This is a genomic window from Alterinioella nitratireducens (assembly GCF_013155465.1).
GTDB classification, from domain to species: Bacteria; Pseudomonadota; Alphaproteobacteria; order Rhodobacterales; family Rhodobacteraceae; genus Alterinioella; species Alterinioella nitratireducens.
The window spans coordinates 1-55,910 of sequence record NZ_JABJVX010000015.1; the positions used below are offsets into that span (position 1 = coordinate 1).

General features: G+C 65.8%; 55 protein-coding genes and 2 pseudogenes (1 of these 57 running past the window's edge). 23 read left to right on the plus strand and 34 right to left on the minus strand.

Annotated features, from left to right (window positions below):
- The first annotated feature begins 352 nt into the window (after positions 1-352).
- From HNS34_RS17510 to HNS34_RS17520, 3 genes are read left to right on the plus strand one after another with little or no spacing between them, the layout of a single operon-like run.
- On the plus strand, positions 353-853 hold the full coding sequence (locus HNS34_RS17510; protein ID WP_172321393.1) for a DUF2924 domain-containing protein: 501 nt from the start codon (positions 353-355) through the stop codon (positions 851-853).
- On the plus strand, positions 853-2,178 hold the full coding sequence (locus HNS34_RS17515; protein ID WP_172321394.1) for a recombinase family protein: 1,326 nt from the start codon (positions 853-855) through the stop codon (positions 2,176-2,178). Before HNS34_RS17510 ends, HNS34_RS17515 begins: the two co-directional genes overlap by 1 nt.
- Positions 2,175-2,558, plus strand: a complete 384-nt coding sequence (locus tag HNS34_RS17520; protein WP_172321395.1) for a hypothetical protein — start codon at positions 2,175-2,177, stop codon at positions 2,556-2,558. The genes HNS34_RS17515 and HNS34_RS17520 overlap by 4 nt, the downstream gene beginning before the upstream one ends.
- A 56-nt stretch (positions 2,559-2,614) precedes the next feature.
- Here HNS34_RS17520 and HNS34_RS17525 read toward each other — a convergent pair whose 3' ends face one another.
- The 8 genes from HNS34_RS17525 to HNS34_RS21050 form a co-directional block, all read right to left on the minus strand.
- Positions 2,615-3,706, minus strand: coding sequence for a tetratricopeptide repeat protein (locus HNS34_RS17525; protein ID WP_172321396.1), 1,092 nt, complete (start codon positions 3,704-3,706; stop codon positions 2,615-2,617).
- 814 nt (positions 3,707-4,520) lie between these two features.
- Entirely contained in the window at positions 4,521-5,780 is a 1,260-nt protein-coding gene (locus HNS34_RS17530; RefSeq protein WP_172321397.1) for a c-type cytochrome, read from the minus strand.
- A complete protein-coding gene (locus tag HNS34_RS17535; RefSeq protein ID WP_172321398.1) occupies positions 5,764-6,387 on the minus strand; it encodes an SCO family protein in 624 nt (207 codons plus the stop codon). Before HNS34_RS17535 ends, HNS34_RS17530 begins: the two co-directional genes overlap by 17 nt.
- Positions 6,384-8,240, minus strand: coding sequence for a WD40 repeat domain-containing protein (locus HNS34_RS17540; protein WP_172321399.1), 1,857 nt, complete (start codon positions 8,238-8,240; stop codon positions 6,384-6,386). Before HNS34_RS17540 ends, HNS34_RS17535 begins: the two co-directional genes overlap by 4 nt.
- Positions 8,237-9,844, minus strand: coding sequence for a hypothetical protein (locus HNS34_RS17545; protein WP_172321400.1), 1,608 nt, complete (start codon positions 9,842-9,844; stop codon positions 8,237-8,239). The genes HNS34_RS17540 and HNS34_RS17545 overlap by 4 nt, the downstream gene beginning before the upstream one ends.
- 20 nt (positions 9,845-9,864) lie before the next feature.
- Positions 9,865-10,665 (minus strand): IS21-like element helper ATPase IstB, encoded by an 801-nt coding sequence (istB, locus tag HNS34_RS17550; protein ID WP_172321401.1) that lies wholly within the window; start codon positions 10,663-10,665, stop codon positions 9,865-9,867.
- Entirely contained in the window at positions 10,655-12,187 is a 1,533-nt protein-coding gene (gene istA / locus HNS34_RS17555) for an IS21 family transposase (protein WP_172321402.1), read from the minus strand. Before istA ends, istB begins: the two co-directional genes overlap by 11 nt.
- 227 nt (positions 12,188-12,414) lie before the next feature.
- Complete coding sequence (locus tag HNS34_RS21050; RefSeq protein ID WP_172321403.1) at positions 12,415-13,101, minus strand: IclR family transcriptional regulator; 687 nt, start codon at positions 13,099-13,101, stop codon at positions 12,415-12,417.
- A gap of 87 nt (positions 13,102-13,188) precedes the next feature.
- Here HNS34_RS21050 and HNS34_RS17565 point away from each other — a divergent pair, with 87 nt between their 5' ends.
- Complete coding sequence (locus HNS34_RS17565; protein ID WP_172321404.1) at positions 13,189-14,664, plus strand: aldehyde dehydrogenase; 1,476 nt, start codon at positions 13,189-13,191, stop codon at positions 14,662-14,664.
- On the opposite strand, the gene HNS34_RS17570 is transcribed toward HNS34_RS17565, so the two are convergent.
- The 7 genes from HNS34_RS17570 to HNS34_RS17600 all read right to left on the minus strand — a co-directional run bounded on the left by HNS34_RS17570 (position 14,661) and on the right by HNS34_RS17600 (position 22,545).
- Positions 14,661-15,611, minus strand: a complete 951-nt coding sequence (locus tag HNS34_RS17570) for a D-2-hydroxyacid dehydrogenase family protein (protein WP_172321405.1) — start codon at positions 15,609-15,611, stop codon at positions 14,661-14,663. The two genes, HNS34_RS17565 and HNS34_RS17570, sit on opposite strands and share 4 nt — an antisense overlap.
- The gene (locus HNS34_RS17575) at positions 15,608-15,925 is read right to left on the minus strand and encodes an AtuA-related protein (RefSeq protein ID WP_172321406.1); all 318 of its coding nucleotides are present in this window, start codon (positions 15,923-15,925) and stop codon (positions 15,608-15,610) included. Before HNS34_RS17575 ends, HNS34_RS17570 begins: the two co-directional genes overlap by 4 nt.
- Complete coding sequence (locus HNS34_RS17580) at positions 15,922-17,277, minus strand: acyclic terpene utilization AtuA family protein (protein WP_172321407.1); 1,356 nt, start codon at positions 17,275-17,277, stop codon at positions 15,922-15,924. The genes HNS34_RS17575 and HNS34_RS17580 overlap by 4 nt, the downstream gene beginning before the upstream one ends.
- Positions 17,274-18,428, minus strand: a complete 1,155-nt coding sequence (gene tcuB / locus HNS34_RS17585; RefSeq protein ID WP_172321408.1) for a tricarballylate utilization 4Fe-4S protein TcuB — start codon at positions 18,426-18,428, stop codon at positions 17,274-17,276. Before tcuB ends, HNS34_RS17580 begins: the two co-directional genes overlap by 4 nt.
- A complete protein-coding gene (tcuA, locus tag HNS34_RS17590; RefSeq protein WP_172321409.1) occupies positions 18,415-19,842 on the minus strand; it encodes an FAD-dependent tricarballylate dehydrogenase TcuA in 1,428 nt (475 codons plus the stop codon). The genes tcuB and tcuA overlap by 14 nt, the downstream gene beginning before the upstream one ends.
- A gap of 6 nt (positions 19,843-19,848) precedes the next feature.
- Complete coding sequence (locus HNS34_RS17595; RefSeq protein WP_172321410.1) at positions 19,849-21,459, minus strand: thiamine pyrophosphate-binding protein; 1,611 nt, start codon at positions 21,457-21,459, stop codon at positions 19,849-19,851.
- Positions 21,460-21,567: 108 nt separating this feature from the next.
- Complete coding sequence (locus HNS34_RS17600; RefSeq protein WP_172321411.1) at positions 21,568-22,545, minus strand: NAD(P)-dependent oxidoreductase; 978 nt, start codon at positions 22,543-22,545, stop codon at positions 21,568-21,570.
- Positions 22,546-22,785: 240 nt separating this feature from the next.
- Here HNS34_RS17600 and HNS34_RS17605 point away from each other — a divergent pair, with 240 nt between their 5' ends.
- Positions 22,786-23,412, plus strand: a complete 627-nt coding sequence (locus HNS34_RS17605; RefSeq protein ID WP_172321412.1) for a GntR family transcriptional regulator — start codon at positions 22,786-22,788, stop codon at positions 23,410-23,412.
- Here HNS34_RS17605 and HNS34_RS17610 read toward each other — a convergent pair.
- Positions 23,409-24,479 (minus strand): Ldh family oxidoreductase, encoded by a 1,071-nt coding sequence (locus HNS34_RS17610; protein ID WP_172321413.1) that lies wholly within the window; start codon positions 24,477-24,479, stop codon positions 23,409-23,411. The two genes, HNS34_RS17605 and HNS34_RS17610, sit on opposite strands and share 4 nt — an antisense overlap.
- Before the next feature lie 79 nt (positions 24,480-24,558).
- Between HNS34_RS17610 and HNS34_RS17615 the strand changes: the two genes are divergently transcribed.
- The 4 genes from HNS34_RS17615 to HNS34_RS17630 are packed head-to-tail and all read left to right on the plus strand — an operon-like array spanning position 24,559 to position 28,617.
- On the plus strand, positions 24,559-25,749 hold the full coding sequence (locus HNS34_RS17615; protein ID WP_268879109.1) for an ATP-grasp domain-containing protein: 1,191 nt from the start codon (positions 24,559-24,561) through the stop codon (positions 25,747-25,749).
- Positions 25,742-26,638 carry a succinate--CoA ligase subunit alpha gene (locus HNS34_RS17620; RefSeq protein WP_172321415.1) on the plus strand — a complete coding sequence of 299 codons (897 nt, stop codon included), beginning with the start codon at positions 25,742-25,744 and terminating at the stop codon, positions 26,636-26,638. The genes HNS34_RS17615 and HNS34_RS17620 overlap by 8 nt, the downstream gene beginning before the upstream one ends.
- The gene (locus HNS34_RS17625) at positions 26,635-27,807 is read left to right on the plus strand and encodes an acyl-CoA dehydrogenase family protein (RefSeq protein WP_172321416.1); all 1,173 of its coding nucleotides are present in this window, start codon (positions 26,635-26,637) and stop codon (positions 27,805-27,807) included. Before HNS34_RS17620 ends, HNS34_RS17625 begins: the two co-directional genes overlap by 4 nt.
- 21 nt (positions 27,808-27,828) lie before the next feature.
- Positions 27,829-28,617 (plus strand): HpcH/HpaI aldolase family protein, encoded by a 789-nt coding sequence (locus HNS34_RS17630; RefSeq protein ID WP_172321417.1) that lies wholly within the window; start codon positions 27,829-27,831, stop codon positions 28,615-28,617.
- Here the strand turns inward: HNS34_RS17630 and HNS34_RS17635 are convergent.
- From HNS34_RS17635 to HNS34_RS17670, 9 genes and pseudogenes are all read right to left on the minus strand, one after another.
- The gene (locus tag HNS34_RS17635) at positions 28,609-29,133 is read right to left on the minus strand and encodes a chromate transporter (protein WP_172321418.1); all 525 of its coding nucleotides are present in this window, start codon (positions 29,131-29,133) and stop codon (positions 28,609-28,611) included. The genes HNS34_RS17630 and HNS34_RS17635 overlap by 9 nt on opposite strands.
- Entirely contained in the window at positions 29,126-29,692 is a 567-nt protein-coding gene (locus HNS34_RS17640) for a chromate transporter (RefSeq protein ID WP_172321419.1), read from the minus strand. Before HNS34_RS17640 ends, HNS34_RS17635 begins: the two co-directional genes overlap by 8 nt.
- A complete protein-coding gene (locus HNS34_RS17645) occupies positions 29,689-30,453 on the minus strand; it encodes an SDR family NAD(P)-dependent oxidoreductase (protein WP_172321420.1) in 765 nt (254 codons plus the stop codon). The genes HNS34_RS17640 and HNS34_RS17645 overlap by 4 nt, the downstream gene beginning before the upstream one ends.
- 9 nt (positions 30,454-30,462) lie before the next feature.
- Positions 30,463-31,989, minus strand: a complete 1,527-nt coding sequence (locus HNS34_RS17650; protein ID WP_172321421.1) for a tripartite tricarboxylate transporter permease — start codon at positions 31,987-31,989, stop codon at positions 30,463-30,465.
- A gap of 1 nt (position 31,990) precedes the next feature.
- Positions 31,991-32,437, minus strand: coding sequence for a tripartite tricarboxylate transporter TctB family protein (locus HNS34_RS17655; RefSeq protein ID WP_172321422.1), 447 nt, complete (start codon positions 32,435-32,437; stop codon positions 31,991-31,993).
- Between the two features lie 125 nt (positions 32,438-32,562).
- Positions 32,563-33,540 carry a Bug family tripartite tricarboxylate transporter substrate binding protein gene (locus tag HNS34_RS17660; RefSeq protein ID WP_172321423.1) on the minus strand — a complete coding sequence of 326 codons (978 nt, stop codon included), beginning with the start codon at positions 33,538-33,540 and terminating at the stop codon, positions 32,563-32,565.
- A 445-nt stretch (positions 33,541-33,985) separates the two neighbouring features.
- A pseudogene (locus tag HNS34_RS17665) lies at positions 33,986-34,216 on the minus strand (integrase core domain-containing protein); the annotation flags it as partial.
- Positions 34,214-34,408 (minus strand): annotated as a pseudogene (locus tag HNS34_RS20570) (DNA methylase); the annotation flags it as partial. The pseudogenes HNS34_RS17665 and HNS34_RS20570, both read right to left, overlap by 3 nt.
- Positions 34,409-34,804: 396 nt before the next feature.
- A complete protein-coding gene (locus HNS34_RS17670; RefSeq protein ID WP_328700568.1) occupies positions 34,805-35,161 on the minus strand; it encodes a DUF6362 family protein in 357 nt (118 codons plus the stop codon).
- Here HNS34_RS17670 and HNS34_RS17675 point away from each other — a divergent pair.
- The 14 genes from HNS34_RS17675 to HNS34_RS17740 all read left to right on the plus strand — a co-directional run bounded on the left by HNS34_RS17675 (position 35,135) and on the right by HNS34_RS17740 (position 47,292).
- Entirely contained in the window at positions 35,135-37,054 is a 1,920-nt protein-coding gene (locus HNS34_RS17675; protein WP_328700569.1) for a type I restriction endonuclease subunit R, read from the plus strand. The genes HNS34_RS17670 and HNS34_RS17675 overlap by 27 nt on opposite strands.
- A complete protein-coding gene (locus HNS34_RS17680) occupies positions 37,051-37,767 on the plus strand; it encodes a M48 family metallopeptidase (RefSeq protein WP_172321425.1) in 717 nt (238 codons plus the stop codon). Before HNS34_RS17675 ends, HNS34_RS17680 begins: the two co-directional genes overlap by 4 nt.
- Positions 37,768-38,259: 492 nt before the next feature.
- Positions 38,260-39,807 carry a winged helix-turn-helix domain-containing tetratricopeptide repeat protein gene (locus tag HNS34_RS17685; protein WP_172321426.1) on the plus strand — a complete coding sequence of 516 codons (1,548 nt, stop codon included), beginning with the start codon at positions 38,260-38,262 and terminating at the stop codon, positions 39,805-39,807.
- A 138-nt stretch (positions 39,808-39,945) separates the two neighbouring features.
- Positions 39,946-41,124: an MFS transporter gene (locus HNS34_RS17690; protein WP_172321427.1), complete on the plus strand. Its 1,179-nt coding sequence runs from the start codon at positions 39,946-39,948 to the stop codon at positions 41,122-41,124.
- On the plus strand, positions 41,121-41,861 hold the full coding sequence (locus HNS34_RS17695) for a hypothetical protein (protein WP_172321428.1): 741 nt from the start codon (positions 41,121-41,123) through the stop codon (positions 41,859-41,861). Before HNS34_RS17690 ends, HNS34_RS17695 begins: the two co-directional genes overlap by 4 nt.
- Entirely contained in the window at positions 41,858-42,241 is a 384-nt protein-coding gene (locus HNS34_RS17700) for a nuclear transport factor 2 family protein (protein WP_172321429.1), read from the plus strand. The genes HNS34_RS17695 and HNS34_RS17700 overlap by 4 nt, the downstream gene beginning before the upstream one ends.
- Positions 42,238-43,044, plus strand: coding sequence for a methyltransferase domain-containing protein (locus HNS34_RS17705; RefSeq protein WP_172321430.1), 807 nt, complete (start codon positions 42,238-42,240; stop codon positions 43,042-43,044). The genes HNS34_RS17700 and HNS34_RS17705 overlap by 4 nt, the downstream gene beginning before the upstream one ends.
- Before the next feature lie 49 nt (positions 43,045-43,093).
- The gene (locus HNS34_RS17710) at positions 43,094-43,528 is read left to right on the plus strand and encodes a cupin domain-containing protein (protein WP_172321431.1); all 435 of its coding nucleotides are present in this window, start codon (positions 43,094-43,096) and stop codon (positions 43,526-43,528) included.
- Positions 43,525-43,956: an ester cyclase gene (locus tag HNS34_RS17715; RefSeq protein ID WP_172321432.1), complete on the plus strand. Its 432-nt coding sequence runs from the start codon at positions 43,525-43,527 to the stop codon at positions 43,954-43,956. Before HNS34_RS17710 ends, HNS34_RS17715 begins: the two co-directional genes overlap by 4 nt.
- 40 nt (positions 43,957-43,996) lie before the next feature.
- The gene (locus HNS34_RS17720) at positions 43,997-44,335 is read left to right on the plus strand and encodes a cupin domain-containing protein (protein ID WP_172321433.1); all 339 of its coding nucleotides are present in this window, start codon (positions 43,997-43,999) and stop codon (positions 44,333-44,335) included.
- A 1-nt stretch (position 44,336) separates the two neighbouring features.
- Positions 44,337-44,876, plus strand: coding sequence for a GNAT family N-acetyltransferase (locus HNS34_RS17725; RefSeq protein WP_172321434.1), 540 nt, complete (start codon positions 44,337-44,339; stop codon positions 44,874-44,876).
- Entirely contained in the window at positions 44,869-45,618 is a 750-nt protein-coding gene (locus HNS34_RS17730) for a gamma-glutamylcyclotransferase (RefSeq protein WP_172321435.1), read from the plus strand. Before HNS34_RS17725 ends, HNS34_RS17730 begins: the two co-directional genes overlap by 8 nt.
- Positions 45,615-46,679, plus strand: coding sequence for a dipeptidase (locus HNS34_RS17735; RefSeq protein WP_172321436.1), 1,065 nt, complete (start codon positions 45,615-45,617; stop codon positions 46,677-46,679). The genes HNS34_RS17730 and HNS34_RS17735 overlap by 4 nt, the downstream gene beginning before the upstream one ends.
- A gap of 67 nt (positions 46,680-46,746) precedes the next feature.
- Positions 46,747-47,292, plus strand: coding sequence for a GNAT family N-acetyltransferase (locus HNS34_RS17740; protein ID WP_172321437.1), 546 nt, complete (start codon positions 46,747-46,749; stop codon positions 47,290-47,292).
- 344 nt (positions 47,293-47,636) lie between these two features.
- On the opposite strand, the gene HNS34_RS17745 is transcribed toward HNS34_RS17740, so the two are convergent.
- The 9 genes from HNS34_RS17745 to HNS34_RS17785 all read right to left on the minus strand — a co-directional run.
- Positions 47,637-48,311: a YcbK family protein gene (locus HNS34_RS17745; protein WP_172321438.1), complete on the minus strand. Its 675-nt coding sequence runs from the start codon at positions 48,309-48,311 to the stop codon at positions 47,637-47,639.
- A 72-nt stretch (positions 48,312-48,383) separates the two neighbouring features.
- Complete coding sequence (locus tag HNS34_RS17750) at positions 48,384-48,638, minus strand: DUF6127 family protein (protein ID WP_214647525.1); 255 nt, start codon at positions 48,636-48,638, stop codon at positions 48,384-48,386.
- A gap of 32 nt (positions 48,639-48,670) precedes the next feature.
- Positions 48,671-49,666 (minus strand): FscB, encoded by a 996-nt coding sequence (locus HNS34_RS17755; protein ID WP_172321440.1) that lies wholly within the window; start codon positions 49,664-49,666, stop codon positions 48,671-48,673.
- Positions 49,663-53,004 (minus strand): phage tail protein, encoded by a 3,342-nt coding sequence (locus tag HNS34_RS17760; protein WP_172321441.1) that lies wholly within the window; start codon positions 53,002-53,004, stop codon positions 49,663-49,665. The genes HNS34_RS17755 and HNS34_RS17760 overlap by 4 nt, the downstream gene beginning before the upstream one ends.
- A 3-nt stretch (positions 53,005-53,007) precedes the next feature.
- A complete protein-coding gene (locus HNS34_RS17765) occupies positions 53,008-53,226 on the minus strand; it encodes a hypothetical protein (RefSeq protein ID WP_172321442.1) in 219 nt (72 codons plus the stop codon).
- Positions 53,223-53,471, minus strand: coding sequence for a hypothetical protein (locus HNS34_RS17770; protein WP_137703187.1), 249 nt, complete (start codon positions 53,469-53,471; stop codon positions 53,223-53,225). The genes HNS34_RS17765 and HNS34_RS17770 overlap by 4 nt, the downstream gene beginning before the upstream one ends.
- A gap of 20 nt (positions 53,472-53,491) precedes the next feature.
- Entirely contained in the window at positions 53,492-54,340 is an 849-nt protein-coding gene (locus HNS34_RS17775) for a phage BR0599 family protein (RefSeq protein ID WP_172321443.1), read from the minus strand.
- Positions 54,337-55,458, minus strand: a complete 1,122-nt coding sequence (locus tag HNS34_RS17780) for a hypothetical protein (RefSeq protein ID WP_172321444.1) — start codon at positions 55,456-55,458, stop codon at positions 54,337-54,339. Before HNS34_RS17780 ends, HNS34_RS17775 begins: the two co-directional genes overlap by 4 nt.
- Positions 55,451-55,910: the 3' end of a phage tail tape measure protein gene (locus HNS34_RS17785; RefSeq protein WP_172321445.1), read on the minus strand. It continues 2,021 nt past the right edge of the window; only the last 460 of its 2,481 coding nucleotides appear in the window; its start codon lies off the right edge, out of view — the gene reads right to left on this strand; the stop codon is at positions 55,451-55,453. The genes HNS34_RS17780 and HNS34_RS17785 overlap by 8 nt, the downstream gene beginning before the upstream one ends.

A 55,910-nucleotide genomic window follows, 5' to 3' on the forward strand; every position in this document is an offset into this window, starting at 1 on the left:
CGACAATCGCCGCCCTGTAACTGCGGCCGAGCCAAGGCCGAAGAGCAAAGTTACACCATTTCCCGGGACACTATCCGCCGCTTGAAGCCCAGATAGGGCAACAACCCGAAAGGCGCTCCAATGCTTAATGATATCTCAACCCCGGTTTCGGGGCCTAATCCTTTGTGTCCGGACAAGATGTCAGCCCGTGCACGCTTCGAAGAACTCGGTCGCATCCTGGCTACAGGCGTCCTTCGCCTGAACGCCGCACAGTCCAGCTCTTTATCTGCCGACATCGGAGACAGTTGTGTGGACTTCTCGCCCCGAAAGAGCGGTGGTCGTCGTGCAAAACGTTTGCCGCTAGGAGGAATTAATGAAGCATGACAATAAGATAACGCCCGCAAAGCCGGGTCTGGAACCAAAGACTGATCAAACCGTCCTGGTCCGCATCGCTGCATTGAAGGCCATGTCGGTCAAAGACTTGAAGGCCCAATGGGAAAACCTCTTCGGCACTGCAGCGCCGAACAACAGCCGCAAGTTTCTGGAATTCAGGATCGCCTATCGCATCCAGGAACTGACCTACGGCGGCCCCGATAGGGAAACGCGCCGGATGCTGGATCAGCTGGCTGATGAGGTCGAGGGGCATGCGCGGCGCAAGCACCGGATCGCGGATCCCCGAAATCCCGTCACGGGCACCAAACTCATCCGCGAATGGGCCGGCGTTGAGCACACCGTAACCGTGCTGAAAGACGGCTTCGACTGGCAGAGCCGAAAATACAAATCGCTCTCGGCCGTGGCCCGTGCCATCACCGGAACGCGCTGGAACGGCTATCGCTTCTTCGGGCTGCGTGAGCGCAAGCGGGAGGAAGCATAATGGACATCAACGCCCGGCCGAACCGTCGGCTGCGCTGCGCCATCTACACCCGCAAGTCGACCGAAGAAGGTCTCGACATGGAGTTCAACACCCTCGACGCCCAGCGAGAGGCCTGCGAAGCCTATATCGCCAGCCAGCGATCCGAGGGCTGGGTTGCGACCCGCGAACGTTACGACGATGGCGGTTTTTCTGGTGGCACCCTCGAGCGGCCCGGTCTCAAGCAGCTTCTGGCCGACATCGACGATGGCTTGATCGACGTCGTCGTAGTTTACAAGATCGACCGTCTGTCGCGGTCGCTGATGGATTTCTCCAAGCTGGTCGAGATCTTCGACCGCAACGGCGTCACCTTCGTCTCGGTCACGCAGTCGTTCAATACCACCACGTCAATGGGACGGTTGACGCTGAACATCCTGCTCAGTTTCGCCCAGTTTGAACGCGAGGTGATCGGTGAACGGATCCGCGACAAAGTTGCCGCGTCCCGCAAACGCGGGATCTGGATGGGCGGCTACGTGCCCCTCGGCTACGATGTGCTGGATCGCAAACTGGTGGTCAATGACGCCGAGGCCGCATCGGTGCGTCGCATCTTCGAGCGGTTCGTTGAACTCGGCTCCGCCACGGTTCTGGCACGCGAACTCCGCCGCGAGGGATTCCGCAACAAGCAGGGTACGCTGATCGACAAGGGCTATCTATACCGGCTCCTGAAGAACCGCGTCTATCGTGGGGAGGCTGTTCACAAGGGCACGGCGTACCCTGGCGAGCACGACGCGATCATCGACGACAACCTCTGGGATCGGGCCCATGCCATCCTGAGGGAGAGCCCCCGCAAACGCGCCAATAACAGTCGGTCGCGGACCCCCGCGCTTCTGAAAGGGCTGATCTTCAGCGACACCGGGGCGGCGATGACACCCACCAGCACCAAGAAGGGCGCGAAGCTTTACCGCTACTATGTGTCAATGGACGTCATCCGGAACCGCGAGACCGGCGAAGAGACCGCCCCGATGCGGCTGGCAGCTGGAATGGTCGAGAACGCGGTCGTGGCCGAAGTTCGGCGCATTCTTCAGACGCCAGAGGTCGTGACGCAGGTGATGGCAGCCCTGAAAAAAGAACAAGGTGCAGTTTCAGAGGCCGACGCCATCACGGCGCTGCATGAGTTCCGCGCGCTCTGGGCACAACTGTTCCCGGCCGAGCAGGCTCGGATCATCCAGCTTCTCGTCCGGCGCGTCACCGTGACCACCGCCGGGCTCGAGGTGGACATTCGCCCTGAAGGGATTGCGGGCGTCATTCGCGAGATGGTTGCCCCACGCGGAATGGAGGCGGCGGAATGACAAAGCCCGACGACACGATCCGGATCCTGATCCCCCTGAAAGTGCGCAAAAAGAATGGGCGGCCCAAGATCCTGCCGCCCGCCAACTATCAGCCCAGCGAAGACCAGACACAGGATGCGCATGTCTTGCGCGCCATCGGCCGGGCATGGGGCTGGCGGCGGCGCATGGACGCGGGCGAGTTCGCCACAATCCAGGAACTAGCTGAGGCGGTCGGGTTGGCCGAGCGTCATGTCAGCCGCCAGTTGCGCCTGGCTTACCTCGCACCAGAGGTGTTGAAGCGGCTGACTTGCGGGCGAGAGGCGCCGGCGGTCAGCCTCTACGATTTGTGCTTTCTGGCGGGAGAGACATGGCAAGAACAGGTCGAGCGGGTTTTCCACTGATCGAGCGGTCGAGCGATGGACAGGCTTCAGAACTGGCTATCGTCGTTGCGCCGCACCTATCTGTGGTTCCACTTTCGCAGCCAAGCGAAACGCTCTGGATCCTGCCCCAGCAGATAGGCGCGGATACGATCGCGCGCATCGGATCCCGAACGGATGAGCAGCGCCCGTAGATCCTGGTCGATCGCCCGGCGTTCAGCGCCCAACGCTTCAGCCTTCGCATACCACTCGTGACCGACCGCGAGATCCCCAAGTTCCATCGAGACGGCGCCAAGTAAGGTGCATGGCCTGAAATCAGTCGGCGTCAGTTCGTGGGCTTCCAGTCCGAGTGACCTTGCCTCAGAGAGGCGGCCGACATCCCGCATCGCGCCTCCGCGCGTCGTCAGCAGGGCAGATCGCGGTTTCGGACTTCGACCTGCCTTCTCGAGCGCCGCACCTGTCACATCTAAAGCCTGCTGGGGTTCGTCGGCCTTCCGCCAATGCGCACTGGCATTCACAGCGTTCCACGGATCGTCGCTTTTCTCCCATGCCTTCGTCAGCGCTTCGGCCTCGAGCCGATGCCAGGCTTGTTGGAGGGAATCTGTCCAGCAGTCGACTGCCTCGGTCGACAGCCAGGCGACGTCCTCAGGCGTTAGGCGGTTGCCGTTCGCGACCTGTTTCAGCAGCCGCATTGCACGCGGATAGTGCTCGGTCTCGATGAAGCCGATATCGAACCGATCCCGCAACTCGCGTGCTTCACGCTTCCGTCGAAGCACGGGGTCGTTCTCCATGGCAGCAAAACGTGCCTTGATCGCCGCATCCATCGCCTCAGACTTTTGGGCTTGTGCGGCGGCCGCCCTGTCAGCGTCTTCCTTCGCCCGTTGAATACGCTCTGACCGCTCGCGCCCCGCGGCCTCCTCGAATGTGGGGCGATCGATCTGTCCGGTCGACAAAGCCAAGAGGGAACTGAGACCGCCGGAAGTTAGGAACGCCTCCGCCAAGGTGGTCAGCGTCTCGCCCGCCTCGATCTTTTGCAGAATTCCATTCAACCGCGCGCCGACGAGCGCTGCGCCCGGCAAGTCATCGACAAGATACTTTTCCGCTAAACCAGCTTGGGACGGCCCCGCCATCAAAAAAACCTGCGTAATTAGGATACTGCTGAAAACAAGCATGCTTGCAGGCGGGAATGCAACGCGAAAAATGCCTAGAAGTCAGAGGGATATGCCTGTGCCCCACCGTTACGACAACGCGCCACTCGGCCTACACACCCAACTGCTGTCCAGGGCCCATTCAACATGCCGCCAGGCTATGAGCGGAAAATCTATTTTTCATCAACGACTTCACGTGAGCGTTTGCACCGTTTCGAAGAACCACGCCGCCTTCGGGTGTCTCTGTTCGCCCCGATGGCGGTAAGAATTACCGCAACTGCGGCGCAGTCTATTCTCGCCAAGCGTCTGAAAAGACGTCCAGTTTTAAATCCGTCCCGATCTGGGTGGAGGGCGGCTGGAAAGAGACACGAGGCGTTCAGAGACAGATTTCGGTCAAATCGTTAGTCTCCGAAAGTCGCATGGCCTCGTTAAACCCCTTTGAACCAAAAAGAAAAAAGGCCCCGCTAGGGACCTCATCTCGGGTTCGCAATGTGTAAGTGGCGGAGGGGATGGGTCTGACATCCAACCTCCTCCGCCCGCTAAGTAATTGTTATTATTTATATTTGAAGGCAGTTGGAACCCCCACCTCTTCAAACGCGACTGGTATCGAACCCAGCTCCGAAGCACGTCGCCTGATGCGAGCATGTCGCATGAATGGCGTTTCCTTCAGCTTGTGTTTCGACATCGCGAGATTGGCACATCGCGATACCGTCTGGGGTGAGCGGCATCCCCTCCATCTCCGTTGCCGCGTCACCTTATCGACGCCCCCCTATCGCTGAACCAAGAGCCGCCGCGTGCACGGCGCAACCCGTTGCTCCTGCCGATACCTTGCGGAAGATCAGCGACTCGAACCCAATGCGTCGAAACGGACCGGGGCGCCGCCGGTCAGAGGATTGGCGCTATAGTCGAGACGGAAGCCGGACAGATGGGCATCGGCAAAGGCCCGCAGGAATCCCGCGCGCGTCACGTCCCTCCCCGCCTGCAGCAGGACCTCGGCCAGGAGGCCGCCGGCGATCCGGGCATGAGCTTCGATCGGAGGCACGTCGAGCTCGGTAACAAGTTGACCGAGGCCGGTATAGACCACCACCGGCCGTGCTGGCGGCAAGCGCCGGGCTGGGGCAAGCAACCTGCGGTCGAGCCAGAGGCGCGCCCTCGGAGCTTCGGACAACATACGCTCCAAGGCTTTCGCATCCAGCACGACCACCTCTGACGCGGAAGCTGCGCCTGTGTCGTTTGCCACTGTCCCGCCGGCCATGGTGAGCGACTCAGCGAGCGCTGCCGCTTCGGCTCCGGCGGGCAGAATGGCTACCGCGCCGTCTGCGTCGGCGGCCAGACTCTTCGCCAGCGCGCGACGCAGGTCTTGCGTCGAGGGCAGAAAATCGCGCAACAATCCTGGATCCTCGTCACCCTCCAGCTGGCCGAAGGGAAACAGCACCGGCACCCCGGCTTCAAGGTAGGAGGGCAGCCACGCCTGCGGGAGCGCAAGGGCCGCGAAGACGCCAGCGTCATCCGGCAAAGTCGTCGCCGTGAGAAAGACGAACTCCACCTGCCGACCATACACTCTGGCGCCGCCAAGGCGCGCCTCCATCGCTGTCTTCAAATGGGCCAGATAATCGGCCCCCTCGCGGTCGGTGATGGCCGGAATCCCGAAAGTCACCGAGGCCTCGCCGACTCCGGTGCGCTGGATCTGCGGAAGCGCGGTGAGGTAATCGAACAGCGCCGCAGCCTCGCGGTCGCTCAGCGCATAGCGCGGCATCAGACGGCTCAGGTCGCGCCCGCCCGCCGCTACACCGCTCCGCACGGCGGAGGCAAAGGAAGCACGATCATAGGCCCGGCGCTCCTGGGTGACGCGGGAGAGAGCGGGCCCGTCAATGGGCGGCACGCGGCCTTCCTGCCCGCCAAGACCGTCGGCGCCGTGACAGGACTTGCAGGGCAGTTGGGCGACCCTTCGCGCCGCGGCCTCGCTGTCGAGCCGTTCAGCCCTGCCGCCGAATATCGCTGCGCCAAGCGCGGAGTGCGGTTCCGCATGACTGGCGCCGGCCGCCGAGGCAAGCGAAACCAGAAGAGCAAATCCAGCCGGACTAATGGGCCATCGCATCGACGATCCGCTTCAGTTCCTCGGGCATCGGCATCGACAGCGAGCGATAGAAGCGCCCTTCCGAGATCCGCCCCACAAGGAACATGGGGTCGTGCAGCACGATGTTCGCATAATCGGCATCGAAGGCCGCAAGGAGGCGCGTGATCTCGTCCGGCGATCCGGTCAGCCATGACCAGCGGGGTCCGGCGCCAAAGCTGTCCGCCGCATCGCGCATCAGTTCGGGCGTGTCGGTCGTCGGGTCGATGGTAATCGACAACAGCCGCACCGGCGCGTCCTCCGGCAACAGGTCCTGGAGGTCGGCCATCACCACATTGCCGAGCGGACAGATCGAGTCGCAGGTCGTGTAACTGAAGTTCAACACCACGATCTGACCCTGGGTCAAAGGCCCCTTCAGGCGCTGGAGATTGGCGTTCTGATCGATCAGCGTGACATCCGGCACCGCCAACCGCTCAATGGAGAAGCTGCCGCTCGCCGCCGCGGGGAGATGGCCGGCAGTATCATCCGAATGAGCCTCGGCCGGTCCGGGGCCGGTCACAGGCCCCGAGCCCAGGACCGCCGCGATCAGGCCCGCCCCCCAAACGGAGCGACAGAAGCAAACACCTGTCATGGAAGGTCTCCTTTCTCGGCGGTGATCACGGTTCCCGATACGAGGGCATATTGCGCCGGGAGGTCGAGCGGTTGCACCGCATAGGGGCCTTCGTGGGGCAGGACGATCTCGGCCCGCAGCGTGCCGTCCGGCCCCGCCGTCGCCGTGACCTGGGTGGACCAGCCACTGATCATGCTCGGCACCAGCAGCGTCAGCGCTGGCAGGTCCACCGCGGTGCCGTCGATGTCGCGAAGGCTGAGTTCAAAGGTTTCGCGCTGCCCTGCAACCGGCGGCGCGTCGAGCATTGGTACCAGCCGCACCCGCGTGAGGCTGCGCCGTTCCATCTCGCCCTCCACGTCGAACCTGATGCAGGTGGACAGGTCGCCGATATCGGTGGTCAGCACCAGCTCCCAAGCGCCGGCTCCGAAGGCCCAGACGGTCTCATAGACGCCGGGCGCCACTTCCGTGAAGCTGCGGTCGACCGCGTGGACGAAACGGGGCACGCCGCCGCGCAGGCGAACCGAATCCATCGGTGGCATCTCGACCGACGAAGCCGTCTCGCCGATGATCCAGCCCGTCTGGTTCTCGGGCGACACGGCGATGATCTGCGGCGAAGGCAGCAGCGGCACCAGCAGGCGGGCGTCATCTTCAGGCATCGGCATGGCGCCTCCGAAGGGCACGCGGCGCAGGATGGCCGACCGGCCGAGGCTGACCGTCGCGAGGTCGAGCGCGCCGACGAAGCCGCCATCGGGGCTGAACAGATACGCCGCGTTGTCGGTGAAGGATACGTCCGACACCGATTTGCCGTTCAGGGAAAGCTGCTGGACCACCCGTCCCCGGCCGAAATCAACCAGCGCAACCAGCGAGTCCCGAGGGGTCCAGAGCACTCCGATCCTCCCGTCCGGCCCCGTCGTGACCCGGTCGAACGGGGTGCCGAGGGGGAGGTCGATGGCCCGATCGGCTGCGTCGGCATAGCGGATCTGCGCGGACTCGGCCTCGCCGGTGATCCCGATCAGGCCCTGTGTGCCGATCGCTGCAACCGAGAGCAGCGGCGCGGGAAACGTCGCTTGCATGACCTCGCGCCCGGTCACCCCATCGAGAAGGAGCGCCTTTCCCTGCGCGTCGAATGCGACGAAGTTCGGATTGTCCGGATCGTCCGAGGCCACCAGCCATGGTGCTGCACCGAACGTCATGCGCTCGATTTCCGTCCCGTCGGCGGCCAGCGACACGAGGCTGCCCGAGGCGGTGCCGGCCCAGATGCGCCCCCGCGCCCCAACCGCAAGACTGGTGATAGGCTCGCCCAGATCTGCCACTGTTCGCCGCCCCGGGCCGGTCAGGTCCGCGGCCACGATCTGCCCCGACGGGCCGGCCGCCAGGGCCCGCATGTTGCGGCGATCAGTAGCAAAGGCGGTCGTGCCAGGGTCGAGCAGGTGCGCCGCGAGCATGTTGGAGCTGTAGAGGTTCAGCTTCGGGTCAACCACGCTGAGCGAGGCATCGCGGTTCAGCGTCGCGAACAGGATGCCGTTGAGGTAGACCGCGCCGACGGGCGTCCGCCGCGTGGCGCGGAAGTTCTGCGCGACACGGGCGCAGCTGGCGTTATCCTTGGCCATCGGCCGTGCCCATCCCATAAGGTACAGACCCCGCGGCGCGGCGCCGGTCGCGGGCTCGGACAGGCGCACCTGCAGACGCACGTTGCGACCCGCCTCTGCCCGGACCTCGGCAGTGCTTATCGGATCATAGAGGTTAAGTGTCGCGGTCAGGCTGGACTGCGCCGCAGCAGGACCCGACACCACCACGCCAGCTGCGAGCAGCAGGCCAGCGAGCAGCCGGATGAGCCCGAAGCGGGGGCCGGCAGCTGAACGCGCCTGCCTCATCTCAAGAACCGGCTGCAGGCGCTGCCCCTGAACTCATCCAACGGGCGGTCGCCCAGCTGCTCTTTCGACACCACGTCGATCAGCCCCCAGACCCCGCCCGAGCGCAGGTGGGTCGGCCCGTCGAAGAACAGGTAGCAGCCCGGGGTCACCGTTTTGGTCAGCGAAGCCGTCATCGCCTTGCCCGGCGCCAGCAAGGCGCCGCGCGGAAAGCCGAAGCCTGGGAACAGGTCGTCATAATCCTGCGCCACGGTGACGAAGGCCCGCTGACGCGCCCGGCCGCCGGGATGCACGACATGGACGACGATCTCCTCGCCCTCGACCGCGCGCACGACAGGGATCGGCGCCTCGGGCCAGGTTGGCACCTCGTCTCCGGTGAGTCGGAAGAGCGAGGCTGAGGTGTCGTTGGGACTGGCCGCAGCGCCATAGTCATAGGCATTGAAGTCGTAGTGACGTTCGATATCGGACCCGTTGCCCTGCCAGTCGCGCAGGCGGATGTCGAAGGGTTCGCTGCGATAGCTGATCCCGTTCTCGCCAAAATCATAGCTGTCGTCGCACACCTGGCAATCGGCGACGAGCTTGCGCCGTGTCGCGTCAACCCGCGGGAAAGGCCAGTTCACCAGGAGCCCAGGGTCGATCCGCGCGATGGCGGCGTCGTTCAGCGTCAGACGGTTCAGGTCGAGACCCGCGATCACACCCCCTTCAGCCGTGCGCGCCTCAAGATCGCCGAGGGTCCGGATGCCAGCGGCCGTCAAGCGGCGCAGCGTTGCCGGATCAATCTCAATCACCTGCCGCAACTCCACATCGCGCAGCAGCCGATTGGTGTTCAGAAGGTCGGCCAGGCTGCGGCCGCCGCCGGGCTGCAGAACCGCGGACGATTTCCAGCTGTTGGCGCTTTCGCGGTCGCGCAGGTTCAGCCCGTCCTGCCAGAAGAGCGTGACCTGACGGATCCGGCGTTCCGTTCCGGACGGTCCATGCAACGTGACCGTGGTCGCCGAAATGGGCGTGGCGTGCCGTCCGTCGCCATCCAGCGGCTGCGGCAGGAGGACGAAGCTCCGGCAATTCCCTTGCCGCGCGGTGAGCGCCCCAAGGTCGGGCAGGTTCCTGGAGGGGAAACGCTGGACCTCGAGTCCAAGCAAGCGCTGCAGGACCGTCTCCCGCGTAAGCAACTGATCGTTCGCACCGAGCAGCGGTTTGTCGCAGCCAGCGGCGTCAAAAGGCAGCCGCCTGACCCGTTCCTCTGACAGCGCGGCATTCTGCGGCGCCACGGTTACGGCGCCGATCAGGCCGTGGGACGTATGCCCAATCACGTCTCCGAAGGACTTGATCGGCAGTGCGCCGAAGGCATAGGGCTTGTACTCCACATCCAGATCGAACGCCCGAACCATGTCCCAGAGCTGAACTTCGACGCGGCCGATCGCCTCAAGAGCGGGGCGAAACTCCTCGAGAATTTCGGTTAATCGTGCATCTGAGATTCCGCGGTCGCGGAGGAGTGCGCGAAGCCTGCTCTCGAAGTCCTCCACGCCGCTGCCGTTGAGGTCAGGAAGGATCAAGCTGTTGATTTTCACCCAGAACTGAGCCGGGTTTTTCACCGAGAAGTGAGCCACCTCTGATTATGGATTTCGGGTCATGCTGGGGTCAAGTTGTGTGTTGTCTCCTTCTTTTTCTTGGCAGCTGATGCTGCAGCTGAGCTTGTCTTGAACCGGAAGCTGTCGTTTCCGGTCTCCAGGATGTGGCAGCGGTGGGTCAGGCGGTCGAGAAGGGCCGTGGTCATCTTGGCGTCGCCAAAGACCGTGGCCCACTCGCTGAAGCTGAGGTTGGTGGTGATGACGACGCTTGTGCGCTCGTAAAGTTTGCTCAGCAGATGGAAGAGCAGCGCACCGCCCGAGGCGCTGAACGGCAGGTAGCCCAGTTCGTCGAGGATCACGAGGTCGAGCTTGGTGAGGGCCTCGGCGATCTGCCCGGCCTTGCCCTTGGCCTTTTCCTGCTCGAGCGTGTTGACCAGCTCAATGGTCGAGAAGAAGCGGACCCTTCGCCGGTGATGCTCGACAGCCTGGACGCCGAGGGCCGTCGCGACATGGGTCTTGCCAGTGCCCGGCCCACCGATCAGCACGACGTTCTGTGCCCCGTCCATGAACTCGCAGCGGTGCAGGGTCCGGACCGTGGCCTCGTTGATCTCGCTGGCGGCGAAGTCGAAGCCCGAGAGATCCTTGTAGGCTGGGAAGCGTGCCGCTTTCATGTGATAGGCGATGGAACGGACCTCGCGTTCAGCCAGTTCGGCCTTCAGCAGTTGCGACAGGGTCGGGATGGCGGCTTCAAAAGCCGGGGCACCTTGCTCGATCAGGTCGGTGACGGCCTGCGCCATGCCGTGCATCTTCAGACTGCGCAGCATGATGACGACGGCGCCGGCGGCGGGATCATGACGCATGGCGGCCTCCGGCGATCTGGGCGCGCAGACCGTCATAGCGTTCGACATTGGCTTTGGGTTCGCGGTGCAGGGCCAGAGCCTGCGGGGTATCGAGTGGCGGCCCGCCGATCACCTTGCCGTCGACCAGCCGATGCAGCAGGTTCAGCACATGGGTCTTGGTCGGCACGCCCTCTTCCAAAGCCAGTTCCACGGCGGTGAGCACGGCCTGTTCATCGTGCTGCAGCACGAGGGCCAGGATATCGACCATCTCGCGGTCACCACCAGGCTTGCGGAGCATGTGATCCTGCAGCTGCCTGAAGGCAGGCGGCAATTCCAGGAAGGGTGCGCCGTTCCGAAGGGCTCCGGGTTTGCGCTGCACGACTGCCAGGTAATGTCGCCAGTCGTAGATGGTCCGCGGCGGTAGTTGATGGTTGCGCTGGATCACACGGGCATGCTCGCACAAGATGTTGCCCTCGGCCGCCACGACCAGCCGGTCCGGATAGATCCGCAGGCTGACAGGCCGGTTGGCAAACGACGCCGGAACGCTGTAGCGATTGCGCTCGAAGCTGATCAGACAGGTCGGCGAGACGCGCTTGCTCAGCTCGATGAAGCCGTCAAAGGCCGCTGGCAACGGCATCAGTGCGGCTTGCTCTTCGGCCCAGACATCGGCGATCGTGCCGGGCAGCGTGCCATGTGCCGTCTCGCGCCACAGCTCCAGGCACCGCTGCTCAAGCCAGGCGTTCAGCGCCGCAAGATCAGCGAAGTCCGGCATGCCGTGCAGCATCTGGTGGCGAGAGTCGCGGACATTTTTCTCCACCTGGCCTTTCTCCCAGCCCGCTGCCGGATTGCAGAACTCGGGCTCAAAGACATAGTGGTTCGCCATGGCAAGGAAGCGGATGTTGACCTGACGCTCCTTGCCCCGGCCAACACGATCCACCGCCGTGCGCATGTTATCGTAGATCCCTCGACCCGGCACGCCGCCGAAGACCCGGAATGCGTGCCAATGCGCATCGAACAGCATCTCGTGGGTCTGCAACGGGTAAGCGCGCAGCAGGAAGGCCCGGCTGTGCGACAGCTTGATATGGGCGACCTGAAGCTTCGTGCGTTCGCCGCCCAGAACCGCAAAGTCTTCGCTCCAGTCGAACTGGAAGGCCTCGCCGGGATCAAAGTGCAGCGGCACAAAGGTCCCACGCCCCGTGGTCTGCTGTTCACGCTGCCGATCCGCCCGCCACCGTCGCGCAAAGGCCGCCACCCGGGCATAAGAGCCAGTGAAGCCAAGCACCACGAGATCGGCGTGCAACTGCTTCACCGTGCGTCGCTGCTTGCGCGACTTTCCGGCTTCGGTCTTTAGCCAACCCGCCAGCTTCTCGGCAAAGGGGTCCAGCTTGCTGTGCCGCTCCGGCGTCGAGAATTTTGGCTCGATGGTGTTCGCCGCCAGATGCTTGGTCACGGTATTCCGCGACACTCCCGTCAGTCGCGCGATCTCGCGGATCGACAGCTTCCGCCGCAGATGCATCCGTCGGATAATGTTCAATAGTCCCATGTGGATCACTCCGTTGCCCCCGCCGCTCACTGCTCTGGGGGAAGCTTCACATGGCTCAGTTCTCAGTGAAAATTATCCGCCTACCCGGCTCAGTTCTGGGTGAAAATCAACAGCCTAGGTGAATGGCCCGCTGCTCATCACAGTCGGCTGGACGCTGCGTGTCGGTAGTAGATTTCTAGCTATCACTTCATATCACTCGCATGCAGACGTCATGTGCACGAACTCCCCTAGAGAGGAGCGCCGAGCGCCCGGCTCATCCGCGCGGCACCATCGCAGACCAGCGCCTGCTGCAATTCCAGGGGCGGGCCCTCGAAGCGCAGCCGCGGCCCCGAGAGCGACAGAGCGCCGAATAGCTTCGCAGAGGTCCCAAAGACCGGGGCAGAGACCCCGGCGCAGTCGGCTTCCGTCTCACCGAGGCTCGTGGCCAGACCTGCAATGCGAACTTCCGTCGGTTCCGCCTCCTCTCCGAAGGCACGCAGCACATGTCCCGCCGCGCCACGGTCAAGCGGCCGCAAAGTCCCCGCCCGCACGCGATCGAGCGTCGAGTGATCGGAATCTACCCGCAGGACGCAAATGCGGTGCTCGCGGTCTTTCCTGACATGGAGCGAGGGACTTTCCGAGCCCTGTGCCACCAGGTCCTTCATGATCGGCAGGAGCGTTCGTTCGAGCCCCGCGGAACGCTGATAGATCTGGCCCAGCCGCAGAGCGGTAGGGCCGAGGGAGTACCGCCCGTCCGCGTCGCGGTGGACCATCCCCGCCGCCATGAGCGAGTCAAGCAGGCGCAGGATCGTGCTCTTGTAAAGGCCGGTCCGGCTGGACAGGCCGGCCAGCGTCATCGCCGCGCCCTCCTCGTCGAAGACTGACAGGACCGAAAAGGCCCTGTCGACCGCCGCCACACCTGTATCGCTCTTCACGCGTCCCTCCGCCCTTGCGGGTCACATCAAGTTCGTTACAGAATAGAATTACGTTCTGCTCTACGGAACGCAAGAGGAAGGAAGATGATGCGACAGGAGACCATGCTAATTGGGGGGCAGTGGGTTTCGGCCTCGGACGGGGGAACGCTCGACAGTTTCGACCCCTTTCTACAAAAGGTCTGGGCCACCATCCCGCAAGCGACCGAGGACGACGTGACCAGCGCCATCGAGGCGTCAGATGCGGCTTTCCGCGGCGGCTGGCGGCAAACCCCCGGACGCGACCGCGCGGTCCTGCTCAACCGGCTGGCCGACCTGATGGACCAAAACGCCGACGACCTCGCCCGCATCGAGACCACCGACAACGGCAAGGTGATCCGCGAGACCCGGGCGCAGGTGGGCTTCGCGAGCCGCAACTACCGCTACTTCGCGGGGCTGGCCGACAAGCTGCAGGGAGAGACCATCCCCCTCGACAATGGCGATCTGTTCGACTTCACGCTGGTGGAGCCGATGGGCGTCGCCGTCCTGATCACTGCCTGGAATTCGCCCCTGACGCTGCTCGCCAACAAGTTGGCGCCGGCGCTGGCGGCGGGCAACACCGTCGTCATTAAACCCTCGGAACACGCAAGCTGCTCGACCCTCGCTTTCGGGCGGCTGGTGGAGCAGGCCGGCTTCCCGCCGGGCGTCGTCAACATCGTCACCGGCGACGGGCGCATCGGCCCCGCCCTGTCGACCCACCCGAAGATCGCCAAGATCAGCTTTACCGGCGGCATCGTCACCGCCCGCAAGATCCTTACCGCAGCGGCCGAGCGGCTGGTGCCAGTGACGACCGAGCTTGGGGGCAAGTCCCCCAACATCATCTTTGCCGACGCGGACCTGAAGGCCGCGGTGATCGGGGCAGTGGCCGGCATCTTTGGCGCCTCGGGCCAGACCTGCATCGCCGGCTCACGCCTGCTGGTGGAGCGGAGCGTCTACGACGAGGTCTGCGCGGCGGTGCTGGAGAAGGTCGGCACCATCCGCCTCGGCAACCCCCTCGACACGGCGACCGAGATGGGCCCCGTCGCCAACCGCGCCCAGTTCGATCGCATCCTCGGCGTCATCGCAGCGGCAAAGGCAGAGGGGGCCGAGGTCGCCATCGGCGGCGACGCGGCCATGGGCGAGGGCCTGGAGAACGGGTTCTTCATCCAGCCGACAGTCATCGTGAACGCCGGCCCCGACCTGTCAGTCTTGCGGGAAGAGGTCTTCGGCCCTGTCCTCTGCATCCTCCCCTTCGAGGACGAGGCGGAGGCGGTGCGGATCGCCAATGCCACCGACTTCGGCTTGGCCGCGGGCATCTGGACCAACGACATCCGCCGCGCGCACCGGATGGCGCGGGCGGTGGAGTCGGGTGTGGTCTGGGTCAACACCTACCGAGCGTCCTTCGTCGGGGCGCCCTTCGGCGGCACCAAGCAGTCGGGCGTCGGCCGGGAAAGGGCGATCCAGACTCTGCGCGAATACACCAAGGTCAAGAACGTGATGATCGACCTCAGCGAAGAGGAACGCGATCCCTTCGCGATGAAGCTCTAGAGTGGGCGGACGGGGGACCCGGAGGCGAAGGCGTGCACCGCCTCCGCCGTCTCGCGGTACATCGCCTGGTAGGTCTGAAGCGCACCGTATCCGATGTGCGGTGTCAGCAGCATCTTGCCGCGTGCGATGAGGCCCTCGTCGCGCAGGGGGTGGTCCGACGGCAGCGGTTCTTCGTCGAACACATCCAGTGCCGCGCAGCCCAGCCGGTCGGTCCGGAGTGCGTCCAGCAGGGCGGGCGTGTCGATGATCGGGCCGCGGGAGGTGTTGACCAGCACGGCATCGGGTTTCGCCGCCGCCAGCGCCTCGGCCCCGACCAGCCCCTTGCTCCGGCCCGACAGGACGAGGTGGATCGAGGCGACATCGGCGCGGGCCATGAGATCCGACAGGCTGGCCTCCCGCTCCACGCCCACCTCGTCGCAGCGCGCGTCGGTCAGGTTCTCGCTCCACGCGATGATTTCCATGCCGAAGGGCCGGGCCAGCGCCGCGACGGCGGCCCCGAGCCGGCCAAGTCCGATGAGGCCAAGCGTCAGCCCGTGCAGATCCCGGCCAGCCGGGGCCTGCCAGCCGCCCACCTCCACCGACCGCGCATTGGGATAGAGCCCGCGCGTGGCGGCGAGGATCAGGGTCATGGCGAGGTGCGAGGTCGCCGTCGTCCGGCTGGCCGTGCCGCTGACGGTGATCCCCCGGTCCGTCGCCTCGGCCACCGCGATGGCGGCGTTGCGCATTCCGGTGGTGACGATGAGCTTCAGGTTCGGCAGTCGCGCGATCAGGTCGGCAGGCAGCGGCGTCCGCTCGCGCATGGCGCAGATGACGTCGAACGGGGCGAGCGTTTCGACAAGGTCGCCGGTCAGCGGCTCCCGGAAGACGGTGACGCCGGGGGCCAGGTCGCCCCAGTCCGCGAAGCGCTCCGACAGGCCGAGGTAGTCGTCCAGCACGGCGATCTTCATAGCGTCTCCTCCGGCAGTTCGATCGTCAGCATCAGGGCGCTCAGGCTCTTGCCGTGCGGGTCGATGGACAGCGAGCGGCTGACGCCGCCGCCGAGGGCATTCTGGATCACGAAATTCAGCGCGTGAAGCCGGGGCAGTTCGTAGCGCGTGACCGGCCCCGCGCCGATGGTGGCGAAAATCTCCGCGACCCGCTCCGCCGTCAGGTCCCGGCGCAGGCGATCCCAAGCCGCCGCGTCGTAGGCGGTGACGGAGATGTTCGACGTATTACCCTTGTCGCCCGCGCGGGCATGGCCGAGGTCGTGAACCCGCGTCATCCCCGCCCTCCCAGTACCGTTACCTCCGGCGTCACCAGCTCGCGCGGCAGGAAGACGGACTGAACCGCCATCACGTCCCGCACCACGGGGTTGGAGCCGCCGCCGCCGCCGGTCGGGCCGTTGACGTGCATCGCCCGGACCTCGAAGCCCACGGCCTGCGCGGCGGCGCGGCTTTGCGTGCGGGCCGCGATCCTCAGGCGGACCTCGTAGGGGTCGGAGGGTCCTGCCCCGTCCCCGTGCAGCGAGGTGCAGCCGATCAGGTCCACCCGCATCTCGTCGTAAGTGAAGCCCCGGCGTTTCAGCCGGTCCTGCACCACCTTCGCCGCCAGTTCGGCCCGCTCCACCGCGCCGACGCCCGCATAACCGACCTGGCCTTCGCCGATGTAGCCCTCGGCATAGGCGCAGAGGACCCTGAGGCTGTCCGGCCGGGGCCCTGCCGCCGCGCCCGTGACTCGCACGCGGTCGTCGCCGTCGCCGTGCAGGTCCACGCCGGTCACGTCCAGCACGCAGTCCGGCGTGATGTAGGCGGCGGGGTCGTGCATCTCGTACAGCAGTTGCTCGGTCGCGGTCATCCGGTCCACCCGGCCCCCGGTTCCCGGCAACTTGGTCACGGTCAGCGCCCCATCCGGCCCGATCTCGGCGATGGGAAAACCGATGTTCGCCATGTCCGGCACCTGTTTCTCCGGCCGGGTCGGGTCGGCGAAACACCCGCCGGTCAGCTGGTTGCCGCACTCCATCAGGTGCCCCATGAGGGTCCCGGCCGCTATTCGGGGCAGGTCGTCCGCGGCCCAGCCGTAATGGTGCATGGCGGGCGCGAGAAAGAGAGAGGGATCGGCGACCCGGCCCGTCAGGACGACATCGGCCCCGGTCTCCAGCCCCATCAGCACGGCCTCGACCCCGAGGTAGGCGTTGGCCGAGACGAGGTCGGGCAGGATCGCCTCCACCGGGTCGCCGCTCTCGGTCAGTGTCAGGTCCGGGCGGGCGCGAACAAGGTCGGTCACCTCGTCGCCGGTCACGGCGGCGCAGCGCAGGTCCGTCAACCCGTGGGCCGCCGCCTCTTCGACCGTGGCCCTCGCGGCCGCGACGGGATTCGCGCCGCCCATGTTGCTGACAATGCGGATGCCGCCCCTCGCGCAGGCGGGCAGCACCGCGCGCATCCTGTCGCGCAGGTGCGGGTTGAAGCCCTTGGTGGGGTCCTCGCGCCGGGCCAGCACCTCGCGGGCGACGGTCCGTTCGGCGAGGCATTCGAAGACGAGGACGTCGGCGGCCCCGGCCTCGGCGATCTCGACCGCCGGCTCGATCCGGTCGTCGGCAAAGCCCGCGCCCGCCCCGATCCGGAAGGGGCGGGTCATCCCCGCGCCGCCGCCGCGTCGGTGGCCTTCGGCTCCGCCTTCGAGGCCTTGCGCAGCCCGTGCCGCCTTGCCATCGCGTAGCGGCAAAGCGCGGCGGTGCGGTAGATGCCGTGGACGAACTTGCCGTAGGGCATCGACAGAAACAGGGCGAGGACAACGCCGAGGTGCACGGCGAGGAGCAGGCCCATCAAAGGCGTCTCGCCGAGGAACCGCAGCAGCAGGCCGGTCACGGCGGTCAGGAGCAGCATCAGGATGAAGGCCACGTCCATGCCGGTCATCCGCTCGTCCCTCAGCGCCGACAGGCGCTGGCGCTTGGCCTTGAGCAGGCCCCAGGTCCCGGCGGTCAGCATCAGGCCGCCCGCGATCCCGAGGAGCGGAGGCAGGTCCCACCAAGCGTAGGGCGCGGGCCAGCCGAAGGCGTAGTGATAGACGGTGCCCATGGAGGTGGCGGCGAAACACAGCAGGAAGCCGTAGAACGTGAGGTGATGCCAGAGTCGGCGGTTGTCGTCCGGCTCGTCATCCTCGTTGAAACACCCGACGCCGCCGCCGTCGAGGTAGCGAAGGGAGCCGGCGTCCTTGAGAGCCTGCCAGACCGACGGCGCGTCCGCGTCCACCACGTTCACCGCGTTGGTGTCACGCCAGAAGTGGCGCACGCCCATGGCGAGGGCAAGCATGGCGAAGAGGAAGACCGAGCCGAAGATCCAGACCATCGCGGTGTGCGGCATCAGGGCATAGAACCCCTCGGGCGCGGTATGCGCCGTCCAGAGCGCGCCGGGGTCGCCCAGCGAGATCATCCCGATCAGGAAGAGCGCGACCGACAGGGCCAGCAGGCAGGCGATCAGCAGGCCGTTGCGGGCGAAGACGGGGGCCAGGGCCCGGGGCCAGGCGTACTGGCCGTAGCTGTCTTTGCGCACCTCGGCCAGGATCTTGGGGATGTTCAGCGCAAACTCGTGCGGCGGCGAAAACTGGCAGTCGTGGTAGCAGGCGCCGCAATTGTGGCAGAGGTTGGCGAGGTAGTTGAGGTCGCCATCCGCGAAATGGCGGTTCATCTCGAGCGCCGGAAAGACGGCGCAGAGACCCTCGCAGTAGCGGCAGGCATTGCAGATGGTGATTTGCCGGTCGGCCTCGGTCAGGGCGTCAGTTGCGTGCATGGCGCGCGGCTCCTTCTCCGGCAAGGCGGCCCCAGACCGCCCCGATGGTCATGCCGATCCCGGCGAGATACCCCTGCCCCAGCACGTTGCCGGCCATGATCTCACCGGCGGCGAAGATGTTCGCCGAGGGCGTGCCGCCCTGCATCAGCACCTTGGCCTCGCGGTTCACGCGGGTGCCGAGGTAGGTGAAGGTGATGCCGGGCCGGACCGGGTAGGCGTAGAAGGGCGCGGTGTCGATCTTGCGGGCCCAGTGGCTCTTGGGCGGGTCGATTCCCTCGGTGTGGCATTCGTCGTGGATGTCGGTGTCGAAATGGCCCTCGCGCACGGCGGCGTTGAATTCGGTCACGGTGGCGGTGAATTTCTCGGTGTCCAGCTCCAGCTTGCCGGCCAGCTCTTCCAGCGTCTCAGCCTCGATCGCGGGATAGACCGAGGGCATGAAGCTGCCCATCGATTTGTCGTCGAAGACGATGTAGGCAATCTGGTCCGGCTGGTCGGCGACGAGCCGGCCCCAGATGGCATAGCGCTTGGGCCAGAAATCCTCGCCCTCGTCGTAGAACCGCTCGCACCGGTTGTTCATCACGATGCCGAAGACGATGCAGTCGAGCCGGGTGACGATGCCGCCGTCGAACTTGGGGCTGCGGGCGTCGATGGCGACGGCGTGGCACTGGGTCGGATCGCCCACCGGTTCGATGCCCTTGTCCAGCAGCAGCCTGAGGATGGACCCCCGGTTGTTCGAGGTGCCCCGGATCAGGAAGTTCTCGGCCCGCTCGCCCCAGTATTCCTTGAGCCAGTCGATATTGCTCTCGAACCCGCCCGACGCGGTGACGAGGGCGCGGCCGTGGGCGCGGAAGGTCCCCTCCGCCGCCTCGACCACCACGGATTTGAAGAAGCCGTCTTCGATGTCGATGTCCGTGACGGCGGCCTCGTAGCGGATGTCGACGCCAAGGCCCTCCGCCGTGCGGTAAAGCGCGTTCAGCATCGCCCGCCCGCCGCCAAGGAAGAAGGCGTTGGTCCGGCCCAGCCCAAGGGTGCCGCCCAGCGGCTGCTGGAACCGGACCCCGGCGCCGTTCATCCAGTCCCAGAGGCCCTTGCTTTCCTCGAGCGTGAAGCGGGCAAGGTCCTCGTCGGTCTGGCCCTTCGTCACGCGCATCAGATCATCCATGAACTCATCCACCGGGTAGGGGCCGGTCAGGATCTCGTTCCCCTCGTCATGGGCGCAGCGCAGGTTGCGGGTGTGGCGGGTGTTGCCGCCACGGTAGAACTTGTCCGCAGCCTCGAGGACGAGGACGCTGGCCCCATCCCGCCGGGCCGTGATCGCGGCGCAGAGGGCGGCATTGCCGCCCCCCACCACGATCACGTCATAGCGGGTGGGCAGATCCGGGATCTCCGGGGCATGTCCGTTCGCCTCTGCCATGGCGGATCACAGCTCACGCAGGGCGTTGAACTGGTCGACATAGCCCGAACCGTCGATCTTGGCGGCGATGACGGTGACCTGCTCGGTGTGCTTGGCCTTGGACAATGCGTCCTGCAGCTCGTTCTCGGTATGGACGGTCACGCCCTCCGCGCCGAAGCCGCGGGCAAGGCTTTCCCAGTCCATGCCGCCGATGCCGACGCCGTATTTGCCGATGCCCTTGATCTCCTGCTTGATGCGGATGAGGCCGATTTCCTCGTCGTCGAGGACGACCACGGTGATCGGGAGCTTCTCGCGCACCGCGGTCTGAAGCTCGGCCACAGCCATCATGAAACCGCCGTCGCCGGTGAAGGCGACCACGGGCCGGTCCGGATGCGCCATCCGCGCACCGAGGGCACCGGGGACGGCGTAGCCCATTGAGCCGAGGCCGTTCGAGGTGAGGAATTCCCGGGGGCCGTAGCTCTGCCACTTCTGGACCACCAGCAGGCGGCTCGCCCCGGCGTCGCAGGTGGCGATCGTGTCGCGGGGCAGGACGGCGCGGCAGACCTCCATCGCCCGCTGCGGCGACAGCCCCTTGGACGGCGTGTTCAGCGCCTGGACCACATCGTCGCGGAAGGTCTTGGCCGCCGGCTCGCCCCAGCCCTGCCCCTCGACGCAGTCCTCGGCCAGCGCGTGCACTAGCGATTTGAGGTTGCCCAGCACCTCGAACTCGGCCGGCACCAGCGCCTCGAGCGTCATGGTGTTGGACAGGGCAACGACGGGCAGCGTGTAGGGCCAGGGTTTCGGCTGAAGCTCGATCCCGTCCAAGCCGAGGGTGATAATGAGGTCGGCCTCGTTCACCAGCTTGCGCTCGATGAGGCCGCCGATGATGCACCCGGCGCGGAGCGGGTGGTCTTCGGGGATCGCGCCCTTGACCTTGGAGGTCGTCAGGACCGGCGCGCCAAGCCGTTCGGCCAAGGCGACCAGCTCGTCCGAGGCGCGGTCCCAGAGGATCCCCATCCCGGCCAGCAGGATCGGCTTGCTGGCGGCGTCGATCTTGTCCTTGATGCGCTTAAGGCCCGCGCGGTCCGGTTCGGCATAGGCCGCGTCCGGCATCAGCGGCGGGGCCATCTTCAGCTCGCCGGCTTCCTTCTTGGTTTCGCTCTGCGGGATGTCGAACTGCACCGGGCCGGGGGCCGGGGCGGTCGTGGTCCGCATGGCGCGGGCGACCTGGGTGCGCACGACGCGGGCGTCGAGTGTGGTACCCCATTTGACCAGCGGCGCCATCATGGCGAGGTGGTCGATGCGCTGGCGCAGGCCGGTCTCATGCTCTGGCGTGGAATAGCGGTCGGTCAGGACGATCAGCGGCGCCCGGTCGAGCGAGGCGTGCGCGACGCCGTTCACCATGTTGGCGGCGCCGGGGCCACGGGTCGACAGGCAGACGCCGGGGGCACCGGTAATGTCGCCCCATGTCGCGGCCATCATGGCGCCGGCCACTTCCTGCTTCATCAGGATGAAGCGCATGTCGCGCTGGCGGGCGGCTTCCATGAGTTCGACGGATTCGCCGCCGGGGTGCCCGACGATGAAGTTCGTGCCGGATTCCTTGAATGCGTCCGCAAGGACTTCGACCGTGGTTGCCATCTGGCCCTCCCTTAATTGGCGGCGCGCGGCGCTTCCTCTCCACCGCGCGTCCGTTGTTATACGCCTGTATACAGTCGCATCCAGAGCGGTCAAGGGGCGGACGGCACCTTACCTCCGGGGTGCGACGACAAGCTCCGCCGGGTCGATCGCCTCTCCCGCGAGGACCCGACGGATATTGGCAACGCCCCGCTCGGCCACCGAGGCGAAATTGTCGACCGTGCCACCCGCGCAATGGGGCGTCACGATGGTGTTGGGCAGTTCCAAAAGCGGGTTGCCCACCGGCGGTTCGGCCGAGAAGGCGTCGATCCCAGCGGCGAAGATGTGGCCCGAGCGCAGGCGCTTGGTCAGCGCGGCTTCGTCCACCAGCCCGCCCCGCGCGGCGTTGACCAGGATCGCGCCGGGCTTCATCGCGTCCAGTCGGGCGGCGTCCAGCAGGTTGGTGGTCTGCGGCAAGAGGGGCAGGTGCAGCGTGACGACGTCCGCCTCGGCCAGCAGGACGTCGAGATCGCAATACTCCGCCCCGAATTCCATCTCGTCCGCCGCGCTGGCGCGGACCGGGTCGTAGTAGACCAGCGTCACACCGAAGCCCGAGAGCAGCCGCGCCACCTGCCGCCCGATGGCCCCGAAACCGACAATGCCGACCGTCTTGCCGTGCAGCTGCCGGTTCCGTCCGCGCACTTGTTCCTTGTCCCAGGCCCCGGCCCGGGTCTGGGCATCCAGCCAGGGAAGGTTCCGACAGGCGGCCAGCATCAGCAGCATGGTGTGTTCGGCCACGGGAATGTTGTTGCCAGCCTGCAGCCGGGCAAGGCCGATCCCCGCCTCCTCGCAATAGGCGCTGTCGATGCGGTCCACCCCAGCCCCTAGCTTCTGGATGAAACGCAGGTTCGGCGCGGCCTCCAGCAGGGAGCGCGGCATGGGCGTCGCCATGACGAAAGCCATGTCCGCCCCGGCAAGGGTCTCGGCCCGCGCCTGTTCCGTCGGGGCCTCGGTGATGGACAGGGTCCAGTCCTCCGGCGCCGCCCGCCGGATCTCGTCGAGGATGGCGGGATGGAACGGGTCGATGATGCCGAGGGTGAGGGAAGTCATGGATTACCTGCTGTCTGCCGGGGTGGAATGAGAGACGGCGCCGGACTTGCCGCCACGCGTGGCGATCAATATTATCCAAGTGTATACGTTTGTCCACATTGCGATGCGAGCCGCCCGATCTGGATACCTCCGCATTTGCCCGGAGCCGAAATTGCTGATAAAGCCGAGGCCCTTGAAGATTGGTGCCACCGCCGGAATTGCGCCCGGTGACTGACGCCCGAAGTGAAGGAACATCGGCCCATGTCGATCTCTCAACAGGTTTACGCTGACTTCATGGAGGGATTGCGGCTGGGCAAGTACAAGCCGGGGGACAGGATCCGGGCCGAGGACGTGGCCAAGGCCTTCCAGGTCAGCCGCACCCCCGTGCGCGAGGCCCTGTCGCGGCTGCAGGAACGCGGGCTTCTCGAGATAACGGCCTCGGGTCTGTCGGTGACGCAGATGGACCGCGCCGGTGTGCTCGAACTCTATGCCATCCGCGAACTGCTCGAAGGGGCGGCGGCCCGTTTCGCGGCGCAGCATGCGTCGCCCAGCGACCTCTATTCGATGCAGCACATCGCCGAGGCCTTCGCCGCCTGCGAGGACGACCCGCCGCGTGTAGCGCAACTCAACCGCGCCTTTCATGACGCGATCTACGAGGCGGCGCACAACAAACATCTGCTGAACCTGCTGGCGGGGATGCACGACACGCTGATGCTGATGCCGAACACCACCTTCATGGTCAAAAACCGGCAGAGCGACTCCGTGGTCGAGCACAACGCGATCCTCGAGGCGATCGAGAAACGCGATCCCGATGCCGCCGAGCAATACGCCCGCGAGCATATCCGCAAGGCCCGCGACACGCGGCTCGGGATGATGTTCCGCTACTAGGCCGACAGGGCGCCGGGCAGGGCCACGCCCCGGTCCCGCGCGATGTCCGCCAGCGGCTCAAGGTCCACGGTCCGGTAGGGAATGCCCTCCGCCCGCCGGGCCGCCTCGACCCGCGCCTCGGGCTCGCCCGGCATGAAGATCTCCTCGACGCCGTCGGCCTTGGGATTCGCCTTCACGGTGCTGACCAGGTCGGCCATCCGCGCGGTGAAGTCGTCGGTCGAGATGAAGAGGTCGGGCTTCATCACCAGGATGAAATGCCCCACCCCCTGCGGCCGGTCGAAGTTCTTGTACTGGTCGCCCACATCCCCGGCGAACCGCGCCCCGGTCAGGACCCCGCAGAGGATGTCCATCAGCATCGACAGCCCCGCGCCCTTTGGCCCGCCGATGGGCAGAAGGGTGCCCTTCAGCGCCGCCTCGGGATCGGTCGTGGGCCGGCCCTCGCCGTCCAGCGCCCATGTGTCGGGGATGGCGCGGCCCTCGCGGGCGGCCTTGCGGATCTTGCCCCGCGCCACGACGGTCGGCGCCATGTCCAGGATGAAGGGCAGCCCCCCTTCATTCGGCGCAGCGGCGGCGAAGGGGCTGGTGCCGAACAGCTCTTCAGTTCCGCCCCAGGGCGGCAGCGCGCGAGAGGCGTTGGTAAAGACCATGGCGAGGCACCCGGCCTCCACCGCCTTCAGAAGATAGGTCGCCGCCATGCCGAAATGCGTGGAGTTGCGTACGCCGACAAGGGCGATACCGGCGTCCTGCGCCATGGCCACCGCCTCGTCGATCGCCCGGCTGGCGATGACGAAGCCCAGGCCGTCCTGCCCGTCCAGCCGGGCGACGGAGGGCGCGATGCGCTCGAAGGTCAGCTGCGGCGCCGCCGTGACCAGCCCCTTGTCGAGGCGGTTCAGGTAGCCGGGAAGCCGGACGATCCCATGCGTATCGATTCCCCGCAGGTCCGCCCGAACCAGCGCCGAAGCGGCGATCCCGGCGTCCTCTTCCGGCACGCCGGAGGACTGCAAGAGCCCTGCTGCAAAGGCCGTTGCCTCGTCTGCGCGCAGATTCACGCTGGCTGCGTCGGTCATTCTGTCCTCCCTTGAATGCTGGTCGTTTGACGTCTTGGACACAACTGTATACAGACGGATGCAGAGATTATACAGACGGATGCAGAGATGTCGATCAGCGTTCGGATCGATAACGGTGGAGGCGACAATCCTACTTCTTGAACATGATGCGAAAATGCTGCTGGGCGCGCGGGGCCTGACCGTCCCCGAGGGTGTGCTGGCGGCAGCCGACACTATGCCCGAGCCCACGGGCGACGGCCCCTGGGTCGTCAAGGCGCAGGTCCCCGTCGGCGGGCGCGGCAAGGCGGGCGGCGTGTGCGTCGTGCAGGACCGGGCCGGGCTGCAAGAGGCGGCGGACGCGATCTGCGCCCTGACCATCAAGGGTTTCCCGGTCCGCGAGCTGCGGATCGAGGAGGCGGTGCCCGATGCGACGGAACTCTACGTCGGACTGGTCCTCGACCCGGCCACGGCCGAGGTCGTGGTGATGGCCTCCGCCGAGGGCGGGGTCGAGATCGAGGCGCAGGCCGAGACGGCGATCCACCGCCGCTGGGCGCGCCCGGACGAGGCCTCCCTGACGGCGGCGCTGGCCGAGGTCGCCGGCGCCCTGCCCCCCAACGCCGCCCGCGCGGTGACGGAGGCCGGCGCGCGAATCGTGGCCGCATGGCTTGATCTCGATGCCACGCTGATCGAGCTGAACCCCCTGTTCCTGCGGGCCGACGGCAGCTGGATCGCCGGGGACGTGCGGATGGACGTGGACGAGGGCGCCCTGCCCCGCCAGCCGGGCCTGACCGCCCTTCTTGACGACCGGGCCGCCGCCTACCCCGAGGCGATCTTCAAGCGCGACAACGGCTTCGACCTTGTCGTGGTGGACCCGGAGGGCGAGATCGGCCTCGTCACCACCGGCGCGGGCCTGTCGATGCAGCTGATCGACGAGATGACCGCGCGCGGGCTGAAACCCTACAACTTCTGCGACATCCGCTCCGGCGGGATGCGGGGCGATCCCGCCCGGCTGGTCGAGAACATCCGCCGGGTGCTGGAGGGGCCGAACCTCAAATGCATCCTCGTCAACATCTTCGCCGGGATCACCGAACTCGGCGAATTCGCCGGGCTGCTGCTCAAGGCGCTCGACGAATTGGGCGAGGTCCCGGTGCCGCTCGTCGTGCGCCTTGTCGGGAACGGGCAGGACCGGGCGGACGCGATCCTGCGCGCCTCGGGCCGGGGCCTGATCCTCGAGCGGGACCTCGACCGCGCGATTTCTCTCTGTGCCGCGCCGGAGGTGGCCGATGCTTGAGCAACTGATCGACCCCGCCGCGCCGCAGGTGCCGGTCATGGTGCAGGGCGCCACCGGCCGCGCCGCTCGCCAGCACATCAAGCTGATGCTGGGACACGGCACCAACATCGTCGCCGGGATCTCGCCCAAGGCCGCGGGTGAGGTGCAGGACGGCGTGCCCATCTTCGCCACCTGCGCCGAAGCGGTGGAGGGCACCGGCGCGCGGGTCAGCCTGCCGATGGTGCCGCCGATGTCCGTCCTGCCCGCCGCGCGCGAGGCACTAGAGGCCGGGGTGCGGCTGATCGTGACGGTGACCGAGGGGATGCCAGTGCGCGACGCCATGCACCTACACGCGCTGATCCGCGAGCATGGCGCCGAATGGACCGGCGCCTCCTCTCCCGGGCTGGCCGTGCCCGGGCGGTGCAAGCTGGGCTTCCTGCCCGATGCCTGCCTCGCCCTCGGCCCCATCGCGCTCTGGTCGAAAAGCGGGACGCTGTCCTACGAGACGGCCCTGCGATTGAAATCCCGCGGCCTCGGACAGTCGGCCTGGATCGGGGTCGGCGGCGACGCGGTCAAGGGCACCCGGTTCGCCGACCTCGTCCCGCTCTTCCGCGATCACACCCCCACCCGGGCCGTCGTCATCGTCGGAGAGATCGGCGGCACCGAGGAAGAGGACCTGGCCGCCCGTCTGGCGCAAGAGCCGCTGGACAAACCGGTCTATGCCATCCTCGCCGGCTCGGCCGCGCCCGAGGGCAAGACCATGGGCCATGCCGGCGCCATCGTCAGCGGCGGCAAGGGCACCTTCGAAAGCAAGGCCGAGGCGCTCCAGTCCGCGGGCGTCCACGTCTTCCGCGCCATCCCGCCACTCGTCGACCGGGTGGCCCAAGACTTCCAGAAAGAGACAGCATGAAACCGACCTTTACCGACGAACAACGGGCCATGGTGGGCACCGTCCGCGAACTGACCCAGGGCAAATTCATCGACCGGGGCCTCAAGTGGATGGACGGCACCTTCCCCTGGGACAACATGAAGGAACTGGCCGAGATCGGCGTTCTCGGCATGTCGGTCCCCGAGGAATACGGCGGCCTCGGCCTGCCGGTGATGGACACCGCCCTCGTCCTCGAGGAGATCGCCAAGGGTTGCTACGTCACCGCCATGGCCGTCCTCGGCGAGGTCGGCGTGCAGTGCCGCGTCATCTCGACCTACGCGCCGGACAGCATCAAGGAGGCGATCCTGCCCGGCGTCGTCACCGGCGAGAACATCCTCGCCGTCTGCATGACCGAGCCACACGCCGGCACCGATGTCGCCAACTACAAGACCAACACGCGGGTCAAGGGCGACCGGGTGGTGGTGAACGGGGTCAAGACGCTGATCTCGCGCGCGCCGGAGGCCGCGATGTTCGTGGTCTTCACCCGCGTGAACGACGTCCCCGGCCACGAGGGCATCGGCTGCGTCCTGATCCCCGGCGGCACCGAGGGCCTCTCGGTCACCGGCAACTACCACACGATGGGCGGCGAATACCTCCACGAGGTGCGGTTCGAGAACGTGGAGCTCCCGCGCGAGAACCTAGTCATCGACGACAACGGCATGAAGAAGCTGCTGAACGCCTTCAACACCCAGCGCTGCCTCAACCCCTCCATCTCGCTCGGCCTCGCCGAGGGGGCCTTCGACGCCGCGCTGGCCTTCGCGCAGGAGCGCACCGCCTTCGGCCGCGCCATCGGCGACTTTCAGGGGATGCGCTGGAAGCTGGCGGACATGTACAAGGACATCGAGGCCGGGCGCGGCCTGCTCTACAGGGCCTGCGCCAGCGCCAACCCCTTCCCCGACCCGTTCCTCGCGGCGACGGCGAAGATCTTCAACAACGAGATGGCCCTGCGCGTGACCTCCGAGGCGGTGCAGATCCACGGCGGCTACGGGTTCACCGACGAATACCTCGTCAGCCGGCACTACCGGGGCGTGCGCTACGGCACCCTTGGCGGCGGGACGTCCGAGACGCTGCGCGACCTGATCGGCAAGCGCCTGATGCGGGACGGGGACATGGGCGACGGCATCCTGAGCCGTGTTCTGGACGAAGCCTGACCGGCCATAGGGAGGACTGACATGGCACGTACCTTCGACAATCCGCTGAAGGCGAAACTGGCGAAAGGAGAGCCGGCGCTCGGCATGAGCGTCCGGCTGTCCCGGACCCCCGACATCGCCCGCATCGCCAAGAGCACCGGGCACGACTTCCTGTTCATCGATATCCAGCACTCGATCTTCAACGCCGAGACCCTGTCCAACATGGCGCAGACGGCGGTGGAGATCGGGATCGCCCCGGTTGTTCGTGTCCGCTCCATCGACGATCCGGACGTGTCGCTCCTCCTCGACAACTGCGTCACGGGGATCGTCTACCCGGACATCGCCAACGCGGCCGAGGCGCAGAAGGCCGTCGACACCTGCAAGTTCGCGCCGCTCGGAAAGCGGTCGGTCACCGGCGGCTACCCGATGTTCGACTTCGCCGCCGTCCCCCTGTCCGAGGCCATACCGCAGATGAACGCGGCGACGCTCGTCGTGGTCATGGTCGAGACCGTCGAGGGGCTCGAGAACGTCGAAGATATCGCGGCGGTCAAGGGCGTCGACGTGATCCACGTCGGCACCAACGACCTGCTCGTCAACATGGGCATCCCCGGCAAGTTCGACGACCCGCGCATCATCGAGGCGCAGGAGCGCGTCAACGCGGCCTGCGCGGCCAACGGCATCGTCGCGGGCTGCGGCGGCAACCGCAGCGTGGAGCGGCAGGCGAACGCGATCCGCAAGGGCGCGCGGTTCCTGACCACGCAGACCGACATCGGCTTCCTGTCCTCGGCGGCCAGGGCCTGGATCGACGGGCTGAAGGAGGCACTAGCCTAGCCCGGCCACGCCCACCACGGCGGCGATGGCGAGAATGGCCACCGGCGGCAGGCGGGTGGTCAGCGACAGCGTCGCCGCCGCCACGGTGATCACCCACGAGATCGGCCCGCTCGCCGCCGCGAGCGTCAGCAGGATCGCACTCGACACCACCAGCCCCACCGTCATCGGCACCAGCCCCCGGCGCAGGACCACGAACCAGCGCATCTCGGACCAGCGCGTCCAGGCGCGGGCGACGATGGCCCCGATGATGATCGACGGCGCGACGAAGACCGCCGTGGCCGCCAGCCCGCCCCCGATCCCGAACAGCCGCCAGCCGATCAGAGTCACGAACAGCGTGTTCGGCCCGGGCGAGGCCTGCGCCAGCGCGAAGAGCGAGGTGAACTCCTGGGCCGTCAGCCAGCCGTTCTCGGCCACCAGCACCCGCTGCAATTCGCCCAGGATCACGTTGATCCCGCCGATGGCCAGCAGGCTCTGGATCACCATCTGCCCGAGCAGGTCGATCAGCTGGTCAGACATGGGTCCGCGCCTTCCAAAGGTAGAGGCCGATGGACAGCGGCGCGCAGCCGAGGATCACCCAGAGCAGCGGGACCCGGAAGCCGATCACCAGCACGATGACGAGCGCGCCGACGCCCCATGCGACGGGATTGCCCCGCTGCGGCCAGAACAACCGCAGGGCGACCGCGATCAGGAGCCCGGCCGCCGCCGAGGCGATGGTCCCGGTTGCCCGCTGGACTGCCGGCACGTCGGCCACGCCAGAATAGATGATCGCAAGAGTCAGCGCGATGATGACCGGCAAGAGGAGCAAGCCCCCCAGGCAGGCCAGCGCCCCGGCCCAGCCGGCGATCCGCATTCCGAAGATGACCGAGATGTTGACGATGTTCGGCCCCGGCAGGATCTGGCAGATCGCCAGAACCTCCGAGAATTCCTCGTGCGTCATCCAGCGGCGCCGCGTGACCAGCTCGTGGACCACGACGGGCAGGACGCCGCCGAAGCCGGTCACGCCGATCAGCAGCCAGCAGCGGAACATCGCGCCGAGTGTGGTCTCTGTCGGGGCGCCGGGTGGCGGACCTGTCACGTCACCGCGCACAATCCGCCATCCACGTTGATCGCCGTGCCGGTGACGTAAGAGGCCGCGTCCGAGGCGAGGAAGCAGGCGACGTTGGCGAATTCCTCCGCCTCCCCCAGCCGCTTCAAGGGCACCTTGTCGGCGGTGGGCTTCAGGAAGGCCTCGTAGTCGTCCTGCCCCGACGCCGCGAAGCGGCGCTCCCACTGACCGGACTTGATCTTGCCCACGCAGAGCGCGTTGACGAGGACGTTCCACGGCGCCAGTTCCTTGGACAGGGCCTTGGTCAGGGTGATCCCCGCGCCCCGGCTGACCGAGGTCGGCAGGCTGCCGCCGTCAGGGGTCTTCCCGACGATCGCCGTGACGTTCAGCACCCGCCCCCAGTGCTGCGCCTTCATTCCCGGCAGGACGGCGCGGGTCAGGGCCAGCGGCGCGTGGAGCTTGAGGTCCATGTCCTCGATCATCCGGTCGCGGGTCGCGTCCTCCACCGGGCCGCGCTGGGAGGAGCCGGCGTTGTTGACCAGGATGTCGATGGTTCCGAACCGGTCCAGCGCCTCGGCCACCGCCGCGTCGCGGGCGGCCGCGTCGGTGATATCGCAGGCGATCGGATGGGCGGCCGCGATCTCCGCCGCCGCGCTTTCGAGGTCGCCCCTGCCACGCGCAAGCATCACGACCCGGGCGCCCGAGGCGGCCATCCGCCGGGCCATGGCGAGGCCGAGTCCCTTGCTCGCCCCGGTGATCAGGGCGGTGCGTCCGGTCAGGTCGATCTGCATGAAGGTCTCCTAGTCATCCGCCCCGCCTGTCAGATGCTCCTTCCGACGGTTTCTGCGGCTGTCGCGCAGGATCACCCAAGTCGTCCAGACCAGCAGCAGGGCGGTCATCGCCAGAAGCGTGCCACTGATCGGCCGTGTCAGCATCTCGGTGAAATCGCCCCGGTAGATCAGCATCGCCCGCTTGAAGTTCTCCTCGACCATCGGCCCGAGGATGAAGCCGATCAGCAGCGGCGCGAGTTCGAACCTCAGAAGCCGCAGGACGTACCCCGCAAATCCGAAAGCAAGGACGAGCACCACGTCGAAGGCGCTGGTCCGCACGGTATAGACGCCGATGCAGATGAAGCAGAGCACCGCGGGGTAGAGGATGCCGTAGGGGATCTTGAGCAACCGGACCCAGACCCCGATCAGCGGGATGTTCAGGACCAGCAGCATCACGTTGCCGATCCAGAAGCTGGCGGCGAGGCCCCAGAAGATGTCGGGGTTGCGCTCCATCAGCTGCGGGCCGGGCTGGATGCCGTGAATCAACAGCGCACCCATCATGACGGCCATGGTGGCACTGCCCGGAATGCCGAGGGTCATGGTCGGGATGAAGGCCGACTGCACGGCGGCGTTGTTGGCGCTCTCGGGCGACATGATGCCCTCGATCGCGCCCTTGCCGAATTCCTCGGGATGCTTGGACAGACGCTTTTCAATTGCATAGCCGATGAAAGTCGCGATGGATGGCCCAGTACCCGGCAGCGCGCCGAAGAAGGCGCCAAGACCCGCACCGCGCAACATCGGCATCCCCGAACGGCGAACCTCGTCCCTGCGGGGAATCATGCTGCGGAAGGTCACCGCCTGGATGAAGGGTTTGTCGATCTTTTGTCCGATGGACAGGATCACCTCGCTGACGCCAAATAGTCCCATGGCCAGCGCGATGAAGCTGATCCCCTCGTGCAGTTCGAAATAGCCGAATGTGAAGCGAGCGATGCCGGTGTTCAGATCCGCGCCGATGGTGCCGAGCAACATGCCTGCGACGACCATCGCAAGGCCCTTGGCCGGCGCGTCCTGTGTTACCGTCGCGGCGGCGACGAGGCCGAAGACCATGATGGCGAAGTACTCCGCCGGCCCGAATTCCAGCGCCCACTGCACGATCAGCGGCGCCAGGGAATAGAGCATCAGGATGCCGAAGGTCCCGCCGAAGAAGCTGGCGATGGTGGTCGCGAAGAGGGCGACGCCCGACCGCCCCTGCTGGGTCATCGGGTAGCCGTCGAGGCAGGTGACCGCGTTGGACGGCGTGCCCGGCAGGTTCAGCAGGATCGAGGACGTCGATCCGCCGTACTCGGCGCCGTAGTAGACGCCGCCCAGCATGACGAGCGCCGTGGTCGGGTCCAGGTAGAAGGTGATCGGCAGGAGCATCGAGACCGCCGCCAGCGATCCGATCCCCGGCAGCGCGCCGAAGAACGTCCCGAGGAAGACCCCGAGAAAGCAGTACATCAGGTTCTGCGCAGAGAAGGCGACGTCGAAGCCGGTCGCGATGTTGGCCCAGACATCCATCTCAGAGATCCCACCAGAAGGCCGGGATCGGCAGTCGCAGAAGCAGGACGAAGAGAACCCAGCAGATCAGGGCGACCGAGACCGAGGTGATGGCAAGCATCCTCCAGCCGGCGTCCCGGTTGCCGAGGATCGAGATCGCCGCGGTGACCAGCGCCGCGCCGACAAGGCCGATGCGGGGGAGCAGCAGGGCGAAGGCGCCGATCGAGGCCAGGACGGCGACCAGCGGCCGCCAGTAGAGATCGGGCGCCGGTTCATCGATCCTCAGGCTCGACAGCAGGATCACCGCGCCGAGGAACATGGAGATCGCGCCGAGCCAGTGCGGCACGAAGCCGGGACCCATCCGACCGATGGTTCCCATCGGGTAGCCCATCGACCCGAAGAAGAAGAAGGCGCCGAGAGCGAGGACCAGAAGGCCCGAAATTGCCTCGACCGGATCGATCCGCGGCATGAAGAATGTCCTGTGATGGGTCGGACGGCGGACCGCCCCCTGTTGGTTTCCGTCCCGACGTTAGCGCGGAACCTGAACGAAGGACGCCCCCGAATCTGCATCCGGGGGCGTCGTGTTGTCCGGCCTTACTCGGCCTGGTCCTTCATGCCGGCCTGTTCGGCGACCTCGACCCAGCGATCGAAGTTCATGGCCATGAAGTCCGCGGTCTCCTGCGCACTCATCGGGCGCGGGGTGCCCCCGTCGTTGGCAAGGAACTCGGCGAACTGGTCGGTCTCGAGCACTTCGTTGATGGCGGCGTTCAGCTCGTCCACCCGCGCCTGCTCCATGCCCGCCGGGCCGAGGATGGCCCACCATTGGATCACCTCAAAATCGTCGAGGCCGCTTTCGGCCAGGGTCGGCGTGTCGGGCATGGCGTCAGACCGCTCGAGACTGGTGATGGCGATGGGCGTGATGTTGCCCGCCTCCACCTGCGGCAGCATCTGTGTCATCGACCCGATCGAGTACTCGATGAAGCCGCCCATGACGTCAGTCATGGCGGGGCCGCCACCCGGGTACTGAACCACCTGCACGTTAGACCCGACGGCCTGGTTTAGCAGCTCCCCCGCGAAATGCTGGATCGACCCGACGCCAGTGGCCCCGTAGCTGAGGTCGTCGTTGGAGCGGATATAGTCGAAGAAGGCCTCAGGCTCCGTTGCTTCGATGTCGGGCTTGGCTCCGATCACCAGCGGCACCTGTCCGATCAGGGCAATAGGTGTGAAGTCGGCGCGCGGATCAAAGGGCAGATCGTCACGCACGGCGGCGTTCATGGTGAACGTCACCGAGGCAATCATGATGTTGTACCCGTCCGGGTCCTGCTGGGCAAGATAAGCCGAGCCGATCGTGGCGCCGCCACCAGGGCGGTTCTCAACTACAACGGGCTGACCCCATTGCTCTGACAACTGCAGGCCAAGTTGCCGAGCGACGATGTCGTTGGACCCACCGGGCGAGAAAGGAACCGTAAGGGTTACCGGTTCGTTCGGGAAATCTTGCGCAATTGCTGTGGTGGCGGCTGCGGCTGTCAGGCCCGCAGCGATTCCAATTTTGGCTAGTGACATACGGCTCATTTTTTTCCTCCCATGTGCCGGGCGGGGTTCCGGTCCTGTGGACCGGGCACTCGCCCCTTTACCCTCGCGGCTGCCCGGCACCGACGCATCGTCTTGCATCCATACCAGATCCTCCCACCGCTCAGAATACGTCTGTGTATAAACGTATACGCTTGGATTAGTCAATGACCCCGAGGCCGCTGGACAACTTGTCAGCACTCCGGCGCTCCCTGAGGTATCATACCGTTTACCTGCAACCCTGGGAGCCGCCTCTCAGCCCAAGGGAGGCAGCAGCCGATGCTTCACCACTTCTTTTGTTAGCGGCTGATCCCGCCCATTGCGGACAGCAAGCCCAACCACCCGCGGACCATCGGTCAGTTCGAGCGGATGACCCGTAAGATCAACGACACCACCTTGAACCGCTTCCACTATGCCAGTCTGGACTTGCCCCCGTTTCACCGGACGCTCAGGCGGTTGCGGTTTGAGCTGCAATGAACTCGCGCGGCGAGCACATCTTCAGCCCTGAGTGCGGGTGGTTGTCGTTGTAGTCCTCGAACAACCCGGCGATCAATCCGAGGACTGTGGTGGCGTCCGGCAGCGGCGTGACGTGAACGTAGTCGCGCTTCAGCGTCTTCACGAACGCCTCGGCGATGCCATTGCTCTGCGGGCTCTTCACTGGTGTGTAGCAAGGCCTCAGCACGCGACCATGGCCCGCGATCAACTCACCGTCGTCGGCAACCAGGCAAGGCACGGTCCAGCCGAACTCGGCCATGCTCGCGGCGATCTTCGCGACCTGATCCGCGCCATGCGCCTTCGCGTTTTTCGCGTAAGGCTGGAGCTTTGCCAGCGGCCATGTCTCGATCGCGTCCGGGGCAAAGCTCAGGGTCATGTGGATCGGTTCGCCTCAATCGGGTGGACTCCGGACACCCCCGGCCAGCCTGGACTCCACGAAGGGTCCAGCGGCCGCCGGGCGTGTCGGGTACTAAAGGTTTGTTTTGTTGTGGTTTTCAGAAGGTCGCGGGTGGATGCCTGCTAGGGGTGGCTTCCCAAAAAACCGGCCCTGTCGCTGGCGATATTGCGCGCTTCGCCCGCCAGCATACGAATATCGCCAGGAAGGAACCAAGAACTCAATGGGTTACCCCATCGGACCCCGGCTGGACCCTTCGCTGGACCCTGGAAGCCAGCGGCGCGGCGTCGGCCTGCGCGCTCCTCTCCCGAGCATATTCGTTTTCTAACGGCCTCGACGAAATGTGTAAGGGCCTGCGATGTACACCCGAAAATTTCCTCAGAGGACGATTTTTCTTGACAGCCGATTGGCGTTTTCGATGACGAACTGCTGCGAGCGACGGGGCGACGGCACGCGACCGTTCAGCCGCCAGGTGATCACCGCAAGGCCGTACTGCCAGCGCTTGGTCGCGGCCGTGCGCGACAGACCGAACTGCCAGCAGATCGGCTTCCACGCCATGCCGTCGGCGCGGGCCCAGACCAGGCGCCCATCCTCGGGCTCCAGCCAGCGCAGCCAGAGCATCGCTTCCTCGGCCTGCGTGATCTGTCGCGGGCTGGGCCTTGGCCGACGCATCTGCGGCTCCTGACCGACCATGTCGGCGATCCGAACATTTTCGTGCTGGTGGACGAGAGCCATAGGACTCAGACGGGGCGCTACGGCGGCCACAGCCAATTCGCCGCCAAGATGCGCCGCCTCCTTCCAAAGGCCTGCTACCTTGGCTTCACCGGCACGCCCCTGCTGAAGAAGGAGAAGAACACGCTTTCGACCTTCGGGCGGCTGATCCACCGCTACGCCATCGACGAGGCGGTCGCCGACGGCGCCGTCGTGCCGCTGCTCTACGAGGGACGACTTGTGGAGCAGCAGGTCTCTGGCACCGTGATTGACCGCTGGTTCGAGAAGATCAGCGAGGGGCTCACCGAGGACCAGAAGCGTGATCTGAAGCGCAAGTTCTCCCGGATGGACGCGTTGGCCAAGACTGACCAGGCCATCCGAGCCAAGGCGTTCGACATCTCCGAGCACTATCGCCAGCACTGGCAGGGGACCGGCTTCAAGGCGCAGCTCGTTGCCCCCTCGAAGGCCGCGGCCGTCCGCTTCAAGGAGGTTCTCGACGAGATCGGCCATGTCTCGAGTGCGATCGTCATCTCCCCGCCGGATGAGAACGAGGGCAACGAGGAGGTCGACCAGGAATCCAAGGACCTCGTCCGCCGCTTCTGGTCGCAGATGATGGCGCGGTACAAGACCGAGGAAGAGTACAATCGCCAGATCATCGATGCCTTCAAGGGTTCCGGCGATCCGGAGATCCTGATCGTCGTCTCCAAGCTGCTCACCGGCTTCGACGCGCCCCGGAACACGGTCCTTTATGTCTGCAAGTCCCTGAAGGAACACAATCTCCTGCAGGCGATTGCGCGGGTGAACCGGCTCTACGAGGACGGCGGAACGGAGAAACAGTTCGGCTTCATCGTCGACTATGAGGGGCTGCTGGGCGAGCTGGACAGTGCGCTGACGACGTACAGCGCCTTCGAAGGCTACGAGGCGGCTGACCTCGCCGGAACGGTGCATGACGTCCGCGAGGAGATCCGCAAGCTGCCCCAGCTGCACGATCAGCTCTGGGATCTGTTCAAACCGGTTCGAAACAAGAAGGACATGGAGCAGTTCGAGCAGCACCTCGCTGACGAGGCGCTGCGCCATGAGTTCTACGGGCGCCTCAAGGCATTCAGCCGCTGCCTGCACATCTCGCTCTCGTCCGACAAGCTGTTCGATGTCTTCGACGAGGCCAAGATCGATGCCCTGAAACGCGACTGGAAGCAGTTCTCCGAACTCAAGCGCTCGGTCCAGCTCCGCTACCAGGAGACGGTCGATGTCCGCGAGTTCGAGCCGAAGATCCAGAAGCTCCTTGATGACCACGTCGTGGCAATGCCGGCGGAAACCATCATCGAGGTGGTCAACATCAACGATCCCGACGCGCTGAAGGCCGTCGTCGAAGAGACGGGGGTGTCCGAGGCCTCGAGGGCCGATCGCATCGCCAGCGCGACCCGGCGGGCGATCACCGAGAAGATGGATGAGGACCCGACGTTCTACAAACAGTTCTCCGAGCTGCTCGAAGAGACCATCCGCGCCTACCGCGAGAAGCGGCTGTCCGAGCGCGAATACCTGAACAGCGTCGTGGACCTCGCGAGCAAGGTCGCGCGCAAGGATCGCGGCCGCGATGTTCCGGAAAGCATCCGGGGCGATGAGGATGCGCAGGCGTTCTTCGGCGTCCTGGACGGTCAGCTGAAGACCGAAGGCGATGAGCTGGTAGCCGGCGACGATGCCGCAGCGATCGCTCAACAGATCATCGACATCATCAAGTCCCACCTGATCGTGGACATCTGGTCGAACGAGGTGGCCCAGAACAATCTGCGGAACGCCATCGATGACTACTTCTTCGACGTCCTGCGCGACGAAAAGGGCGTCGAACTGCCCGTGGAGGTGCTCGACGAGCTCGAACTGAAGATCATGGACCTCGCCCGGGCCCGGTTCGCAGCATGACGCCGGAATTGCATTGCCTGCAGTACGGTGAGCAGGAGATACGATACGAAATCGTCCGCCGCCCAAGGAAGACACTGGAGATCGCCGTCGAGCCGGATGCGTCGGTGGTGATCGCGGCCCCGGAAGACGCGACACTAGACGCCATCGAAGCCAAGCTGCGGAAGCGCGCGGCATGGGTGACGAGGCAGCAACGGTACTTTGCCCAATTCCTGCCGCGGACGCCGGAGCGCAGGTTCGTGGCCGGAGAAACGCATCTTTACCTAGGGCGCCAGTACCGGCTGAAGGTCGTCCCGCATGTCCAGGAAAGCGTGAAGCTGATCCGCGGCTTCATCGTCGTGCAGACTCACCGGCCGACCAGGCCGGAGGTGACACGCGAACTGGTCGAGGCATGGTATCGAGACCGGGCCCACATCAAGTTTCCGGAGCGGATCGAACTCTGTCTCGGTCTGTTCCCGGATCCCGAGGCATTCCGGCCGATGGGGCTCATCGTGCGTCAGACCCGGCAGAGGTGGGGATCCATGTCTCCGGCAGGACGCCTGCTGCTGAACCGCCGCCTCGTGCAGGCGCCGGTCGATGCCATCGACTATGTCATCACCCACGAGCTCTGCCATGTGGCCGAGCCACATCACGGCGCCGCATTCTTCGATCTCCTCGACAAGGTGATGCCCGACTGGGAGCGCCGGAAGCAGAGACTGGAACGGGCCATGGCCTAAGAACTTCCGAACCCGGTCGCGGCAGCCCCAAACGCGACTCCAATCCAAGCAATTTCAATGGCTTGGATTTCTCCTATATCTACAGGGGCTTATGAGAAATTCACCAAAATGGCGCAGTCATGAGGTCCGGAGAATATCAGCCCCGAGAGACCGCTTCGGGGCCTCGCGACGGCAGGGCCAGTGCTCAGCCCCTCCCGCATAACCCTCGAAAACAACGGAAAAATCCGGCCGCAGCCGGATCGGGAGAACGCTTTCGCACGGGCAAGTGGCGGAGGGGATGGGTCTGACATCCAACCTTCTTTTGGTCTTTACTTATTGATATTGATACATTATCGTTGATCAACGAAGTTCCTGGCGTGCTACTTCTCTCTCCTGCCGGTCCTTCTTTACGAGAGTCGGACAGCTTTGTTTGCCTCAAGCGCCAGAAAAAAACGCGCAGCCCTTCAGGGATCGTTGCTATAATTGTGCGAATTTTCGACCTTCCGGAACCAGATGGACACCTTCCGCTTCTCAGATTTCGCGCTCGACCCTCGGACGCGGCAGCTTTGTCGTGGCGTCGAGGTCGTGGCACTTGGGGCGCGGGCGTTCGATCTTCTGGAACTGCTGGTCGTGAACCGGAACAGGGTCGTCAGCCGCGATGAGGTCATGGCGTCGGTCTGGCCCGGCACGGTTGTGGGCGAGAACAATCTGAACGTGCAGGTCGCCAATCTGCGCCGCGTCCTCGGTGCCAACGCCATCCTCACCGTGTCTGGCCGGGGCCTTCGTTTCGCGCTTGATGTCGCGCCGGACAAGCTGCCGCTGGCGCTTCCCGATCGTCCTTCGGTCGTCGTTCTGCCCTTCAATTCGATGGGGGGCGTTCCGGAACTGGACTGGCTGGCCGACGGGTTCGTCGAGGATATCACGACGGAATTGTCCCGGTTCCGAGACCTCTTCGTCGTGGCGCGCAACTCGGCCTTCGTCTATCGAAACATGCCGCGCGATCTCAGGGTCATCTCGCGCGAGCTGGGCGTCCGCTACGTCGTCGAAGGCAGTGTCCGCGCCACGTCCGAGCGTGTGCGCGTCACCGCGCAGCTGATCGACGCGCACTCCGGGGGGCATGTCTGGGCCGAGGTCTTCGACCGCGACCTTGGCGGGCATTTCGACACGCAGGCTCGGGTGTCGCAGGCCATCGTGACCTGTCTCGCGCCGCAGATCGACCGGGCCGAGGCCGACCGCATCCGCACGGCCGTGCCCGAGGACCGGACCGCGCATGGCATCGCGCTGCGGGGTTGGTCCCTGGTTTCGGCCGGCGACATGGCCTACGACCCCGCACCGCGCGACAAGGCGGCGGAGCTTGCCCGGTGGGCACTGGACCTCGATCCGACCTCGGGCCTCGCCTGGCGCGTGCTGGCCTGGGTCGCCTGGTGGAACGTCTATCACGCCACGACACCCTCCGTGCCCGACACGCTCTCCGAAGGAATCGACGCGGCCACGAAGGCCATCGCTGCCGATCCGACCGACCACCACGCGCGGCGGCTCCGGGCGCTTCTGCACTTCATGAACCAGGATGCCAGGGCCGGCCTGCCCGAGCTTCGCCAGGCGCACGAGATGAACCCGAACTGCGCGGTGACGCTGGCGTGGCTTGGCCTCTACGAGGTCTTTCATGGCGATGCCGAACGCGGTGTGCCGCTGGCCGAGGCAGCGCTGCGCCGCTCTCCGCGCGATCCCTCGCGCGGCTCCCTCCTCGCGGCGCTTGGTTTCGCGCAGTTCGCCGTGCGAAACTACGACGCGGCCGCGCAGGCGGCGGAGGGGGCGCTCGCCGAGGCCGCGGGAAGCGCCACGCCGCTGATCCTTGCCGCTATCGCCTGGGTCGGCACGGGGCGGATCGACCGAGCCGCGGCGGCCTTCAAGCGGGTCGAGCAGATCGCGCCATCCCTCGTCGAGGCGCGACTTGCTGGGCGCTGGCTCACCTCGAACCCCGACTACCTGGCCCGGGTACATACATTCTTCCGCATCGCCGCCGGCCTCGCCCCGGCCGACGCGGCGGACGCCCTGCGATAGACGAGCCCCCCGCGCAGGTCTGGATGCCGGTTTTCACCGCAGGATTTAGAATTTTTTAGCAGGTCTGGTAGCGCCGTTTCTGCGGATCCGGCGTAATATTGCAAAGCTGCCGACCTGGCGGCGGTCGATGGGGACGACATGGACGACGCAACGGCGCGCTGGCGGATGCTGGCCATCTTGTTCATCGCGCGCACCGCGATGGCGTTTCAGTTCCAGATGGTTGGCGCTCTTTCGCCGCTGTTCGTCACCACCTACGGGGTCGGACTCGCCGACATCGGCCTGCTGGTGGGACTGTATTTCGCGCCGGGCGTCGTCATCGCCCTGCCGGGCGGATCGCTGGCCGCGCGCTTTGGCGACAAGCGGCTACTGGTTCTGGCCAGCGCGCTGATGCTGGCGGGCGGCGCGCTGGCGCTGCTGGTCGACAGTTTCGCGGGGCAGATCGCGGCACGTGTGATCGCCGGTGTCGGCGGTGTCACACTCAATGTGATCGGCACCAAGGTCGTCGCCGACTGGTTCGCGGGGCGCGAGATCGGCACGGCGATGGCGATCTACATCAATTCCTGGCCCGTCGGCATCGCGCTGGCGCTCGCGGTGCTGCCCGGTGTCGCGGCACTGGGCGGACTGGATGTCGCGTTGGGTATCAATGCCGCGTTGGCGGCGCTGGGGCTGGGGCTGTTGCTGGCGGTGTTCCGCACCTCGCCGCAGGCCGCGGGCGCGGCCTTGCCCGCCGTGTGGCCGCAAGGCGCGCGGCTCAGAGCGCTGGTCGCAGCGGCGCTGATCTGGGCCTTCGTCAACGCGGCGCTGATCCTCGCCTTCAGCTTTGGTCCCGCGCTTCTGACCCAGCGCGGCCTGCCGCTGGTCGCGGCCAGCGGCCTGACCAGCCTGTCGCTGTGGGTGCTGGCGCTGTGCGCCCCGTTCGGCGGCATCCTCGCGGATCGGACCGGGGCGCGCGACGGCGTCATCCTGTGCGGGCTCGCGGTCTTTGCGGCGGGGCTGATCGTAATTCGCATCGACCTGCCGCCAGCGCTGGGGTTCGCGCTGATCGGGATCGGCACGGGCCTGGGCGCCGGGCCAGTCATGACGCTGCCGGCGGCCGTGCTGGACCCAGCGACGCGGGCGCTGGGCATGGGGCTGTTCTTCACGCTGTACTACGGCGTCACACTGATCGGCCCGGTGCTGGGCGGATGGCTGGCGGCGCTGACCGGATCGGCGGCCAGCAGTTTCGATGCCGCGGTGGTGCTGCTCGGTCTGTGCGTGCCGCTGCTGATGCTGGTGCGCCAGATGATCGCGGCCGGACCGCAGGGTCAGCCCGCATGACCCGGACTGGTGATCACGACTGGATCACCCTGCACCGGCTGCGGTTTCCCGAAGCCATATCCGCACGAGACCGGATATTTGCGCCCGTCGCTGGAGCTGCCGTCTGGCGCTTCTGCCCGCAACATACACCGGGCGACGACGGTCTCGTCACCCTGACTTCGGACATCTGGGGCGGGCTCGGGATCTGGGGCAGCCGGGACGAGGCCGAGGCGATGCTTTCCGATCCGGGCACGGCGATGCCCTGGCTGGCGGAAGCCGTCGCGGCTTGGCACTGCCTCGCCATCCCGGTGTCGCACCGGGGCAAGGTGAACTGGCGCGGCCATGTCGAGGATGGCACCGCAGTGCGTCCCGCCCCGGCCGATCCCGGCGGCCCGCTGGTCGTCGTCACCACAGCGGGGTTCCTGTCGCGCGAGGACTGGATGCTGCCCCGCATCCGGCTCTTCGTGGAAGGCGTGTCCGAGGTGATGGCGTGGTACGGCGCGCTGCCCTCGAACCTGCGCAACGACGTGTTCAACGGCCCCGAAGGGCGCGAAGGCTTCACCTGCTCGCTCTGGCGCTCGGACGAGGCGATGCGCGAGGCCGCCTATCACGATGGCCGTCACCGCGCCCGGATGGAGCAGAACCGCGCCGGTCTCATGTTCGATTACTCGTCCTTCACCCGACTGCGCGCGCTGCGCAGCCATGGCGACTGGGACGGCGATCCGTTTGCTGAATTGCAGGAAGGAGCCATGACATGACCGAGGCCATCGCGGCGATTGCCGCCAACTACACGGCTGCGTGGAACAGCGGCTCGCCCGAAGCAGTTGCGTCCTTCTACGCCGAGACGGGCGGCATCGTCATCAACCGTGGCACGCCCTGGGAGGGGCGTGCAGGCGTGCAGGCCATGGCCGAGGGATTTTTCGCCGATGTTCCCGACCTGAACCTGACCTGTGACGGGGTGCGCATCGCGGGCGATCACGTCGCCTTTCTGTGGACCTTCACCGGCCACCATGCCGAAACGCGCAACCCCTTGCGGATTGCCGGCTGGGAAGAGTGGAACCTCGACGGCGAGGGCAAAGTCATCGCCTCGAGAGGCTGGTTCGACGCAGAGGATTACGCCCGGCAGGTGGCGGGATGAGCGACCCCTTCGCAGATGTCGACGCGGCGTCCCCGGAGTTCATCGAGATCATGGCAACCGCGCTTGAAGTGCGCGCGGCGGACCCCTCCATGTTGCCCGTGATCGACGGTTATCTCGACCGGCTTTCGCCGCCCGACGGTGGCCTGATCGTCGATATCGGTTGCGGCACCGGCGGTGTGACCCGGCGCATCGCCGACCGATTCAGGCGCGCCAGCGTCCTCGGCATCGAACCCTCCGTCGCCTTGACGGACACGGCGCGGGGGCTGGCGGGCGACCGGGCAAACTTGGAGTTCCGGGTCGGCGACGGTGCCGCGCTCGGTCTCGGGGACGGCAGCGCGGACATCGCCATCCTGCACACCGTGCTGTCCCATGTGGCCGACCCCGCAAGTCTGGTCGCCGAGGCCACGCGCATCCTGCGCCCGGGCGGCACACTGGTGGTCTGTGACGCCGATTTCTCGAAGGCGGCTCTGGGGCTTTGCCAAGGCGATCCGCTGGACTCTTGCGCCCGGGCCTTCGTGGCCGGATCGGTCACCGACGCTTGGCTTGCGGGCAAGCTCAAGCCGCTGGCTTTTGCTGCCGGGCTAACGGTCGCGCATTTCGGCACCGCCAACCGCGTGGTGACGGACGGCATGGGCAACCTCGTCTGGGTCAGGATGGCATCGGCGCGCCTGGTGGGCGACGGCGTGATCGGGCAGCCACTCGCGGATGCGCTTGAGGCCGAATACATGCGCCGCGCCGAGGCCGGGACGCTTTACGGCTTCCTGCCCTTTGTGACGATGATCGCCTTGAAAGCTGAGAGATGAGGATGCCTTGCCATAGGATGGGCGGCAGCCTTTGCGCGGAGGATGACGCATGACAAAAGCCACAAGGCAAATGGCCGATGTCATGCCGATCCTGCACCTGACAGAGGGGGCGGACGGCATTTCGCACTTTTCGGACCTGCATGTTTCCCTCCGCTCCGGCGGTTTCGCCCCGCCCGCGCCTCCAATGCCGATCTCAGCAACCGAGGCGGTGACCGGATTGCTCTATCTCGTCCTGCCCGCCGGATGGGGCGGGGCGCAGCATCCTTCCCCACGCCGGCAGGTCGCCTTCTGCCTGTCCGGCCGCCTTCGGGTCGAGGCGGGCGACGGCGAGATGCGGGAATTCGGCGCAGGCGCGATCTGGCGGATGGAGGACGTCTCCGGATCGGGCCACACGACCACCGTGATCGGCGAAGAGGACGTGCGCCTCGCCATAGTGCAACTGCCGCCGCAACCCGGCGACCCGACCCCGAAGGAAATCCCATGAACATCATCGAACAAACTGTCCGCCAGTTTCACGAGTCCTGGGACCTGCGCAATCCTGACCGCGGTGCTGCCGTCATCGCCCCGGATTGTCGCTTCGAGGATGTGGCGCGCGGCGAGGCGCAGATCGGCCCCGACGGCTACCGCATGGACTATCACCGCTGGCGCGCGGCTTTCCCCGATGGCGAGGTCAAGGTCGTCAACGTCATCACTGGGGGCGATGGACCCGACGGCTGGGCGGTGGTCGAGTTTCTCAATCGCGGCACCCAGACCGGACCCCTTCATTCGAGCCTGGGGGATTTCCCACCCTCGGGCCGCCGGATGGAAGTGCGCTATTGCTCGGTCATGCGGGTGCAGGACGGCAAGGTGGTCGAGGGCCGCGACTATTACGACAGCGCCAGTATCGCACGACAACTGGGGCTGGTGGCGTGAGAAACGCCGCAGCTTTGAACCACTGCAAAAGGAGACGCCAATGAACTTTCCCGCTTTCTTCGACGCGATGCCCGCTCTTGACGTGCCGTTCCCCGAGGATGTGGTCACGACCCACGCCGTCGCTTCGGATGCGGGGCTGGTGGCCTTCTTCCGCTTTCACAAGGACATGGACCTTCCGCCCCACGCGCACGGGCCCCAATGGGGCACGGTGATCGCCGGAGAGATCGTCTTCACCATCGGCGGCGAGACGCGGACCTATCGACCGGGTGACAACTACGACATCCCTGCAGGTGTCGAGCACAGCGCGAGGATCCGGGCCGGGACCATTGCGGTCGACGTCTTTGCCGAAGCTGACCGCTATCCGCTGAAGGCACGCTGAGATGGCGGTTGATATCACCAGAGCCGAAACCCTCGAAGACCTTGACGCCGTGCGCGCGTTGATCCGCGACTTCTTCGGCTGGGCGATGGAGAATGTGGCGAAGGGCGAAAAGGACCCCAACCCGTCGGTCTTCGCCAACCTCGAAGCCGAACTTGCCGGCCTGCCGGGACGCTTCGGCCCGCCCTCGGGCTGTCTGCTGCTGGCGCGGCTTGACGGCGCGCCGGTGGGCTGTGTCGCCTTCTATGGGCAGGACGCCGCGACGATGGAGATCAAGCGCATGTTCGTGCGCCCCGATGCCTGGGGTCACGGGATCGGGGCGCGGATGCTAAAAGTGCTGCTGGCCGAGGCCGAGGCCGCCGGATACGTCCGCTACCGTCTGTCCACCCATCACGCACTGCACGCCGCCCAGTCGCTTTACCGGCGCGCTGGATTTCGCGACGTGCCCGGTTCGGCGGATTTTCCGGGCATCGTCGAAGGCGTCGACATCTGCATGGAAATGATACCGGTCCGCGAGACCAAAGAGGAGAGCCGCCTTGCCTGAACTGACCGACCCTTTTGCCCATCACCCTGAATTGCGCGACCGGATCGCCGATACTGAGACGTCTTTCTTTCGAACGTTCAGCGTTGAGGCGATCATCGCAGCAGACCCCCGACAAGAGGCGTTTCGCGACTGGGTCCATACAGACGCGCAGCGCGAGGCGATCCGGGCACAGGCCCTGGCTGGCCATTCGGGCGATCTGTGGATCTTTGGCTATGGGTCGCTGATGTGGGATCCGGCCCTGCGCTTTGCCGAGGTGCGGCGCGCCAATGTCGCGGGCCATGCCCGCCGCCTGATCCTGGTCGACACAAAGGGTGGCCGCGGCACGGAAGAGGCGCCGGGCCTGTTCGCGACACTCGATGCGGGCGAAGGGTGCGAGGGGCTGGCCTTTCGGATCGCGGCGGCGGATGTCGAGACCGAGACCGAAATCCTGTTCCGGCGCGAGATGATCGCGCCCGGCTACCTTGCCCGGTTCGTCCCGGCCCGGATCGGCGATGTGGATATCCGCGTGTTGGCCTTTATCGCGGACCACGACGTGCCGGACGTGCGCCCCGATCTGACCCACGAGGAACAGGTACGCTACGTTGCCCACGGGGTGGGTGATCTTGGCACAAGCCGGGACTACCTTGCCAATATCGTCGCACATTTCACGCATCTCGGGATCACAGACGCGCATTGCAGCGACCTGCTGCGCGCGGTGGATGCCTATCTCACAACGCTGACCGAGCAGGAGCCAGCCCGATGACCGCCCTCGTTCCCTTCTTCGACGGCCACAACGATTTCCTGCTGCGGCTGATGATGACGCCCGCCCCGCGCGAGGAGACCTGGCTCGGCGCCAGTGGCCGGGGGCACCTCGACCTGGCGCGGATGAAGGCCTCCGGCTTTGCGGGCGGGCTCTTTGCGATCTTCGTGCCGCCGGCGTCCAGTGGTCCGCCGCCCGACTTCAAGGCACTGATGGCCGACCCGCCCTATGCGCTGCCCATGCCGCCCGAGATGACGCACACGCAGGCCCAGCCCGATGCGCTGGCCATGGCCGGGCTTCTGCACTGGATGGAGCGGGCCGCCCCAGGAGACTTCCGCGTCTGCCGTTCGGTGCCCGAGATCCGCGCCGCGATGGAGGCGCGCGTGATCGCGGGCGTCATGCACATGGAGGGCGCCGAGGCGATCGGGCCGGACCTCGACGCCCTCCATCTTTTCCACGACATGGGCCTGCGGTCGCTCGGCTCGGTCTGGAGCAGGTCCACGATCTTCGGCCACGGTGTGCCGATGGCCTTTCCCGGCTCGCCCGATACGGGGCCCGGCCTTACCGGGAAGGGCCGCGACCTTGTCCGCCTGTGCGACGAACTCGGCATCCTGATCGACCTGTCGCACCTCAACGAAAAGGGCTTCGACGATGTGGCCCGCGTCTCCGGCAAGCCGCTCGTCGCCTCGCATTCCAACGCCCACGCGCTCTGCCCCAGTCCGCGCAACCTGACCGACCGGCAGCTTCACATGATCCGCGAGCGCAGCGGCATGGTGGGGTTCAACTTCGCGACTTTCTACCTGAATGCGGACGGCAGGGCCGATGGCGGCACGGGTTGGGACACGATGCTGCGCCACCTCGACCATCTGATCGCCGAGGCGGGCGAGGATCACGTCGGGCTCGGCTCGGATTTCGACGGCTGCGTGCTGCCCGATCTCATCGGCGACGTGACCGGCGTTCCGCTTCTCTTCGAGGCGATGGGCGCGCATGGCTACGATGCCCCGCTCCTCCGCAAGCTCGCGCGCGACAACTGGCTCGCCTGCCTCGACCGGTGCCTGACATGATGCGACTACCAGCAGAAAGGCACACCAAGACTGCTGCTCCCAATAATCCGACGAAGTAGGACATTCGATGAAAGCGATCGAGATTACAAACTGCGACCGACTGCCCCCGAAGGATGACCTGAACGCCATCCTGGCCCAGTATTATGCCAACATCGTCCGGCGCATGCAGGACATGGGGTTCGGGATCGATCCCGCCGCGCCGCAAAGCGCGCTTGCCGAATTCTGGACACACGCGGCGGACTACCTGCCACCCGATGGGTGCCTTACTCTGGCGCGCGACGAGGCCGGTCAGATTGTCGGATGCGGCATGATGAAACGATTGGACCGCGATACCGGAGAGCTGAAACGGGTGTTCGTCACCGAAGCTGCGCGGGGCACCGGCACCGGTCGTCGGCTGATCGAAGCGCGCATCGCGACGGCGCGCCAGATGGGTCTGAAAAGGCTGGTCGCCGACACGCTAACGCCCAATGTCGAGATGCGCAGTCTCTACCCCAAGCTCGGTTTTGTCGAGGTCGCGGGGCCTTTGGAAACAACGACCTATCTGGATCAGCCGATGCTGCGTCCACATCTGCACTATTTCGTCATGGAACTGGCGGAACCGGATAAGCAGTGACATTTCCTCTCAAATACGATGCCGTACCGGATGTGCTGTGACAAACCCACAGGGGCTGAACGGGGGCAGACCATGACGACCATTGCAGACCGCCGCAATCGCCATTGCTGTGGTTGGAACCGGGGCTGCAGCCGTTACTGTGCTTAACCGAGACATTCCCGATTTCGCGCGTTGGACATCATTGGCCTTCTCCGTGTGTTCGAGACGTTCAGCAATCCGCCCGACGCGTTCGCCGGAGCGGCGGATCGAAAGCAGGAACAGGACGACGGTGAGGGCGATCGCAGCGTAGCGTATCGCGGCCCTCGCCCACGGGCTGGCGGCAAACCCGGTGAGGAGTGCGCCAATCACCGCAGCCCCCGCTTCCAGTCATCGAGTCGGGCGTAGATCGTGACCGCGATCCCAACGAGAGCCACGGCGATGAACAACCAGCGAAGCGTGTCGAGATACGGAACCAGCGGCAGGATCGCGGTCTGGGTCTCGGCAAGAACGTTTTGCGCGACCTCGACCCCGGCTGCGCCCAAGGTCGCGACACCGGCCGCTCCGCCACCTTTCATGGTGCGGCTTTGTGCAAGGTCCTCACGCGCGGGCGGCGTGTCCTCGGCGAATGAGGTCGCTCGGATCGGAAACTGCTCACCCCACTGGCGGGTGGGTCCGAGATCGACATGGATGAAACCCGAGCGCGGATAGAAGCCGAACCCAAGGAACCCGACTGCGCGTGCCGCCGCCTCGAACACGACCGGGTCATGGTTCGACATTGCGATATCGAAGGCCGCGCCATCCATGTGCTTGGACCGCGTCGCGCCGCCGACGGCGCGGTTGTGCTCGGGGCTGCGATAAGCGGACCGCACGATCAGCGGCTTGCCCAGCCGGTCTCGCAGCACCTGCAGCTTGTCCAGCGCCGGTTCGTTGATCAGCAGTTTGCCGGTGCCGCGGCAGGCGATTTCGGCGGGTGAGAAATTCGGCCAACGCCAGGTGTCGTCCGGCACGTCGCGCCAATGCTCGTAGAAGGTCGTGGTCATGATGTCCTCCAGAAACGAAAAACCCGCCACATGGGCGGGTTCGGGTGGGTGAGAGTGTTGTTTCGGCGAGCGCTACGGATTGCCGCCGAAGATCTTCAATTTCATCGCGATGCCCGCCAGTAGAGCCAACATCACGCCGGTGGTGATCAGGTGGACGGCTGTCTGCACGGCGGTGCGTCGCACAAAGCGGATGCAGTCGAGCAGTGAGCGAAGATCGCGGATGTCGAGGGCCGCGTCCTTGCCATCGATTCCGGCGTCGGCCAGCGCGCGTTTGGCACCCGCTTCGGCGGCGCGTGTCAGCATTGCCTGGAATTCGATCTCGGACATGCGCATGTCGCCTTGATCGGCGCGGGGTGGCGTCATGACGAGATGATCCCGACTTCCGTCGGCAGCGCGGCCGTGGTCCAGGGTGTGCTGTCGGCCGGGTTCACATCCCATGTCGAATAGACCGGACTGGCCATATCCGGCGACGGCGTGCCGGGCGACGCGTCATAATCCACCCCGCCGATCCGAAGGAAACCTGCAATACCGGTTGGTCCTGCTGTCCCGAGCTGAGCGAGCTGCTTCACATGCACGCCCGCGATGGCCGAAGCCCCGGCAGGCCCCGTCGGCCCCGCCAGCGAAAATGACATGCGCTGACCGGCAATGTCGCTCGCGGCACGGGTGGCAATGTCGCCGTCCTTCACCGCATCGACGCCGCCCGAGAAGGCGTCATAGGTCGCGACCAGATCCGGCGTGCGTCGCGCAAACCGCCGTCCGATGGTCGAGACGCCATCAAGGACTGCGATATGCGCGTAATAACAAATGGCGGGATTGTAGAAATCGAAAAGGCCGTAGTTCTTCCACACGCAGCGAACGGGTCGACCCTTGCCACCGGCGTTGGCTGCTGTTGCACTGCTCTGCAGGACCCCATCAGCGTAGAACTCGATGGTGATGTCAGCGCCTACAGCAATCTTCACATCGACCCAATAGACTTGGTTCGTGGCAGCGACGAAGGAGGAAGCGCCGTCGACACTGGTGTCACCCACCGCCATCGCGTGATATTTCTCATCGTCCCGCTCAGTTCTGACAATCGCAACAAGCGCATTTGTGTCGTCGTAAAACTCGAGGAAGGTGCCGTCCGTGCCAATAATGTGGGCGTTGACCGACGGCGCTTTGTATCGGAATCCCAGCCAGACATCACCCGCGGGCAAGGACCACGAGGCAGAAAACGGGACTGCGCTCGTCTCACCCGTGTTGATCCGGATGCAATTGACGTCGAGATCGGCGTCGAATCCTGCCGCATCGGTACTGATGCGGCCCTCGACGCCCGCAAGGTCGGTGACCTGGTGTCCAAGATGGAGAATGTGGCTCATGGGAGTACCTCGATATAGAGAGCGGCCTCGGCGGCCGTGAGACGGGACTGGCCGCCCCATTCGTTGAAGATGTCGATGTCTGGGATGGTGAGGCGCGCGTCACCGCCAAAGCCGATCCAGATGACCGCCTCCGCGATGGTCAGCTGTACCGCCCCGCCGCGATCCAGGAAGATCACCGTCTCGGCAACGGTCAGGCGCGCGTCGGCCCCGATCTCAGTCCAGGCAGAGACCTCGGCGACCTTGATCCCGTCCGGCATGAACAGCCGGATCGACCGGACTTGCCAAGCCTCGTAGCTTATAGTCCCGGTCGTGCGGCGCGCCTGCACCTGGACTTCGAAATGCTTCGTGCCAGTGGGCGCTGCGAGGATCGGCACATCCTCCTTGGTCAGCGTGAGGCTGTTGGCGGCGCCCACATCGATCACGGCGGCGGGCGGCTCCAGCGTCGCGTCCGTGTCGGGATCGACCCAGCGGATCTCGACCGCGTAGGTGACACCTGGTTCAGGCCCGATATCGGCCGCGTCATAGGCATCGAATAGGCTACTGGTCTGGGTGAGCCTGTCGCGATGAGACCAAGTCAGAAGGACCGGGCCGAGGTTCAGCACGTTCGGGTTTACGACCGACACACCATTGCCGCGCAGATCACCGGGTGGCAGCGGGCGGATGGCTCGGCTGGCCAGCGTCACGGCGTCTTCTGGTGCCTGTGCGAGTGGAAGCGTCCCGAAACCAGTTTCGGGCAGCATCTTGATTGTCACCGTTTCTCCGGTAGCGAACCCCGCTTCCGACGCATTCGCCAGCTGCTGCCAGCAGATGATCGGCGTCCCTGCGGGATGGGCTTGCGGCACCGTGTCGAGACAGCCGCGCCCGACGGTCAGCGCCGTGGCACTCACCCCGTCGATCCGGACCAGCTCGTCGCCGATCGCTGCCAGCGTGCCGATGGCCACGTCTCCAAGCCCGGTCCAGTTGCCGACGGTCAGCACGCTCTCGGCCGGATCGTCGCTGACCTCCGAGACCAGCAGTGCCGTCGGCACGAACTCGACCGCCTCTTCGAGCGTGTAGCCGGCCCCGCTGTCGCTCCAGACCTGGGCCGAGAGCGCATCGGCCGACGGACGTTCCCCGGCCGCAACGATCGCGCCTGCATCTGGATCCTCGTCGAGAAGCGCATCGGCCTGTGCATGTCCCAATTCCTGGACGAGCAACCAGTATGGCGCTTCCGCCACCCAGCGACGTGTCAGCGGCTTGGGCGGCAGGATCAGGCTCCCTGGGTCGCCGCTTTCACCGCCAACGAGCGCGGTCTCGCCAAGCCCAAAAACATCCTCGGCGATCTTGAGGCGCACGCCATTTGCGCGCCCGTCGCCATGGTCGATCTCAACGATGCGGACCACAACACCGTCGAGCCCGCGCCTCGGGTTTGACAGCACGATCACATTGCCCGGATCGAGATTGGCTCCAACCCGCGAAACGGTGATCTCGCCCGAGAGGATTGGTGCCGACAGCGCGCGCAAATCGCGTTCGGCGACCCGCACCGCAAGGGACTCGAAACGAATGCCTGGGTAATCGACCGTCGCGCTCACCACCTGACCCAGATCCTGGACAAGCGCGGTGTCGGTGACGCTGACCGATCCGGTCTGGTCAGTGCGGGCGTCGGAGAACTTCGCCGTGACGCTGTTGACGAGATCAGCGGCCTCGCGGCGGCCCAGCTCGCCCCAATCGACGACATTGGTCTCGTCGAACACAGGCAGCGTCTCGGGATCATAATCAGCGCGAATGAGGCGCAACTCCCAGCGGCCCGAGCGGCGATCGACATAGAGATAGGCGTCGATGTGCTTCAGTACGTCGGCGATAAAGTCCTCGATGGTCGATTCCCGCTGCCAGAGCAGCGACAACCCGAAGCTCTCGGAGAACAGCGCGTCCGCGGCGATGGCAAAGCTGGGGCCGATATCCGCAAAGGTATGACCAAGACCCCAATCTCCGTTGGTCAGGCTTTCCCGGATGATATGGGCCGGGTTCATGTCAGGGCCTTGCCCGAAGGCTGCGCGCAGCGAGGCCACCAATGCATCGGGATCGCCGGGCGGCACGACGGGCACGCCATCGACAGGCGTGTTGTCGATCTGGGCGGTGGCGCTGGTGTCCGACAGCGCGATGTTGAAGGCAAAGACATCGACCTCCGAGATGCCGGAAAGCGTTGCGATGGCGGTCTGCAGGGTCGAGGCCGGGCTCGGTTCACCGTCAGTCACGAAGATCAGGATGCGGCGTTTGCCACCCGAGCCGTTGAAAAACGCCCCTGCCTGGCTGACGGCCACCCCGAAATCCGTCCCGCCGCTGACGGAGCTTGAAAGCGCATCGACCCAATCCTTGAGCTCCCCGTAGGCCGTGACATCGGCGTCGCGCCGCAGGATCGTGCCGGAGACGGAGGAGTTCCAGGTGACGATCTGGACGTCGTTGGGCTCCAGGGCGTTCTCGCCGATCTCTTCCACCAGACGCGAGACGGCAGCAATCTGCGCCGCCATGCGCGATCCCGACATCGAGCCCGAGGCGTCCATGGCAATGTAGATCGCGGCATTCCCGATCCGGACTTCTGGTACGATCTGTGCTTTCTCGGGATACCATTGCGGGCCGCCATCCTCGGCCTTCAGGATCCGCGTCAGGCGCACCGACCAGGGCTTGAGATAGGGATTGAGGCCGAGAAATACCTGCCGCAACACGAGGCTGCAGATCCCGCGATACCCGGGCACATCAGCCCCGGCTCGTGACGCGAGATAGTCGTTTTGCGCCTGGGTCGGCGCGCCCATCAACACGTCGATGTCGCCGACAATGCCGCCTTCGCGCTTCTCTCCGCCGAAGAGATCGGGCTTGTTGATCCGAATGCGCCCGCCTGCAGCCCCGCCGTTGAGACTTGGCACGCTGGCCGCATCCGAAACCGACGCCGATTGGGCCGTGAACGCCGTGGCAGCGGGCTCGACGAGCCATGTGGTTACACCGGCGCTCGCATCAAAGCTCACGGCCTGCACGGTCACGGTCCGGGTCGTGTTGTCCGTCAGAAGCTGCAGGTCATAACTCTGGCCGAGCCGGATCCCACTGAGCGTGCCCGGGAAACGGACCTCGGCCACACTGTCGCCTTCTGCCGCCGCGGTGGCGGACATACCCGTTACCGCGCCGTAGCTCGCCAGCGCGCCGACGCCGGTTCCTTGCGACGTGCTCTGACCCGTTCCAATCGACCAGGCCGTGCGGTCATCAACCCGGATCTCACGGATCGCATCCACAGGTCCATGACAGAGCGCCAGATGCGCCCCGAGCGAATAGCGGTAGCCGACGGTCTGCGACTTTGAACGACCACCCATGGCTCAGGTCTCGCTCGCGGTGTGCGCAGCGCGTTTCTCTGCCTCCGCAATCACGCGGAATGCCAGCGCATCGCCGGTGGCAGCCAGCACGTCGGCAGGCAGCCCGTCTGCGAGGAAGGCCTGCCAGTCGAGACCATGACGCCGAAACCACGGCCGCGCGCCCTGAAAGCAAAGCCGCGAGGCGCGCAGATCCTGCACGGTGACGATCAGATCTTCGCTCATTTCTTGCCGCCCTTCTTGCGGATCGGATCGACCTTCAGATCCCCGGCCCAGACGACATTCGGGCCGCGCAGCAGCATGGTGCCGAAGACCACTGGGATTGGACGGCCTTCCTCAGCCGTCGGCAGGTCGAAATCATCAAGCCCTGCCGCCTTTGGGGCCTCGAGTTTCGGCTTGGGCGACAGTGCATAGGAGATCGCCGTCAGAACGAGGCTGGCGACGATCTGGACGACGAAGTTCCAGACCATGGTAAATTCTCAGATTTGGGTCAGACGATGCTGGTGCCGCCGAACGGATTGCGGCCGGGAATGTCGGGAAAGCCGCCGAAGTTCAGGAGATTGCCGAACTTGGCCTTGCAGGTGTCGCGCCGCAGATCACAGCCGGGGGCGATCTCGACGAGCGCCAGGGCTTCGGGATCATCAATGGCCGCCTCCAGATCGGGCATGCGGCCGGAGAGCGTCAGTGCATCTCCGACATGCCCAGCGATGAACCCCAGAAGGCCCGCGTGGCGCAGCACACCACCCCGGAACCAGCCGTTTGGCAGCAATGCGGCCTCGGGGACGGTGATCGTCAGGCCCTGATGCGAGCTCGCCGTGCCCCCGACAAAAAATGTCTCGATGTCGAGGCGGCAGCCCCGGGAATAGAGCGCATGACGACAAAGGCGCTGGTATTTGGCGCGGACGCCCTCGCGGCGCATAGATGTAAAGAGGGATTCACAGCGCAGGGTGATGCGCCGCCCTTTGATGCGGGCCGAGACCACGCGGCCCTTCCAATGCGCAACCACCTCCGTTGGCACCTGTTCGTGCCCTCGAAAGATGGTGAGCGTCGTGACCGCCCGGCCGCGCGGTCCGAGATAGCGGCGGGCGAAAGGATCGGAGAGCGGAAAGGAGACGCTGAGATCGACCCGCCGTGGGTCGCTGCTCTGGACGACGGAGCCGTGGCTGACCGCTGAAGGGTCCCAGATCAGATCCTCAATCTCATCGGCGATGGCCCCTGCAGGCGAGGTCCAGGCGGTGGCTCGGCTGGTGTAGCGCCAGACCTGATTGCCCTCTGCAAAGAGATAGAGGAAGTACGGCCGCCCTTCGGCGGTCGAGGTCTCGGCAAGATCATAGGTCATCCGGGTATCTCGATCAGACTAGCCGCGAACTCGGACCGATTGCCACAATGCTCGATCTCAATGCGATCTGTATCGAGCCGCACCTTGGTCAACAGATGAATGGGCGTTGTGACGGGAATGCTCTTGCCCGGTGCCGCGATGGTCAGACGAACACCGAGCGCGTCATAGACGGCATTGTTGATCTCGCGGAACACCGGGCCAGAGGCGAGATCGAACATCACATGCCGTCCTATCCAGACGCCGGGATCGGCGTTGGCTGCCACGACGAAAGACGTGGCCGAGGACGTGACCGCCGCTTGCAGGACCAGTTCACGGCCCCAAGTCGGAAGCCAGAAGGCTCGTTGGCGGCCACGCAACCCATGCAGCCAACTCCGGCGTGTCCAGCGCGCGGCACCCCGGTCCATGAGTGTGATGGTCGACCGGCGCTGGACATGGGTCAGCACCGGTTCGATCACGATAGGACCGAAGCCGTTGTCAATGTAATCCACAGACTTACCCACAGCCTCACTCAGCGATTGGCGCAGTACGGGGGGATCGGTCAGCACATCAAGCCCGAGATGGGTGGGGTAGCTGCTCGCAGCCAGATCGATCCCGTCTTGCGACGTGAATGTCGCGGTGACCGTACCCAGCCCCTGACGGCGCCGGTCGATCTCGATAGGCCGCGTCAGGATCCCGATGCCAACCGGGGCCACAATCGGATGCACAAACGTCACGCCCGCTGGCGCGGCCAGCTCCAACCGGTCCGGCAAGACCGCGCTGACCTCCACGAGGAATGCCTCCCCGCCATCAGCGACGATGCCGGCCTGTCCCGGCGCCTCAAAGGTTCCCTCGCTGGTATCTACGAACACCGCAAGGTTGGCGGCATCGATTGCTGCCGTCGCCCGACGCGCCAGATGCCAGAGAGGCAGGATCCAATCGTCAAGCGCCCCCGCCCGGGCGAGCTCGGCGGCACGCGCGAGGCCGGTCCCATCGAGTAAATGCGTAAAGGTCAGGATTGACCGCGGTACCGTCCGGAGCGCGATACGCTGCTCGGCCGCCTCGGTGATCAGCGTATCGGTTTGCCATTCCAGCACTTCGGTGACCGGCTGGCGCACCGGGAAGGGCCAGAGGTCAGGCATCCAGTCCTCCCCGGTTGCGCCGGATCACGTTTACGATCAGCCGCTCACCTGCGGGCGTCGCCAGATAGTCACCAACAATCGACGGATCCAGAACGTTGACGATGCGGGTCGCGGACTGAGCGCCCTCACCGCTCGCCTCAACGCCAAGCCGACCGCCCCGGCCTCGGCGCAGCGGCAGGATGGCCTCGGGGCCTGCTTCGCCCATCAGCCCGATGCCGCGGGCAAAGGGAAACACGGTTGGCCGTGAGACCACGCCACCGCTGGCAAAGGCTGTGATCTCGCCCGCCTGCCCAAAGGCTCCGCCGCGAGCGAAGGTGCCGCCAATCCCGAACAGACCGCCAAGCGCGCTGGTCAGCCAGCCAAAGAGGCCGCCACCCCCGCCGGTGCCCGCGCCCGAAAAGGCACGAAACAGCGCGTCCTCAATCGGTTTGAAGGCGTTATCAATCAGACGG

Coding starts and splice junctions, on each gene's coding strand:
- HNS34_RS17510 (WP_172321393.1), top strand. CDS start 353: ATGAAGCATGACAATAAGATAACGCCCGCAAAGCCGGGTCTGGAACCA.
- HNS34_RS17515 (WP_172321394.1), top strand. CDS start 853: ATGGACATCAACGCCCGGCCGAACCGTCGGCTGCGCTGCGCCATCTAC.
- HNS34_RS17520 (WP_172321395.1), top strand. CDS start 2,175: ATGACAAAGCCCGACGACACGATCCGGATCCTGATCCCCCTGAAAGTG.
- HNS34_RS17525 (WP_172321396.1), bottom strand. CDS start 3,706: ATGCTTGTTTTCAGCAGTATCCTAATTACGCAGGTTTTTTTGATGGCG.
- HNS34_RS17530 (WP_172321397.1), bottom strand. CDS start 5,780: ATGCGATGGCCCATTAGTCCGGCTGGATTTGCTCTTCTGGTTTCGCTT.
- HNS34_RS17535 (WP_172321398.1), bottom strand. CDS start 6,387: ATGACAGGTGTTTGCTTCTGTCGCTCCGTTTGGGGGGCGGGCCTGATC.
- HNS34_RS17540 (WP_172321399.1), bottom strand. CDS start 8,240: ATGAGGCAGGCGCGTTCAGCTGCCGGCCCCCGCTTCGGGCTCATCCGG.
- istB (WP_172321401.1), bottom strand. CDS start 10,665: ATGCGTCATGATCCCGCCGCCGGCGCCGTCGTCATCATGCTGCGCAGT.
- istA (WP_172321402.1), bottom strand. CDS start 12,187: ATGGGACTATTGAACATTATCCGACGGATGCATCTGCGGCGGAAGCTG.
- HNS34_RS17565 (WP_172321404.1), top strand. CDS start 13,189: ATGCGACAGGAGACCATGCTAATTGGGGGGCAGTGGGTTTCGGCCTCG.
- HNS34_RS17570 (WP_172321405.1), bottom strand. CDS start 15,611: ATGAAGATCGCCGTGCTGGACGACTACCTCGGCCTGTCGGAGCGCTTC.
- HNS34_RS17575 (WP_172321406.1), bottom strand. CDS start 15,925: ATGACGCGGGTTCACGACCTCGGCCATGCCCGCGCGGGCGACAAGGGT.
- HNS34_RS17580 (WP_172321407.1), bottom strand. CDS start 17,277: ATGACCCGCCCCTTCCGGATCGGGGCGGGCGCGGGCTTTGCCGACGAC.
- tcuB (WP_172321408.1), bottom strand. CDS start 18,428: ATGCACGCAACTGACGCCCTGACCGAGGCCGACCGGCAAATCACCATC.
- tcuA (WP_172321409.1), bottom strand. CDS start 19,842: ATGGCAGAGGCGAACGGACATGCCCCGGAGATCCCGGATCTGCCCACC.
- HNS34_RS17595 (WP_172321410.1), bottom strand. CDS start 21,459: ATGGCAACCACGGTCGAAGTCCTTGCGGACGCATTCAAGGAATCCGGC.
- HNS34_RS17600 (WP_172321411.1), bottom strand. CDS start 22,545: ATGACTTCCCTCACCCTCGGCATCATCGACCCGTTCCATCCCGCCATC.
- HNS34_RS17605 (WP_172321412.1), top strand. CDS start 22,786: ATGTCGATCTCTCAACAGGTTTACGCTGACTTCATGGAGGGATTGCGG.
- HNS34_RS17610 (WP_172321413.1), bottom strand. CDS start 24,479: ATGACCGACGCAGCCAGCGTGAATCTGCGCGCAGACGAGGCAACGGCC.
- HNS34_RS17615 (WP_268879109.1), top strand. CDS start 24,559: ATGCAGAGATGTCGATCAGCGTTCGGATCGATAACGGTGGAGGCGACA.
- HNS34_RS17620 (WP_172321415.1), top strand. CDS start 25,742: ATGCTTGAGCAACTGATCGACCCCGCCGCGCCGCAGGTGCCGGTCATG.
- HNS34_RS17625 (WP_172321416.1), top strand. CDS start 26,635: ATGAAACCGACCTTTACCGACGAACAACGGGCCATGGTGGGCACCGTC.
- HNS34_RS17630 (WP_172321417.1), top strand. CDS start 27,829: ATGGCACGTACCTTCGACAATCCGCTGAAGGCGAAACTGGCGAAAGGA.
- HNS34_RS17635 (WP_172321418.1), bottom strand. CDS start 29,133: ATGTCTGACCAGCTGATCGACCTGCTCGGGCAGATGGTGATCCAGAGC.
- HNS34_RS17645 (WP_172321420.1), bottom strand. CDS start 30,453: ATGCAGATCGACCTGACCGGACGCACCGCCCTGATCACCGGGGCGAGC.
- HNS34_RS17650 (WP_172321421.1), bottom strand. CDS start 31,989: ATGGATGTCTGGGCCAACATCGCGACCGGCTTCGACGTCGCCTTCTCT.
- HNS34_RS17655 (WP_172321422.1), bottom strand. CDS start 32,437: ATGCCGCGGATCGATCCGGTCGAGGCAATTTCGGGCCTTCTGGTCCTC.
- HNS34_RS17660 (WP_172321423.1), bottom strand. CDS start 33,540: ATGAGCCGTATGTCACTAGCCAAAATTGGAATCGCTGCGGGCCTGACA.
- HNS34_RS17670 (WP_328700568.1), bottom strand. CDS start 35,161: ATGGCTCTCGTCCACCAGCACGAAAATGTTCGGATCGCCGACATGGTC.
- HNS34_RS17680 (WP_172321425.1), top strand. CDS start 37,051: ATGACGCCGGAATTGCATTGCCTGCAGTACGGTGAGCAGGAGATACGA.
- HNS34_RS17685 (WP_172321426.1), top strand. CDS start 38,260: ATGGACACCTTCCGCTTCTCAGATTTCGCGCTCGACCCTCGGACGCGG.
- HNS34_RS17690 (WP_172321427.1), top strand. CDS start 39,946: ATGGACGACGCAACGGCGCGCTGGCGGATGCTGGCCATCTTGTTCATC.
- HNS34_RS17695 (WP_172321428.1), top strand. CDS start 41,121: ATGACCCGGACTGGTGATCACGACTGGATCACCCTGCACCGGCTGCGG.
- HNS34_RS17700 (WP_172321429.1), top strand. CDS start 41,858: ATGACCGAGGCCATCGCGGCGATTGCCGCCAACTACACGGCTGCGTGG.
- HNS34_RS17705 (WP_172321430.1), top strand. CDS start 42,238: ATGAGCGACCCCTTCGCAGATGTCGACGCGGCGTCCCCGGAGTTCATC.
- HNS34_RS17710 (WP_172321431.1), top strand. CDS start 43,094: ATGACAAAAGCCACAAGGCAAATGGCCGATGTCATGCCGATCCTGCAC.
- HNS34_RS17715 (WP_172321432.1), top strand. CDS start 43,525: ATGAACATCATCGAACAAACTGTCCGCCAGTTTCACGAGTCCTGGGAC.
- HNS34_RS17720 (WP_172321433.1), top strand. CDS start 43,997: ATGAACTTTCCCGCTTTCTTCGACGCGATGCCCGCTCTTGACGTGCCG.
- HNS34_RS17725 (WP_172321434.1), top strand. CDS start 44,337: ATGGCGGTTGATATCACCAGAGCCGAAACCCTCGAAGACCTTGACGCC.
- HNS34_RS17735 (WP_172321436.1), top strand. CDS start 45,615: ATGACCGCCCTCGTTCCCTTCTTCGACGGCCACAACGATTTCCTGCTG.
- HNS34_RS17740 (WP_172321437.1), top strand. CDS start 46,747: ATGAAAGCGATCGAGATTACAAACTGCGACCGACTGCCCCCGAAGGAT.
- HNS34_RS17745 (WP_172321438.1), bottom strand. CDS start 48,311: ATGACCACGACCTTCTACGAGCATTGGCGCGACGTGCCGGACGACACC.
- HNS34_RS17750 (WP_214647525.1), bottom strand. CDS start 48,638: ATGTCCGAGATCGAATTCCAGGCAATGCTGACACGCGCCGCCGAAGCG.
- HNS34_RS17755 (WP_172321440.1), bottom strand. CDS start 49,666: ATGAGCCACATTCTCCATCTTGGACACCAGGTCACCGACCTTGCGGGC.
- HNS34_RS17760 (WP_172321441.1), bottom strand. CDS start 53,004: ATGGGTGGTCGTTCAAAGTCGCAGACCGTCGGCTACCGCTATTCGCTC.
- HNS34_RS17765 (WP_172321442.1), bottom strand. CDS start 53,226: ATGAGCGAAGATCTGATCGTCACCGTGCAGGATCTGCGCGCCTCGCGG.
- HNS34_RS17770 (WP_137703187.1), bottom strand. CDS start 53,471: ATGGTCTGGAACTTCGTCGTCCAGATCGTCGCCAGCCTCGTTCTGACG.
- HNS34_RS17775 (WP_172321443.1), bottom strand. CDS start 54,340: ATGACCTATGATCTTGCCGAGACCTCGACCGCCGAAGGGCGGCCGTAC.
- HNS34_RS17780 (WP_172321444.1), bottom strand. CDS start 55,458: ATGCCTGACCTCTGGCCCTTCCCGGTGCGCCAGCCGGTCACCGAAGTG.